Here is a 55,290-nt window from a genome sequence, read left to right on the forward strand (position 1 = left end):
CGCGCCGGTTTAGGAGCCCGGTGAGGGGGTCGGTGGCCGCCAACCGTTCCAATTCCCGTTGCAGGCGCTTGGTTTCCGTAATGTCCTGGAGAATGCCGAAGTAGCAGTCCGGCCCGTGGCGGCGGCAGAGCAGGTGAAACCACCGTTCTCCCTCCGGCGTGGTCATGGGGAAATCCCCCGCCACCTCTTGGCTGCCCCGGTGCAGCTGGTGGAGCATTTTAAAAAAGCGGTGGCGGGCCTCCCGCTTCAGGCGCCGGGCAAACCAGCGCCAGGCCTGGTGACAGGGCAGGCTGTCCCCGAGAATCTGGCGGCAGACCTGGGAGCCGGTGCATTGGCCCCTGGCCCCGTCGTAGGACCAGTGGCCCATGCGGCCAATGTACTGGGCCTCCAGCAGCAGTTGTTCCGAGGCCTGGAGTTCATCCGCCAGGCGCAGATTGTGGGTGATGGAGCGCAGGTGGTGCCAGGCGGCGATGATCATGGCGAAGCTGACCACCACCAGGGAGGCCAGCAGGGCGGCAATTTCCTGGTGCCAGGAGGCCAGGGCGGTGTGGGCCGGCTGGCTGTAGGTAACCCACAGGGGAAAGCCGGGCACCTGGCGTCGCACCTGGAGTAAACCGTCTTCCAGGGCTGCCGTCCCCCGGATTTCCATGGGCCGGAAGGTGGGATCGGGCTGGGCCCGGGCTAGGCCGGGGACGGTGGAAAGGAGCACCAAGCCATCCGCCCGATGCAGGGTCAATTGGCCCCCCAGGCCGGTGCCGTTTTGTCCCAGCTTGCTTTGGAGGGGCCCCAGGGGCAGGGCCACGGTGGCGGTGGTGAAATCGGAGGAGTTTTCCCGAACCGGCAGGGAAATGGGCAGCACCCACTGGTGGGTCACCCGGGAGAGGATGGGGCTGCCTACGAAAAAGCCCCGGGTAACGGGCTCCAGCTGGGCCCGGAAATAGTCCCGGTCCCGCACCCAGATCGGAGCTTGGTTAGGCTGGCCCGGAATGACCCAGAGGTAGCCCCAACGGTCGATGAGGCGGAGGAGGATGAGATTGTCCGAAAGGGCAGAGAAATTGCTCACCAGCTGGGCGAATTCCCGGTCCTGGCGCGGGTCCCGGTGATCCTCGTCCGCCAGCCAGCCCTCCGCGGTCATGACATAGCTCTGGCTTAGCACCATTAGCCGGCGCAGGTCGGCGGTGGCGTGGAAAGCCTGCATCTCCAGGCGCCGCTCGGCGCTGGCCAGACCGTCCTGCTCCAGCTTCCAGATCCAATAGGCTCCCAGGGTCCACAGCATGAGAAAGGACAGGGCGGCCATGGCAATGAACATGCGCATGGTTCGGAGATGGGGACCGTGAATCCAGAAGACGATGCTTTTCTGGCGCTGGGGGGCCGGGGGCATGGCCGTATCCTCCTGGGCGGGGCACAGGGGCGGGGCGCGGGGCGCCCCAAAGCTCTGCGATGGCTTTGATAGTGCAGGGATTTTGGCTTTTTCTCAAGCCCGGCGCGGGGATGGCTCGGGAGCCTTTTCCGGGGCGGCTCAGGCGGCGGCGATGAGGGCCAGCAGGGCCTCGCCGTAGCGTTCTACCTTGGCGCTGCCCATGCCGGTCGCCTGCATCAGGTGGCCCCGGGTGGCGGGGCGCATTTCCGCCAGTTCCTTCAAGGTCCGGTCATGGAGAATGACGTAGGCGGGTACCCCCTGTTCCTTGGCTTCCTCGGTACGCCACTGGCGCAGGCTTTCGAACAGGGCCTGATCGGCGATGTCCAGATCCGTGACCACGGTCCGGGTATGGGGCTCCCGGCGGCTGCGGGCGGTTTTGGCGGGCACGTGACGGCGCAGTTCCAGGCGGGTTTCCCCTTTCAGCACCGGGCGGGCGTCGGCGGTGAGTTTCAGGGCCCCGTGTTCCGCCAGGTCCGCATGGAGCAGGCCGGCGGCCACCAGCTGGCGGAAGACGCTGCGCCAGCTGGCCTCGTCCATGTCCGCCCCGACCCCGAAGGTGGGCAGCTGGTCGTGGCCCCACTGGCGCATTTTGTCGTTGCTCTTGCCCCGCAGCAGGTCCGTGAGGTGGGCCACGCCAAAACGCTGGCCGGTGCGATAGGCGGCGGACAGGGCCTTCTGGGCCGCCACGGTGCCGTCCCACAGCTCCGGCGGCTCCAGGCACAGGTCACAGTTGCCGCAGGGCTCGCTGTTTTCCCCAAAGTAGGAGAGCAGCACCTGGCGGCGGCAGCGGGGGGATTCGCAATAGGCCAGCAGAGCGTTGAGTTTCTGGGCCTCCAGCCGCTTTTGCTCGTCCCCGGCGGCGGATTCGTCGATGCGGGCCCGTTGCAGCACCACATCCTGAAGCCCGTAGGTCATCCAGGCTTCCGCCTTTTCCCCGTCCCGCCCGGCCCGGCCCGTTTCCTGGTAGTAGGCTTCCAGGCTCTTGGGCAGGTCCAGGTGGGCGACAAAGCGCACATCCGGCTTGTCGATGCCCATGCCGAAAGCGATGGTGGCCACCACGATGAGGCCTTCTTCCCGCAGGAAACGGCGCTGGTGCTGGGCCCGGGTGTCCGTGTCCAGACCAGCGTGGTAGGGCAGGGCAGCGAACCCCTGGGTGTTGAGCCAGGCGGCGGTTTCATCCACCTTTTTCCGGGACAGGCAGTAGATGATGCCCGCCTCCCCTTTGTGGCCGGCGAGAAAGGCCAGGAGTTGGCGCCGGGGATTGTCCTTTTCCACCACCGTGTAGTGAATGTTGGGCCGGTCAAAACTGGCCACAAAGACCTGGGCGTCCCCCAGGCCCAGGCGGCGGATCATTTCCTCCCGGGTGGCTTGGTCCGCCGTGGCGGTGAGGGCGATGCGGGGCACTTCCGGATAGCGCTGGTGCAGGGCGGAGAGTTGCAGGTATTCGGGGCGGAAATCGTGGCCCCACTGGGAGACGCAGTGGGCCTCGTCAATGGCAAAGAGGGCCAGCCTTCCCTGGGTCTGAAGCCGGTCCAGCAAATCCAGGCAGCGGTCGCCGAGGAGGCGTTCCGGAGCCACGTAGAGCAGGTCCAGGTCCCCGTTGAGGAGGCGCTGTTCGGTTTCCCGCACCGTTTCCCAATCCTGGGTGGAATTGAGATAGGCCGCCTTGACCCCCAGCTGGGTCAGGGTATCCACCTGATCCTGCATCAGGGCGATCAAAGGGGAAACCACAATGCCGCAGCCCTGGCGCAGCAGGGCGGGAATCTGGTAGCACAGGGACTTGCCGCCCCCGGTGGGCATGAGCACCAGAGCATCGCCCCCTTCTGCCACCTGCTGGACGATTTCTTCCTGGCGTCCGCGAAAGGCCGGGTAACCGAAAACCCGCTGAAGAATTTCCCGGGCGGGACTGGTGGGGGAGGCAAGGTCAGACATGGGGCGAGAGTGTACCGAAAGGCAGGGGGGTGGGATACGGGGGGCCGGGGTTTTTCCCGCCATCCGGGCCGGTCCGCCCCCCGGCGGGGAAGGGGGGTAAGCTGGAGCTTTTGTCAGGAGGGGGCGGTTTTTCCCCGCCGCGCCCCGGAGCAAGCCGGACCGCCATGATTAGTTTGTTACTTTCCGTACTGGCCTATTTTCTCGCCAGTTTCTGGTTGCGCCGTTATTTTGACCGTCAGGAACTGCCCCCGGGCCGGGTGCGCAGCCTGCTCATTTTTACCCTGGCCCTGGCCGTTTCCTATGGCGTAGGGGCCTTGGCCGGGCGCTGGCTGTCCTGAACCGGTGCTGAGGGGCTCGACGGGAGCCGGGCCCCTGGCCCGGGTTAGCGGCCGTAGGTGGCGGTGACGCTGGCGCTGCCCAGGCTGTTCATGTGGATGTTGAAGCCCACCATGGCGCCGCTGGCATTGGCGGGCAGGTCCAGGCTCTCCACCTTGAGGGCATGGAGGGTGAAGACGTAGCGGTGGGGCTTGTCTCCCACGGGGGGGCAGGCGCCACCGAAGCCCCGGGTGCCGTAATCCGTAATGGCCTGGGTGGCCCCGGTGGGGGCCAGGTTGCGGACCGGGTCTCCGGCTCCGGCGGGCAGGCTGGAGATGGCGGGAGGCAGGTTGTAGATAACCCAGTGCCACCAGCCGCTGCCCGTGGGGGCGTCCGGATCATAGACCGTGAGGGCGAAGCTCTTGGTGCCTTCCGGGGCGTTTTCCCAGGTCAGGGCCGGGGAGGTGTTGCCCCCCTCGCAGCCGAAGCCTTGGTAAACCTGGGCTTTTTTCAGGCTGCCGTCCGGAGCGAAATCCGGGCTGTGGAGGGCGAAATCACCGGCCTGGGCGGCCAGGCTGAGGCCCAGCAGCAGGGGAAGGCGGAGGAGGGAAAAACGAGGCATGGATATCTCCGGATTTAGGAAAGGGCGCCGGGACCGGCCCCTTTGGGGGCGGCGGGCAGGCGCCAGGAGGCCAGAATGGACAGGCTCAGCAGGGCGGCGATCACCCCCAGGGAGAGCAGGGTAGGCACGGTCCACCAGCCAGCGACCAGCATTTTAACCCCGACGAACATGAGTACCCCCGCCAGCCCGTATTTGAGCAGGCGAAAACGGGTCGCCATGCTGGCCAGAAGGAAGTACAGGGCGCGCAGGCCAAGAATGGCGAAAATGTTGGAAGAGGCCACGATAAAGGGGTCCGTGGTGACGGCGAAGACGGCGGGAATGGAATCCACCGCGAACATGGCGTCGCTGATGCCGATCAGGACCACCACCAGGAACAGGGGGGTAAACCAGCGCTTGCCGTCCCGCATGACCGCCAGACTATCCCCCTGGTACTGGGGCAGGATGGGCAGATGGCGGCGCATCCAGCGCACCAAGGGATGGTGTTCCGGGTCCGGCTCCCGTTCTTCCTTGGCCCACACCATATGGGCGCCGGTGTAGAGGAGGAAGGCGCCGAACAGGTAGAGCACCCAGTGGAAGCGGGAAATCACCCAGGCCCCCACCAGAATCATCACCAGACGCAGCAGAATGGCGCCCACCACCCCGGCTACCAGGGCCTTTTTCTGCTGTTCCCCAGGGACGGCGAAGGAGGTGAAGAGCATGAGGAAGACAAAAATATTGTCCACCGACAGGGATTTTTCGATCACGTAACCGGTGAGGAATTCCAGGGCCTTGCGGTTGGCCAGGGCCCGGCCCTGTTCATGGTCCAGCCAGCCCCAGAGCAGGCCGCAAAAGCCCAGGGCCAGGCTGACCCAGAGGAGGGACCAGAGCAGGGCCTGGCGGGCAGTGACGGCCCGGTTGCCGTGGCGTTGCAGGCCCACCAGGTCCATGACCGTGGCGAGCAGGACGAACAGGCTGAAGCCTGCCCAAAGTCCGGGAGTGCCGATGCTGTTCATGGGGGCTCCTTACCAGTCCTGCCGTCCGTCCTGCTCCAGGCGGCGCCATTCCCCTTCCAGCGTGCGGGGTTGGCGGGTGGAGGCATGGGCATAGGCGAATTTTCGGGCTCCCAGGGAGGTAGCCCGGGAAGGGGATGGGGCAGCGCCCAGCAGGGGGGTGAGTAGCCAGGCCAAAAGGCGGGCTGTGAGCCGGGAGAGGAGGGAAGGAGTACGGGGCATGACAGGTTCTTTCGTGACAGGAAAAAATCCCAGGCCCTGCGGACGGTCAACGAAAAAGACCTTTGCCGGGCGGCAAAGGTCTCGCTTGCGGCCCCTTCCGGCGTGTGTTGATGCCGGAGGACCACCTGTCGGGCCGGGGAATGAATCCCGTGATGACGACGATCGACAGTTCAGCTACTCCCCTTCTGGGAATGCAGGTGTCACTCTACCGGGGACGGCCCCCAACCGTCAAGGGCTGGTGTTAGAGGGCAAGGCGGCGGACTGAGGGGGCTAGGACAGGGCCAGGGGCTGGCGCCGCAGGGCTTCCCCATCCCAGACCAGGCAATCCCCGGTAGCGCCCTCGGGGGTTTCCCGCCAGTCCCCCAGCACCCAGCGTTCGCAGTGGATGCCGTCCACCAGATGGTCGTGCCGGTCCGGCCGGTGGGTATGGCCGTGAATCAAGGTGGCGTAGCCGTGATCCCGGAGAAAATCGTCCGTGGCGCCCCCATTTACGTCCATCAGATAATCCGGCTTGGATTCTTTGGTGTCCCGGCTCTGCTGGCGCAGTCCCTGGGCCAGGGCCAGGCGCTCCGCCAAGGGGCGGGCGAGAAAGTCGGCCTGCCAGGCCGGGCTACGCACCTGCTGGCGAAATTGCTGGTAATCCTGGTCATCGGTGCACAGGCCGTCCCCATGGGTGAGGACAAATTGCCAGGTAGGCACGGACAGCACATAGGGATCGGTCAGCAGCTGGGCCCCGGCGGCCTGGCAGAATGCCTGCCCCAGGAGGAAATCCCGGTTACCGTGGAGAATGCCGATGTGACAGCCCCCTTGGGCCAGCTGGTGGAGTTGGCTGGCGATGGCTTGGGGATAGGGGGCTTCCAGCTGGTCGTCCCCCACCCAATGGTCGAACAGGTCGCCCAGAATGTAGAGGGCCTGGCTTTGGACGCCCTGGTTTTGGAGAAACTGCTGGAAAAGGCGGGTGACGCCGGGGAGAGCCGGAGCCAGATGGAGATCGGAGATAAAGGTAATCATGGGGCGCGAAGGGAAAAAACGCGCCCCGGGGCGCGGTAGCCCAGGTCAGGCTCAGGCGGCCACTTCCGCCTTTTCGATGATCACGTCTTCCACCGGCACGTCCTGATGGAAGCCGGCCCGGCCAGTCTTCACGCCCTTGATGGCATCCACCACCTCCAGGCCTTCCACCACCTTGCCGAAGACACAGTAGCCCCAGCCATTGCCCGTGGGGGCTTGGAAGTTGAGGAAATCGTTGTCCTTCACATTGATGAAGAACTGGGCCGTGGCGGAGTGGGGATCGTTGGTACGGGCCATGGCGATGGTGTACTTGTCGTTCCTCAGGCCGTTGTCCGCTTCGTTCTTGATCGGGGCCTGGGTGTCCTTCTGCTTCATGCCCGGTTCAAAGCCGCCACCTTGAATCATGAAACCGTCGATGACCCGGTGGAAAATGGTGTTGTCGTAATGGCCCGCTTCCACATAGGCGATAAAGTTTTTGACGGTTTCAGGGGCCTTCTCGGCATCCAGTTCCAGCGCGATGACGCCCTTGTTGGTGTGCAGCTTGATCATGTAAAGCCTTTCGGTAACGGGAGGTTGCAGAAAAAACAGGGGATCAGTTGGCGCCCGGCAAAACCTTCACCGACTGGATTAAAACCGGGGTGACCGGTACGTCCTGGTGGGGGCCGTGGGCGGTGGTGGGCTGTTTGGCGATGCGCTGCACCACCTCCATGCCCTGGATGACCTTGCCGAACACGCAGTAGCCCCAACCGTCATAGGAGGGGGGGTCGAGCCGGTTGTTATTGGCCACATTGATGAAAAACTGGGCGGTGGCGGAATGGGGCTCATTGGTCCGGGCCATGGCGATGGTGCCGGGCTGGTTGCGCAGCCCAGCCTGGAAGCTCTGGGGGGCCTCATTGACGATGGGAGCCCGGGTGGCCTTTTCTTCCATGGCCGGGGTGAAACCGCCCCCCTGAATCATGAAGCCGTCGATAACCCGATGGAAAACGGTGCCGTTATAGAAGCCGGATTTGGCGTACTGGAGGAAATTGGCCACGGTCTTGGGGGCCTTGTCCTCGTAGAGCTCCAGCTTGATGGTGCCCTGGTTGGTTTGCATTTCCACCACGGGATGGGCTGCCCAGACGCTGGCGGCGGCCGTCATCAGGGCCAGGCCCTGGATCATTTGACGTAGGAGTTTCATGCGTTGCCCTCGAAAAGAATTTTCCAGCTGCCGTCTTCACGTACCCAGTACTGCCGTTTGTGAACCTTGGTGGAGCCGTTATCGGTGCGCACGTCCTGGTCGAAGGTCACCACCACGTAGTTTTCCGTATTGGGGGCCCGGAACATGGACAGGTTGGTCAGGCGCACCTTAACCCAGGGATGGCCGGTAACCTCGGGGCGCCGCTGCTTGGGCAGGGTGGCGTAGGTGGCCCCATCGGCCTTGAAATCCTGGGAATAGTGGGACAGGTAGCGGTCCAGATTGCGGTTTTCCCAATCGCTGCGCCAGGCATCCACCTGACGCATCAGGCTGTTCCGTTCCTTGGCCCAGGCGTCCGGGGTCAGCCATTCCACCGTGTCGGTGATGATGACCGGGGTGACGCCGATTTGAATATTCTTGGCCAGGGCGTCCAAATCCTGATTGGCCAGCACCACGCAGCCGTCTGAAGCCTTGGGGGGGCGGGAAAAGGTGTTGGAGGGGGTGCCGTGGAGCCAGATGCCGTGGCCGTGGCGGCCCTGGCGCCTATCCCATTCATTGGGGTAATTGATGGGGAAAGCGCCGCTACCGTAGAAGTCCCCCAGCTTTTTCCGGGACAGGCTGGAGGTGACGTGATAGACCCCCAGAGGCGTGCGCTTATCCCCTTCCACCTGCTTCATGGCTCCCAGTTTGCCCTGGGTAATGTAATAGTCCGCCACGAAGCGGGGACGTCCCTGGACGTTCTGGTAGAGGTAGAGCCGGGATTTCTGGGTATCCACCACTACGGCGAAGCGCTGGTCGGGGCGCATCTGTAGAAGGGCCCGGGGCACCCGGTTGGGGGCAGGCTTTTCCGTGTAGGCCCGAAGCCGGGCAATGGCCTCTTCCCGCAAATCGGAAAGCCGGTCCGCCGGGGCGCCCGGCGCATTGCCGAAGGTCTGTAGGGGCTGGCTGCGGGCCAGGAGCAAATCTCCTTTGACCAGCTGGCCAAGGCGGAAATTGGGATAACGGCGAACCAGATCTTCCGTGTATTGCAGGGCCACATCCAGGCGGTTGTTCTGGATTTCCCGGAAAACCCGGATCAGGGCAGGTTCCGGACCGCCGTCGGCGGCCATGGCCCCCACCGTGTTGGCGGCGGCAGGGGGGTGACTGCCAAAAGCAAAAGCGGAAGGGGAGGAAAGGGTGCTGCCCAGGAGCAGAGTGAGCAGGGCAGCAATGCGGCCGCGCTTACAGCGGAGTCGCTCTCGAAACAAGCGGCTGGCCATCAGCCGCCCACTTTTTCCTGCAGAATGAGCCATTTGCCCCCGGATTTGGTGAATACCAAAGTTTTACTGGCGGAAGAGGACAGGGTGGCGGACTTGTAATGTTGCTTGAAGCGCACCGTGGCTTTATCCCCGTTCATGGAGACCTTGATATCTTCCACCTGGACCTGAATCTTACCCGGCTTGTCGATCCGGGCGCTCCGTTCCTTTTCCCAGGCTTGGCGGGAGCCGCCGCCGGGGACTTGGAAATTGCCTGCGTAATGGTTCAGGTAGCCCTTCACATCCTTGCGAGACCAGGCGCCAGCCCAGGATTGGACCTGTTTGGTCAAAGCGCCTTCGTCTGCGTCAGACTTGGGAGCGGCCTTGGCCGTTTCCTGGGGTTTTTCCTTCTCCGGCGTCTTGGCGGCCACCGTTACCTTGGCGGGGGCAGGCTGGGGCGCCACCGGCGGCGGGGTGGGGCGACTCTTTTCCACCGTCACCTTGGCTGGCACCGGCGCCGGTTGGGGCGCGGGAGCGGGGGCCGGACGGGGGGCCACGGCTACCGGAGCCGGGGCCCGAACCGGCGCCGCATTGCGGGCGCCGCCCCGGGGGGGGACCGTAATGATTTCCTTGATCAGGGAAAGCTTGGTTTGGGCGCCCGCATTGGAGGAATCCAGTTGCAGGGCTTTGTCGTAGGCCTGGCTGGCCAGCTTGGCATACACATCCCCCAGGTTTTCGTGGGCGATGGCGTAGGAAGGATGGGTGCGGATGGCCATTTCTAAGGCCGCCCGGGCTTTGTCATATTGCTTTTGCTGGGCGTAGAGCACGGCCAGATTGTTGTAGGGTTCCGGCAGCTCGGGGAAGTCTTCCGTCAGTTTGATGAAGACGGCGATGGCTTCGTTGGTCCGGTTCATTTCCGTCAGCGCCACGCCCTTGAAGAACCGTCCCTGGGCATCCCGGGGATGGGAGAGGGTGTAGGCGTCGGCTTTTTCCAACGCCTGGGGCAGCTGCCGTTGTTTGATCAAGGACTGGATTTCCGCCAGGGTGGGCTCGGCAGCCATGGCCGGGACGGCGCAACAGAGACCGAGGCCGACAATGAGGGCGGAAAGAACCTTGAAGCGACGGGCTGGGCGGGGACGCGGGAAAAAGAGGGAATGCATCGTTATGCTATACTTTTGTCGGGTTATTCGAAGGCGCGAGCCGCTTGCAAGAATCTGCTAACGCAATTCTAGCAAGAAGCCGGGGATAACGAAAACGCAGTGAAAATGCCAGGCTGTTGCGCCCCCTTCCTTTTCCCGCCCGGGCACCGGCCCGCCCCCGTTATGCCGAAGCCATGTTTTTGCCCCGGCGTCGGTTCTTTTTTGCCAACTTCCGTTTTTTGCTCCCATGTTGAAAATCTATAACACCCTGGCCCGGGAAAAGCAGGACTTTGTGCCCATGCAGCCCGGCCACGCCCGTATGTACGTTTGCGGCATGACGGTCTACGACTTTTGCCATTTGGGCCATGCCCGGGTGATGGTGGTGTTCGACATGGTCTATCGCTGGCTCCGGGCCCGGGGACTGGAGGTGACCTATGTGCGCAATATTACCGATATTGACGACAAGATCATTCGCCGGGCAGGGGAAAACGGGGAAAGCATCGCCAGCCTGACGGACCGTTATATCGCCGCCATGCATGAGGATTCTGCCGCTCTGGGCATTCTTCCCCCCACCCACGAGCCCCGGGCCACGGCCTATGTGGACAAGATGCTGGCCCTGATCGGGGATTTGATGGCCAAGGGCTTGGCTTACCGGGCGGCCAACGGGGATGTGAATTTCTCCGTGCGCAAGTTCCCGGGCTACGGCAAATTGTCCGGCAAATCCCTGGACGATCTGCGGGCCGGGGAACGGGTGGAAGTGGAGTCCGCCAAGCAGGACCCCCTGGATTTCGTCCTCTGGAAACACGCCAAGCCCGGGGAACCGGCCTGGGAATCCCCCTGGGGAGCCGGGCGTCCCGGCTGGCACATCGAATGCTCGGCCATGAGTTCCGACCTGCTGGGGAACCATTTCGACATCCACGGGGGCGGCCAGGATCTCCAGTTTCCCCACCACGAAAATGAAATCGCCCAGTCCGAGGGCGCCCACGGGGACATCTTCGTCAATTACTGGATGCACAACGGTTTTGTCCGGGTGAATGACGAAAAAATGTCCAAGTCCCTGGGCAATTTCTTCACCATCCGGGATGTGCTCAAGGCCTACGATGCGGAGGTGGTGCGCTTCTTCATTCTGCGCGCCCACTACCGCAGCCCCCTGAATTATTCCGACGCCCATTTGGATGACGCCCGCCAGGCCCTTTCCCGGCTCTACACGGCCCTCAGCCATGGGGAAGTGCCCGATGTGACCGTGGATTGGTCCCAGCCCCACGCCCAGCGTTTCCAGGCGGCCATGGACGACGATTTCAATACGGTGGAAGCCATGGCCGTATTGTTCGAACTGGCCAATGAGGTCAATCGCACCGGCTCCGTTCCCCTGGCGGGCCAGCTGCGGGCCCTGGGCGGGGTGCTGGGGCTGTTGCAGCGTCCGGCCAAGGAATTTCTGCAGGGCGGTCCCGCCGCCGACCAGGACGGGGCGGCCATTGAAGCCGCTATCGCTGCCCGGGCGGCTGCCAAGAAGGCCAAGAATTACGGGGAAGCGGATCGTATCCGGGCTGAACTGACGGCCCAGGGCATTGTGCTGGAGGATGGCCCCCAAGGCACCTCCTGGCGTCGGGCCTAGACAAAGGCGCTCAGACATAAAAGAAAACCCGCCTGCCGGCGGGTTTTCTTTTGCTGGAGCACGGTTAGTGCGGCTCAGTGGAGCACCCGGCCCCCGTTGCCGATGACCGTGAGGTCCACAAATTCCGAACCGTTGTGGTCGGTGGGGCTGTAGGTGACCTTGTAACCGCCCAGATCGTGGTTCCTCAGGTTTTCCAGGGAGCTCACCAGCTTTTCCCGACTCACGTCCCGTCCGGAATTTTTCAGCCCATCCACCAGCACCTTGGCCATGGCATAGCCTTCTTCCGCGTAGTAGGCGGAATGGGCGGTTTTGCCTGCGGCGGTCATGGTTTTACGAAACTCCCGGGCCAGGGGATTGCCGTCATTCCAGGGGTAGGGCATGACCTGGGAAATACCGATGCCCCTGGCCTCTTCCCCCAGTTCCTTGACCAACAGGTCCGCTCCCACGGGGGAGAGGGTCATGAGCTGGGGATACTGGCCCGCCTTGTGCAGCTGGCGGACAAATTCGGCGGTGGGTTTGTACAGGGTGACCATGATCACCGCCTGGGGATTGGCCTTGGCAATGGTTTTGACCGCCGCTCCCACATTCAGGGAATTGCGTTCCACCGTGGCCACGGCGGAGGGAGAGAGGCCGTGGTGTTTCATGGCCTGGGTAATGCCTTCCAGCCCGGATTTGCCAAAGCCGTCATTCTGATAAAAGACGGCGATATTGCGCAGGCTTAAGGGGGCCAGGGCATTGATGATGGCCTCCGTCTCCCGGGCATAGCTGGCCCGCACATTGAACATGTAACGATTCACCGGCCGCCGCAGGCTTTCCGCTCCGGAAATACTGCCGATGAGGGGCACTTTCTCGGCGCTGAACACTTCCATGGCGGCGGTGGTGGGGGTGGAACCGTAGTAGCCGATGAGAGCGAAGACCTTGTCCTCGTTGATCAGCTTTTTGGTATTGGCCACGGCCCGGTCCGTTTCATAACCGTCGTCCAGTACCACCAGCTCCAGCTTGCGGCCGTGGACGCCGCCGGCTTTGTTGATGGCATTGAAATAGGCCGTGATGCTCTCCCGGATTTCTGTCCCGTAAGCCCCGTTGGGGCCGGAGAGGGGGGCGGACATGCCCAGCAGAATGCGATTGTCCGTAATCCCCGGATCGGCATGGGCGGTCAGGGTGATGAGGGCGGCGACCAGGAAGGCGGTGAGGGGGCGGTACCAGGAAAACATGTCTCCTCCTTTATTGTTATGAATCATGGGTTTTGTGCCCCTGACTATGGCATTCGGCCGGGGGGAACGCAAGCCGAGGAGCGGCTTCCGGGCAAAAAAAAGGCAGCCCGGAAAAGGGCTGCCTGGTGGCTTGGAAACGGCGCGCTTACTGGCTGAAGAATTCCCGGACCTTGTCCATCCAGCTCTTGGCCCGGGGATTGTGCACCCCCGTGCTGTCGCTGTTGATTTCTTCCAGTTCCCGCAGCAGTTCCTTCTGCCGGTCCGTCAAGCTTACCGGGGTTTCCACCACCACATGGCAAAGCAGGTCCCCATGGGTATGGCTGCGGACTCCCTTAATGCCCTTGCCCCGCAGGCGGAACACCTTGCCGGACTGGGTTTCCGCCGGAATCTTGATCTTGGCGGCCCCATCCAGGGTGGGAATCTCGATTTCCCCGCCCAGGGCGGCGGTGGTGAAGCTGATGGGCATTTCGCAGTGCAGGTCGTTGTGATCCCGCTCAAAGACCCCGTGGGGCTTGAGGTGGATTTGCACATACAAATCCCCCGGAGGCCCACCATTGACCCCGTGTTCCCCTTCCCCAGCCAGGCGAATCCGATCTCCCTCGTCCACCCCGGCCGGAATTTTCACCGCCAAGGTCTTGTGCTGCTTGACCCGACCCGCGCCGTGGCAGGTGGGGCAGGGTTCGGGAATGATCTTGCCCGTGCCGTGGCACTTGGGGCAGGTCTGCTGAATGGAGAAAAAGCCTTGCTGCATGCGCACCTGGCCGCTGCCCTGGCAGGTGGGGCAGGTCTTGGCCTGGGTGCCGGGGCGGGCGCCGGAGCCGTGGCAGGTGTCGCACAGCTCCATGGTGGGAATGCGAATCTTGGTTTCCGTGCCCTTGGCGGCCTGTTCCAGACTGATTTCCAGGTTGTAGCGCAGGTCCGCGCCCCGGTAGATGTTGGAATGTCCGCCGCCGCTGCGGCCACCGAAAATGTCGCCGAAAATGTCGGCAAAGGCGTCACCGAAACCGCCGTTAAAGCCCGCACCGCCACCGCCGAAGCCGCCCGCCTGGGGATCTACCCCGGCGTGGCCGTACTGGTCGTAGGCGGCCCGTTTCTGGCCGTCGGAGAGGATTTCGTAGGCTTCCTTGGCCTCCTTGAACATCTCCTCGGCCTTGGGATTGTCCGGATTGCGGTCCGGGTGATACTTCATGGCCATCTTGCGATAGGCCTTTTTGATTTCGTCGTCGCTGGCGTCTTTTTTGACGCCCAGGACTTCGTAAAAATCGCGTTTTGCCATGGGGGCTCTCAAATGGCTGGGTCTGAGGGAATCCGGGGGAATGCCCGGCCCAAACGACCAGGGCCGCAAGCCGGGAAAAGGGGGCTAGCTTACCCCTTTCTCCCGAACTTGCGACCCTGTGCCGGGGACCGACTTACTTCTTGTCCTTGACCTCGGTGTATTCCGCATCCACCACGTCGGCGTCGGCGGCCTTGGCTTCCTGGGCCCCCGCTTCCGCACCGGCTCCGGCGGCAGCGCCTTCAGCTTGTTGCTGGGCGTACATCTTTTCCCCCAGCTTTTGGGCGGCCTGGGCCAGGGCCTGGGTCTTGGCTTCGATTTCGGCTTTGTCGTCGCTGCGGATGGCGTCTTCCGCTTCCTTCAGGGCAGCTTCGATCTTGCCCTTTTCTTCGTCGGACAGTTCCTTGCCGTATTCGGTGAGGGACTTCTTCACCATATGCACGGTGGTGTCGGCTTGGTTGCGGGCTTCCGCCAACTCGTGGGCCTTCTTGTCCTCTTCCGCGTGGGCGGCGGCGTCCTGAACCATGCGTTGCACTTCTTCCTCGGAGAGCCCGGAGGAGGCCTGGATCTTGATCTTGGCTTCCTTGCCCGTGGCCTTGTCCTTGGCGGAAACGTTCAGAATACCGTTGGCGTCAATGTCGAAGGTGACTTCGATCTGGGGCATGCCCCGGGGAGCGGGGGGGATATCCGTCAGGTTGAACTGACCCAGGCTCTTGTTGCCGGAGGCCATTTCCCGTTCGCCTTGGAGCACGTGGATGGTCACCGCGTTCTGGTTGTCGTCGGCGGTGGAGAAGACCTGGCTGGCCTTGGTCGGGATGGTGGTGTTCTTCTGGATCAGCTTGGTCATGACGCCGCCCAGGGTTTCAATGCCCAGGGACAGGGGGGTCACGTCCAGCAGCAGCACGTCCTTCACTTCCCCTTGCAGCACACCGCCCTGGATGGAGGCGCCCACGGCCACGGCTTCGTCCGGATTGACGTCCTTACGGGGGTCCTGGCCGAAGAATTCCTTCACCTTTTCCTGGACCTTGGGCATCCGGGTCATGCCCCCCACCAGGATCACGTCGTCAATTTCGGAAACCTTGCAGCCCGCGTCCTTGAGGGCGGTGGCGCAGGGGGCGATGGTCCGTTCCACCAGGTCTTCCACCAGGGCTTCGAACTTGGCCCGGGTGATCTTCAGGGCCAAGTGCTTGGGACCGGAAGCGTCGGCGGTGATGTAGGGCAGGTTGATTTCGGTCTGCTGGCTGGAAGAAAGCTCGATCTTGGCCTTTTCCGCCGCTTCCTTCAGGCGTTGCAGGGCCAGCACGTCATTCTTCAGGTCAGCCCCGGATTCCTTCTTGAATTCGGTGACGATGTAGTCGATCAGGCGTTGGTCGAAGTCTTCGCCGCCCAGGAAGGTGTCCCCGTTGGTGGACAGCACTTCAAACTGATGTTCCCCGTCGATTTCGGCGATTTCGATAATGGAAATATCGAAGGTGCCGCCCCCCAGGTCATAGACGGCGATTTTCTTGTCGCCTTGCTTCTTATCCATGCCGAAGGCCAGGGCAGCTGCCGTGGGTTCGTTGATGATGCGCTTCACTTCCAGACCGGCAATCCGGCCCGCGTCCTTGGTGGCTTGCCGTTGGCTGTCGTTGAAGTAGGCGGGCACGGTGATGACAGCCTCGGTGACTTCTTCACCCAGGTAGTCTTCCGCGGTCTTCTTCATCTTGCGCAGCACTTCGGCGGAAACTTGAGGCGGAGCGATTTTGCCGCCCCGCACTTCCACCCAGGCGTCCCCGTTGTCGGCCTTGACGATTTTGTAGGGCATCAGGGAGATGTCCTTTTGCACTTCCTTTTCCTCAAAGCGCCGACCGATCAGGCGCTTGACGGCGAACAGGGTGTTCTGGGGATTGGTGACGGCCTGCCGTTTGGCAGGAGCGCCGCACAGCACTTCCCCGTCTTCCGCGTAGGCGACGATGGAGGGGGTGGTACGGGTGCCTTCGGAGTTTTCGATAACCTTGGGTTGGCCGCCTTCCATGACGGAAACGCAGGAGTTGGTGGTCCCTAGGTCAATACCGATAATCTTGCCCATGTTTATTCCTTTAGTGTGAATGGTTGCGATGGAGCCAATATGGGGTGGCCCCGGCGAATATCAAGCCTTGCCTTGGGAAACCGTGACCAGGGCGGGACGCAGGACCCGGTCCGCAATGGTGTAGCCCTTTTGCAGCACCGTGACCACCGTATTGGCCTCCTGGTCCGAGGGCACCATGCTGATAGCCTGGTGGTGGTGGGGGTCGAATTTTTCCCCCACCGGGTTGATTTCCTTCAGCCCGGATTTTTCAAAGGCAGCCACCAGTTGCTTGTGGGTCAGCTCCACCCCGCTTTTCAGGATGTCCACCGTGGGATTGGTGTCGGTCAGGGCGGCTTCCAGGCTGTCATTCACCGCCAGTAATTCCCCGGCGAATTTTTCAATGGCGAACTTGGCGGCCTTGCTGATGTCTTCCTGGGCGCGGCGGCGTACATTTTCCGTTTCCGCCTTGGCGCGCAGCCAGGCGTCGTGGTGTTCCTCCGCCTTTTGTTCGGCCTGGCGCAGCAGGTCTTCCAGGCTGGGGGTGGAATCCGCAGGAGCGGCTTCCGGGGCGGCGGCGGTTTCGGCGCCTTGGGCGTCCGCCGCGATTTCCAGGGGTTCCTGGGGCGTATTTTGTTCTGACATAGGGATTCTCCGGAAAAACTCTCCACCATATGGGGGGGGGCGGAAGGATTTCAAGGCCAGTGTGGGAAATTTCCTAAGAAAGGGGAAAAACCTTTGTTAGGATGGGGAAATTCCAGGGATCAGGACCATGCTTGAGCGGATCGGCAGGTATCACATCGAGAGGGAGTTGGGGCGGGGGGCTACGGCCACCGTCTATCTGGCTCGGGATCCGGAGTCGGACCAGTGGGTGGCGATTAAGCTCATGCGCCTGGGCATGGCGGATGGCAGCCTGTCCCGGCGCCTGATTAAGCTGTTTCAGACCGAAAGCGGGGTGGGCAAGCGCCTGGAACACCCCCATATCGCCCGGGTCTATGACTCGGTGGTGGAAGAGGTGGCTGGGGAAAAGCGGGCCTATCTGGTCATGGAATATGTGGCCGGTCCGTCCCTGGAACAGTTTTGCCAGATCGATCGGCTGCTGCCCCTGCACCGGGTAGTGGGCATTGTTTTTAAGTGCTGTCTGGCCCTGGATTACGCCTTCCGCCAGGGGGTGGTACACCGGGATATCAAGCCTGCCAATATTCTCCTGGATGCCCAGGACAACCCCAAAATTACGGATTTCGGCCTGGCCCTAAATCTGGCCAAGGACAAGGATCGGGATTCCACCTTTGTCATGGGGGTGGGATCCCCCTCCTACATGTCTCCCGAGCAGGTAAAAAACTATCCCCTGAATCACAAGACCGACCTTTATTCCCTGGGGGTGGTGCTGTTTCAGCTACTCACCGGCCGCCTGCCGTACCGGGCCAAGAATCCGGGGGCCCTGGTGTACAAGATCGTCAATATGGAGCCTCCCTCCATCTGCGCCCTGAATCCGGCCTTGCCCGCCGGTCTGGACCCCATTCTCACCAAGGCCCTGGAAAAGGACCTCTACAACCGCTATCGCAACGGGGCGGAATTCGCCAAGGATCTGGCGGCGGTGCGCTACCAGATCCTGGAGGAGGACGATACGGCCCGGGATCAGGCCCGCTTTGAACAACTGCGCCAGCTGGCCTTTTTTAAGGATTTTGAGGACGTGGAATTGTGGGAAATTCTGCGCATCAGCAGTTGGCGGGAAATTCCGGAAAAGGTCCGTTTTATGCGGGAAGGGGAACAGGATCGGGTCTTCGGCATTATTTCCCGGGGCTATGTGGAAGTGTCCCGGGACGGCCGGGCCATTTGCCGCTTGGGGGCGGGGGAGGTGCTGGGGGAAATGGCCTTTCTTCACCCCGGGGAGGGGGAACGAAGTGCCAGCGTGGTGACCCTGGAGCCCACCCTGTTCATGGAAATCAAGGGGGCGGCCCTGTCCCTGGCTTCGGAAGAACTCCAGGCCCGGGTCCAGACCACCCTCATTGCCCGGGTGGTGGACCGGTTGCGGGCGGCCAATGGCATTCTGGCCCGCTTCGGCGATCCGGCGGTGGAGGATTCGGGCAAGGGGGTGAAGGACTACGCCGCCCTCAACTGCGATCTGGAGCTGCTGCCGCCGGACGCCCTGGGGCTTTGAGCGGCGGCCCCGCCTGGGCGGGGAAAGCAGGACATAAAAAAAAACGGGAGCCTGGGGCTCCCGTTGCTTTTGGGCGGTGGCCCTTCCTAGGTTAGACCTTAAAGCGGCTCACCGTGCCTTGCAGGCTGTCCGCCAATTTTTCCAGGGATTGGGCCGCATCCGCCGTTTTTTCCACGGCCACGTTGTTGTCCTGGGCCATGCCGGCGATGGCTTCGATGCTCTGGGCCACCTCGTTGCTGACCCGGCGCTGTTCGTCCGTGGCCCCGGCGATGGCGTTCAGGCCTTGACCCACCTCGGTGACCGAGCCGTTGGCCGACTGGAGAATGTCCGCCACGCTGGAAACGGAGCTTTGGCTGGAGGCCAGGTGTCCCAGGCCGTCTTCGATGGATTTGCGCACGGACACGGACTGGGCCGAGAGGTTTTCCGTAATGGCGTCGATTTCGCTGGCGGAGCGGGAAGATTTTTCCGCCAGTTTGCGCACCTCATCCGCCACCACCGCGAAGCCCCGGCCCTGTTCCCCGGCCCGGGCCGCCTCAATGGCCGCGTTCAGGGCCAGCAAGTTGGTCTGTTCGGCGATGTCCTTCACTTCCTGGGTCATCTTGTTGATGGCTTCCGTGTTGCGCACGAATTCATTGATGGAGTCGGCCATGGCTTTGACCGTGTGCTCCACGTTGTGCATTTCATCCAGAAGTTGGGCCAGGCTCTTGTTGCCCTCGTTGGAGCGCTCCAGACTTTCCTGGGATTTTTGCTGAACCAGTTCGGCGCTTTGGGAAATGGAGGCGATGCTGGACACCATTTCTTCCACGGCGGAAGCGGCTTGCAGGGATTTTTCGTTCTGCTGGTGGGAACCGTCCGCCACCCGGGAAGCGTTCTGGGACAGTTCGTGGGACTTATCCAACACCTCGGTGGCCGAATTGCTCACCTGGCGCACCAGGCCGGCGAAGTTTTCCATGACCTTGTTGAAGACGCTGGCGGCCTGCCCCACTTCGTCCTGACCTTTGACGGCCAGGCGCCGGGTCAGATCCCCGTCGCCGCTGGCCACGTCCCGCAGGCCCTCGGTGAGCTGCTCCAGGGGCTTGGTGACAAAGTGGCGGATGAACAGGTAGATCATGGCCAGGAGCAACAGACTGGCGGCGAAGGCGGCAATGGTGATTTTCAGGCGGAAGGCGCTCACTTCCTCATTCACCTTATCCAGGGACACCTTCATGCTTACTACCCCCAACACCGAACCTTCCGGCGCCTGGTGGCACATGATGCAGTTTTTGCCCAGGTAATTGGTGGAGGCCAGGGTGGGATTGACTACATGGAGGTAGCGATTGCCGTCGCTTTCCTCCACGGCGGCAAAGGGCTTGCCGGTCTGCATCACCTGACGCTCAATGGCGTCCATGGGCCGGGTGTCTTTCTTGTCCGGGCCGAAGACCTTGATCACCGCATCCCCACGGATGACGTGGAGATCCTTGATCACCGAGAGCTGTTTAATCTGGTCCAGGAACACTTCCCGCTGGCCCACCGTGCCCGTGATCATCATGCCGGTGAGACCGGCCATGGTCATTTCGTGGATGCTGCGGGAGAAGTCCATGGCCTGATTGGTGACGGTGTCCCGATTGACGTCCGTTTCCCAAATGATCATGGTCGTCCAGACGGCCACCAGAACCAGCCAGATGGCTGCGGTCAAGCGAATCCAAATTTTCATATCGGCGATGCGAGCCATGCTCTCTCTCGGTGCAGCATTTAGGGTTTGTAGGAATAAGCTTATCTGACGAAAGTCATGCGGCCAAGTCTAGCTGTTGCATTGTGCCAGCCTTACCGTCCTCCTGCAAAAACAGACCGGTGTTGCGGACCTGTGCCAGTAACTGATTTTGCTCATCTTTTATGGCAAAGGGAGTGGGGGAAGCGGCCAGACTCAGGGCGCCGATGCCCAGATCGTGGAGGCTGCGCAACTGATCCTGTCCCTGGGCGTTCTTACTCAGCACCTGGAGTTGGGAGAAAACCCGGTCCCCCGCGTCGATCCAACCATTGTGGTCCTCGTCATAGGCGGCCAGCTCCCCGTAACCGTTGCCGCTGGAGGGGCCAAACAACTCGCTGCCGTTGTCGATTTTGCCGTTGCCGTTCTTATCCAGCACCAGAAAGCCGCTGCCCCCGGTGGCGAAGGCCATATTTTCCTGCTGGCCATCGTTGTTCAGATCGAACTGGAACTTCTGGTTAGTGAGTTCTGCGGCGCTGCCGCCGAAATTGAGCACCAGGGGGTCCTGGGTGGCCAGCCTGTCCCCCGCCTGGATATGGACCTGGCTGGTTTCCTGATAGCTGTACTGCATTTGCAGGGAAAGATCGAAGTGAATTTCCTGGCCGTCTGCCGTATGCACCACGCCGCTGGCGGCCCAATCGGTCTGTTCCCTTTCCGTGTAGCTTTCCAGATACTGGTAATCCAGGCCGTAACCAGCGGAAGCGGGGGCGGTGGTGGTTGAGGAGCTGGTTTCCCCCGGGGCTGGCAGGCTGGCATCCTGGCTCGGGGCGGTGAGGTCGGCCAGGGAGAAGAGCTTGGCTTTATGGCCCGTGAGCATTTCCAGCATCATCTGAATCAGGGTGAGCTGGAGCTGGTTCCGGTCCGTTAACGGCATATCCCCGGTCTGGGCGGCCAGGCCGGCGGAGGAGAGGGAAACGCTGTCCGTGGGCAGCACCGCCGCGCCCCTTGCCGGGTTTGCCCCACCCGCCCCGGTGGCGGTGGAAGGCGTGCCGATCTGATAGCGGAGCCGTTCTTCCACCTGCCATTGCTGGCTGTACCGGTGGGAGGCGGAGAAATTCAGGTTGGCGTCGGCGATTTTCATGGCGGTCCTTCGGCGAACGGTGATGGCGCGGAGCACCGGATCGATGTCCCTGCCATGCTTATCGGCCTGGGCCGAGGATTATTGAGGCGAGGCCCTAAATATCCTTGCCCGATTTGATCCGGGCCCGCCCGGGATCAGAGGTGGCCGTTGGTCCAGGCGACGATGCCCGCCGTATCCAGGGCGCCGGCCTGGCGGGCGATTTCCCTGCCATTGCGGAACAGCATCAGGGTGGGAATGCTGCGGATACCCAGGCGGGCCGCCAGGGCCTGGTTGGCCTCCGTATCCACCTTGGCCAGCCGCACCCGGGGCGCCAGACGGGCCACGGCGGCGGCGAAGGCGGGGGCCATCATGCGGCAGGGGCCGCACCAGGGGGCCCAGAAATCCACCAGCAGGGGCAGATCATTGTGGGCCAGCTGGCGCTCCAGCCCCGCCTGATCCAGCACCATGGGCTGGTCCGGAAACAGGGGGGCGTGGCAGCGGCCGCAGCGGGGCGCGCTTTCCAGACGTTCCCTGGCCACCCGGTTCACGGCCAAGCAATGGGGGCAGGGGAGAAGCAGGGCGTCGGTATCCATGGGGTGGGGCTTTCAACAAGGGCTTGTGGGGAGGGGCGAATGGGGCCTAGATGGTGGTGGCCGGCGGCTTTTTCAAGCCGGGGAAAGGCCGGACTCGGGAGCTGCACCGGGGCTGGCTCTGGTGGGGGCTCGGGAGGGATGACTTGGGGGATGGTTTGGGAAGGGGCTGGCCTGGGGACTCTCGGGCGGATTCTGAAGCAGAACCAGAGGTGATCCCAAGCCCGACCCGACCCAAGCCAAGCCAAGCCAAGCCGACCCAAGCCGACCCAAGCCGACCCAAGCCCGCCCAGGCTGGCGCCGGGCGGGCTTCCGGGCTTACAGTTAACCGTTCCCGGCTGCGGCCGGACCTTCCTCCTTTTTCTTTTCGGATTCCCATGTTTGCTGCCGCCCTGCGCCAGTCCCTGTTGGGGAACGGGGGCCAAGCCTCCCGCCCCATTGTCTGGCTGATCGGATTTTTCGCCTTCCTCAACGTTTATTCCATGCAGTCCGTGCTGCCCCTGGTGATGGGGGATTTCCACGCTTCCCCGGTGCAGGCCGGGGCCACCGTGGGCGCCACGGTGCTGGCCGTGGCCCTGGTGTCCCCCTTCATGGGCATGTTGTCCGACGCCCTGGGGCGGAAGCGCATCCTGTGCATTTCCCTCTTTGCCCTGACCCTGCCCACGGCCCTGATTCCGGCCATGGGAAGTCTGACCCTGGTGGTGGTGATGCGTTTCCTCCAGGGCTTGGCCATTCCGGGCATTGTGGTGGTGCTCATGGCCTATATTGCGGAGGAATTCCGCTCCGGCGGGGTGGCCCGGATGACCACCGCCTATGTGGGGGGCACGGTCATGGGAGGCTTTTGTGGCCGTTTCATCACCGGCCATGCGGGCCATCTGCTGGGCTGGCGGGGGGCCTTTGTCACCCTGGCGGTGATGAATTTCCTCGGCGCCCTGCTGGCCCTGTGGCTCCTGCCGCCGTCCCGGCATTTTGTGGCCAACCGGGATGTGGGGGGCGCGTTCCGCACCCTGGGCCACCATCTCCACAATCCCCGCCTCCTGGCCGCCTGCGCCGTGGGCTTTTGCGTGCTCTTTTCCCTGGTGGGCACCTTTACCTACGTGAATGTGCTCCTGGCCTATCCCCCCTTTAACCTTTCCGCCGCCGGGCTGGCCAATGTGTTCTGCGTCTATCTGGTGGGGGTGGTGGTGACCCCCATGGCCGGCAAGGTGATTGTGCGCATCGGCTTCCTCCGTTCCCTGCTGGGAGCCTTGAGCCTGTCTGCCGCCGGGCTGGCCCTGACCCTGCTACCGTCCCTGGGGACGGTGATTGTGGGGCTGGCCATCTGCTCTTCCGGGGTTTTTATCTGCCAGTCCGCCACCATCAGCTTTATTGCCGACAGCGTCAGCGAAGGCCGTTCCCTGGCCACGGGCCTGTACAACATGTCCTATTACGCCGGCGGCGCGGTGGGGGCCTGGTTGGCCGGTCTGGCCTTTGAAGCCTGGGGCTGGAGCGGCTCTGTGCTATCCATCTTTGTGGTCCAGCTGGTGGCCGGGGGCATTGCCTGGCAGGGCTGGCGGCGGCCGAAAACGGTCCAGGCCTAAAGCCCCGTTTTCTCCCGGGCAAGGAGCGAAAAACAGGCTGGAGATGCCCGAGGGACGGGGGCCTCTCCTCTCGGGTATATGGGGAGCGGCTCGGGGCCGCCCCCTAGTGGGGAGCCCCTTGCAGCTTGGCCCGCAGGGCGGTGGCCGCCAGGGTGTCCTGATTCGGGGCGGGGCGGCTCGACCAGCCCTGGAGATGTTCCAGCACTAGGGCCCCCAGGGCGGCGATCCAATCCGGCCGTTCATTGAGGCAGGGAATGTAGTGGAAGGTCTTGCCCCCGGCGGCCAGGAAGGTGGCCTTGCCCTCCATGCCAATTTCTTCCAGGGTTTCCAGACAGTCGGAGACAAAGCCGGGGCAGATCACATCCACCCGCTCCACCTTGGCCTGGGCCAGTTTTTCCAGGGTCGGGGCCGTGTAGGGCTGGAGCCAGGGCATTTTGCCGAAGCGGGACTGGAAGCAGACCTCTACCTGTTCCGGCGCCAGTTCCAGGCTTTCCCGGAGCAGGCGGGCGGTTTTCTGGCATTCGCAGTAATAGGGGTCCCCCTGGTCCAGACTGCGCCGGGGCAGGCCGTGAAAACTGATGAGCAGCCGGTAAGAGGGCCCCGGGCGGCCTTCCTGACTCCAGAAATCCCGAACCTGGGCGGCCAGGGCGCCGAAGTAGGCGGGATGGTCGTGGAAATTCCGGATATAGCGCAGCTCCGGCAGGTTCCGGGTGCGGAGCAGGGGCTGGAATACCCCATCCAGGGCTGAGCCCGTGGTGCTGGCGGAAAACTGGGGATAGAGGGGCAGAATCAGCAGCCGGTCGCAGCCCTTGGCCTTAAGCTGGGCCAAGACGTCCCCTACGGCCGGTTGGCCATAGCGCATGGCGTAGGCCACTTCCAGGCCTTCCTGGCCCTGTTCCCCGAGCCAGCCTTTGAGGAGCTTGGTCTGCTTTTCCGTATGCACCCGCAGGGGGGAACCTTCCGGGGTCCAGACGGCGGCGTATTTGGCGGCGGATTTTTTCGGCCGGGTGTTGAGAATGATGCCGTTCAGAATCAGCCACCACAGGGCCCGGGGCAGCTCCACCACCCGGGGGTCGGAGAGAAACTGCTTCAGGTAGCGGCGCAGGGCCGGCGGCGTGGGGGCGTCCGGGGTGCCCAGGTTGAGCAGCAACACCCCGGTGCGGGGGGGCTGGTCGTGGCGATGGGGGGGCTCGGGTAAATAGGCGGACATGGCAATGGGACTCCAAAAATCCTGGGCGGCAGGGGAGAAACGGGGGGAAAGCCCGGCTAGGAGCCGGACTGGTAGGTCAGGGCGCTGGAGAGCAGCTTGGCGGTGATGTCTACGATGGGAATGACCCGGTCGTAGGCCATGCGGGTGGGGCCGATAACCCCCACGGAGCCGACGATGCGGCCGTTCACCTCGTAGGGGGCGGTAACCACGCTGCATTCATCCAGGGGGGCCAGACCGGATTCGCCGCCGATGTAGATCTGCACCCCCTCGGCCCGGTTGGAAATATCCAGAAGCTTGACCAGGCCGGTCTTTTGCTCGAAGAGATCGAAGAGTTCCCGGAGACGGCGCATGTCGGAGGACAGGTCTTCCACATCCAGGAGATTTTTTTCCCCGCTGATCACGTACTGATCCCGGGGGGCCCCCAGGGCTTCCCCACCTGCTTCCAGGGTGGCGGCCATGAGGGCCTGCATGTCCTGGCGCAGGCGTTGCAATTCCTCGGACAGACGCTGGCGGATCTGGTCGAAATTGAGACCGGCGAAATTCTGGTTCAGGTAATTGGCTGCCGCCACCAGCTCGGAGGCCTTGTAGGGCCGATCGGTGAAAAGAATGCGGTTCTGCACGTCCCCATCCGTGGTGACGATGATGAGCAGGGTGCGCTTTTCCGAAAGGCCTAAAAACTCGATCTGGCGGATTTGGGGGGAAGGGCGCTGGGGCGCCATGACCACCCCGGCAAAATTGGTGAGCCCGGACAGGAGCTGGGAGGCGCTGTTGATCAGCTGCTGGGGCTGGGCCGGATGGAGGTGGCCTTCAATGGCCAGGATTTGCCGCTCCGCCAGGGGCTGAACGGTGAGCAGGCTGTCCACGAACACCCGGTAGCCCCGGGGGGTGGGAATGCGTCCGGCGGAGGTATGGGGGCTGGTGATGAAACCCATGTCCTCCAGGTCCGCCATTACATTGCGCACCGTGGCCGGGGACAGGTCCAGGCCGGAGGCCTTGGACAGGGCCCGGGAGCCCACGGGCTGGCCCTCGATCACGTAGCGTTCGACCAGGGTCTTGAGCAGGATGCGGGCGCGTTTATCAAGCATGGCGGTGATTTTACCCAAATTCTCCCCACTGACCAGTGCCGGTGGGCTGGGGCGGCGGGTCGGCGGCTGGCGGGGTTTTATGGTTTAATTCCCCCCATGCATAACTCCCCAACCCGCTCCCCCTCTGCTTTTCGGACCATTGCCCTGATCGGGCGCTACCATAGTCCGGAGGTGGCCGAATCCCTCCGTGCCCTGGGCCGTTTTCTGAGCCAGCGGGGCGTGGTGATCGTGGTGGAGAGCGATACGGCCCGCAATGTGGGGGGCGATCTGCCCTGGGAAGTGAAGGATTTCCCCGCCATCGGCCAGGACGCGGATCTGGCCATTGTGCTGGGGGGAGACGGCACCATGCTCAATGCGGCCCGCCAGCTGGCCCCCTTCCGGGTGCCCCTGGTGGGGGTCAATCAGGGGCGTCTGGGTTTCATGACCGACATCGGCCGCCACGACATGCTGAGCTGCATGGAAGATCTGCTGGAAGGCCGCTTCACCCGGGATGAGCGTCTGGTGCTGGCCGCCGTGGTGAGCCGGGACGGCAAGGATATCTGCGTCAATCAGGCCTTGAATGACGTGGTGGTGGATAAGGGCGCCATCGGCAAAATGATCGAATTCGAGCTCTTCATTGACGGGGAGTTCATCTATCACCTGCGGGCCGACGGCCTCATCGTTTCCACCCCCACGGGCTCCACCGCCTATGCCCTGTCCGCCAACGGTCCCATTCTCCATCCCAATCTGGGGGGCATTGCCCTGGTGCCCCTCTGCCCCCACGCCCTGACCAACCGGCCAGTGACCGTTTCCGAGCGCTGCGACATCGAATTGCGCATTACCCATGCCGCTGACGCCCGGGTCCACTTTGACGGCCAGCTCACTTTTGACCTGAAGCGGGGGGATTGCGTCCATATGCGCAAGGCCGCCCACAGCACCTGCTTCCTCCATCCCCCCGGCTACAGCTATTTCGCCATGCTGCGTCAGAAGTTGCAGTGGAGCGAACGTCCCAAAGGAGTTTGACCGCCATGTTGCGCCGCTTGTCCATACGGGATTTTGTGCTGGTGGATCGCCTGGAACTGGAATTCGCCACCGGTTTTGGCGCCCTTACCGGGGAGACCGGCGCCGGTAAATCCATTCTGGTGGATGCCCTGGCCTTCGTGCTGGGGGAACGGGCGGACAGCGGCCTCCTGCGTAGCGGCGCCGAACGCATGGAAGTGGCCGCTGAATTCGACGGGGCTGACGGGGGCCATGCCACCGATCTGGCCGCCTGGTTGCGGGACAACGATTTTGCCCCGGCGGATGCGGGGGAACCCCTGCTGCTGCGCCGGGTGCTGGACGGCAACGGCCGCTCCCGAGCCTACATCAACGGTTCCGCCGCTACCTTGCAGCAACTGCGCCAGGTGGCGGAATGGCTGGTGGATATCCACGGCCAGCACGCCCACCAGTCCCTGCTGCGCCATGAGGTGCAGCGCCATCTGGTGGATGCCCACGGGGGGGCCGGGGATCTGGCCCGGCAGGTGGCCTCGGCCTGGAAAAGCTGGCGGGACGCCCAATCCGCCCTGGAAGCGGCGGCCCGGGGCGGCGAAGCCCTGCGCCGGGAGCGGGAACAGCTGGAATGGCAGGTGCAGGAACTGGAAGCCCTGGGCTTCAGTCCGGAGGAATGGAGTGAGCTGAACCAGGAACACCGGCGCCTTTCCCATGCCGCTTCCCTGCTGGAGGGGGCCCAGTTTTCCCTGGGGCTCTTGAGCGAAGGGGAGGAGGCCTGCGAAGCCCGTATCGGCGCCGTGGCCAGCCGTCTGGAAGATTTGAGCGAATACGATCCGGCCCTGGCCGAGGTGCTGGCCCTGGTCCAGTCCGCCCAGGCGGAACTGGGGGAAGGGGTCTCCGCCCTGCGTCGTTACGGGGATCGGGTGGATTTGGACCCCCAACGGCTGCGGGAAGTGGAAGGCCGCCTAGAAGGGGTGATTTCCCTGGCCCGCAAATACCGGGTGACGCCGGAGGGCCTGCCGGATCTGCTGGCGGAAAGCCAAGCTCGCCTCCAGGCCTTGGGGGACGCGGCCAATCTGGAAGTGCTGGAAAGCCGGGCCCAGGCCGCTGCCGCCCACTACCGGGAACTGGCCCAGGGGCTTTCCCTGGCCCGGCAGACCGCGGCCCAGGACCTTTCCGCCGCAGTCAGCGCCTCCATGCAGGAGCTGGCCCTGGGGGGCGGACGTTTCCAGGTGGCCCTGGTGCCCCAGGAAGAAGGCTCGGCCAGCGGCTTGGAGCAGGTGGAATTCCGCATCGCCGGTTTGGCGGGCAACGAGCCCCGGCCCCTGGCCAAGGTGGCTTCGGGGGGGGAACTGTCCCGCATCAGTCTGGCCATCCAGGTGGTGACCAGCCGTCAGGCCAGCGTTCCCACCCTGATTTTCGACGAAGTGGATGTAGGTATTGGCGGCGGCGTGGCCGAGGTGGTGGGGCGCCTGCTCCATCGCCTGGGGGAAGAGCGCCAGGTCCTGTGCGTCACCCATCTGCCCCAGGTGGCGGCTCGGGCCGACTGGCAATGGCAGGTGGCCAAATCCCGTAGCGGGGAAACGGTGACCAGCCGGGTGTCCGTGCTGGATAAATCGGGCCGGGTGGAGGAAATCGCCCGTATGTTGGGTGGGGTGGAAATTACCGCCACTACCCGCCGCCACGCCAAGGAATTGCTGGAAGGCTAGGTTTTTCGGCCGGGTCAGGAACGGACCTGGGGGGGGCGGAGTGGGGGTGCCCTCCGTCGCTCCGAATCTGTTACCGCGCCTCTCAACGGGCCAGGGTTGCCGCTTTTAATAGCCCATGAGGGGCGACCGGCTTGGAAAAACTCCGGTCCTTGGCTAGTATGAAGCATCCCCCTTTGCTTATTTTCTGGACCTGACGCTATGGCCCTGGCTGGGATTGTCTCCACCCCGTCTTCATCCCCGGCCGCCCTTCCTCTGAATCGGAACGGCGGCCAAGGGGCGTCTACGCCAAAGGCGGGGGCGGAGGCGGGTGTCCAGGTGTCCCTGGGGCAAGGCGGCAATGGGGAGTGGTCCGGTGGCTATAGCGCCCTGGGAACTTCATCCTCCACCGCAGGGAGCGCTCCTGGAGCCGCTACCACCGCGTCTTCCGCCGGCGCTGCTGGGGGGGCGGTGGGGAGTTCCCCGTCCGGCGATCCGGCGGCGGCCAATCAGGCCTCCTCTTCTGGTACCACCACTACGGCCAGCGGCAAAAAACTGACTCCCGCCCAGGAACAGGATGTGGCCAAACTCCAGGCCCTGGACAAGGCGGTACGGGCCCACGAGCAGGCCCACATGGCCGCCGGGGGCGGGTTAGTGCGGGGCGGGGCATCCTTTTCCTATGAGCGGGGCCCGGACGGCCAGTCTTATGCGGTGGGGGGGGAGGTCTCCATCGATACGTCTCAGGGGAGCACTCCGGCAGATACCATTGCCAAAGCCCAGCAAATTCAGTCGGCGGCCCTGGCTCCCGCCGATCCCTCCTCCCAGGACCGGGCCGTGGCCGCCGCTGCCGCCCAGATGGAAGCCCGGGCCCGGGAAGAACAGAGCCGACAGCAGGTCGCCACGTCTTCAGTGAATGGGGCCAAGGGTAATGAGAGCCTGACCCAGGCGGGACGCCAGGGAGCGGCGGCCTACGGAGCCCAGCAGCAGGGAGTGACGGGGGCGGCCCAGACTTCCTTCAGCGCTTTTGCTTGAGGGCCGCTTTTCGGGAGTGGCAGGGCGCCGGGGCAAACGGGGCCAAAAGGCCTTTTAACGGGTTGCCAGTTCCGCTGCGATGGGGGAGAGGCGCCGTTGCAGCTCTTCTTCAATGAAGCCCTGTTCCCGCAGCCGTTCCACCGCCTGGCGTAGCCGGGGGGCCTGCCGTTGCAGGCCAGACTGCTTGGCCAGCACCGCCCAGACTTCCTGACGCTGGAGGTTGAGCCGGTTGAAGCTGGCCGGGCCCAGGCCCCGCTTGCGCAGGTGGTAATTGAGAGAAAGGTTGCCCCCCACAATGGCGTCCAGCCGTCCGGCCAGGAACATATCCACCAGAGCTTCGTAGTCCCGTACTTCCAGGCGGGTATAGGGGCCACTGTCCCCGTTGCCGGGCAGCAGGTGGGTGTCCTTGATGATGCCGACCCGCAGATTGCGCAGATCGTCCCGGTTGCGCAGCAGGGTGCCCGGTCGGGCCAGGGCCACCACTTCAAAGCTGAACAGGGGGGCCACATATTCCACATAGCCCTCCTGTTCCTCACTCCGGATCACATAGGCCAGGTCGCAGTCTCCCTGACGCAGATCCCGGTCCAGGCGGAAATAGGGCTGGAGGGAGGGGCGGAGGCTGATGCCGCTTTCCCGCTCCAGGGCCTGGTTGATGTCCAGGAGAATTCCCGTGGGGACAAAGTGGTGCCCGCCCGCCTTGGCGTAATAGCTCCAGGGCTCGGTGAGGGGCATGCCCACTTTGCCCGTGGGGCCGCCCTGGGCTTGCCAGGAAGCGAAACAGAGCAGGAGTAGCAGGGGGAGACGGAGGGAAAACATCAGGGTAGAGGAATATTCTCTATGACGTTAGTCATAAAAACCTATACCCTAATGCTCCGGGAGTCAAGGAAGAAACGCGGGAGGGGGGTAGCGATGGCTAGGGACGGTGAGACGGGGGAAAAGGGGGGTTAGCCCAGGTGCCGGGGCTTACCTTCCCCCTGGTTGCGGTGGGGGCAGTTTTCCTTGATGCAATCCACATAGAGATACAGCTCGTGTTCCTGGATCACGAAGCCCCGCTCTTTGGCGATTTTGGCCTGGCGGCGCTCGATCTCCGGATCGTGGAATTCTTCCACCCGGCCGCAGTTGAGACAGACCAGGTGATCGTGGTGATTGCCCTGGTTCAGTTCAAACACCGCCTTGCCTGCTTCAAAATAGTGGCGTTGCAGCAGTCCGGCCTGTTCGAATTGGGTTAGCACCCGGTAAACCGTGGCCAGGCCAATATCCATGCCTTCCCCAATCAGCAACTTATAGACGTCTTCCGCCGACAGGTGCCGTACGGCGCAGTTTTCGAAGAGCTCGAGAATTTTCAGGCGGGGAAAAGTGGCCTTTAGACCGATGTTTTTTAAGCTCTGGGAGTTGCTCATGTCGCACCCTGTTTTAAGTCGGGAAAGGTCTTTTTAGGCTATGATATACCGATTCGCCTAGCTTGGACATCGCTGGAAAACAGCGTTTAGCCGCATGATTCCTTCTTTTTCCTGCCATTTTTCTACCCGTTCCCTGTTTTTCGCCGCCGGCGTAGCAGTCTTTGGACTGGTGGGCTGCTCCCATGTTCCCCGGGTGGTGACGGAGTACAAAATCGATGTCCAGCAGGGTAACTACATTACCCAGGACATGATCGCCCAGCTGCGCCCCGGTCTTTCCAAGGACCAGGTGCGCTACATCCTGGGAACTCCTCTGTTGACGGACATTTTCCATGGGGAGCGGTGGGATTACCTCTATCGCCTGGAAAAAGGTAAGACCGGGGAAGTGGAAAGCCGGAAATTTTCCGTCTTCTTCACGGATGGCGTGCTGGCCCGGGTCAGCGGCGATGTGGTTCCCGCCCAGCCAGCCAAGGAAGGGGAGGGGGCTGCCGGGGACGGGGATACCGCCTCCAAACAGCGGGTGGTGGATTTAGGCTCCATTCCGGAGGATGGCAGCGTGACGCCGCCGCCTCTGGAACAAAAGGGCTTTTTTGGCAAATTGATGGAAAAGGTTGGTTTGTAAGCAATGACTGCACTGAATATCGCGGTGGCCGGCGCCTCCGGCCGCATGGGTCGGATGTTGATTGAAGCTACTTTGCAGGATGGGACGGCCAAGCTGGCCGCTGCCTTTGACCGGCCGGGCAGCCCGGCGGTGGGCAAGGATGCGGGGGAAGCCCTGGGGGTGCAAACCGGGGTGGCTATCGGGGATCAGCCGGAAGCGGCCATTGCTCAGGCCACCTGCCTGATCGACTTCACCCGTCCGGAAGGCACTCTGGAGCATTTGGAACTGTGCCGTCGGCACGGCGTGGCCATGGTCATCGGCACCACCGGCTTTGACGAAGCGGGCAAGGCGGCCATTGCTGCCGCCGCCCAGGAAATCCCCGTGGTTTTTGCGCCCAACATGGCGGTGGGGGTAAATCTGGTGTTCAAACTCCTGGATACGGCGGCCCGGATTCTCAACGAAGGTTACGACATCGAGGTGGTGGAAGCCCACCACCGGCATAAGGTGGATGCGCCCTCCGGCACCGCCCTGCGCATGGGGGAAGTGTTGGCTCAGGCCTTGGGTCGGGATCTGGCCGATTGCGCCGTCTATGGCCGGGAAGGGGTAACCGGGGAACGGGATCCTTCCACCATCGGCTTCGCCACGGTGCGGGGCGGGGATATTGTGGGGGATCACACCGTAATGTTCTGCGGCCTTGGGGAACGGGTGGAAATCACCCACAAGGCCAGCAGCCGCATGACCTTTGCCATGGGCAGTCTGCGGGCGGCCCGTTTCCTGGCGGAAAAGAAAAGCGGTCTCTTCGACATGCAGGATGTGCTGGGGCTGCGCTAAGTCGCCTCTCTGAGCCCCGCGGGTAGGCCGGGAAAAGCGCCCGGTTTGCCCGATAGAGGGCCTCTCCGGTATAATAAGAAGGTTAAAAATCAAAATCGTGTAAGCGGGAAGGCGTCTGTCCGTCCCGCTTTCCGTATATGCACCACCGTCCCCGTCATCGCTCGATACGGGAGGGGTGCGTCTAGCGCCGGAGTGTTGAGTGTCCTTGCTTCCCACCTTTCCGCCAGCCCTGCTTGCTCTCGCCGATGGAACCGTTTTTCGCGGTTATGCCATCGGTGCAGAAGGTTCGAGCACGGGTGAGGTCGTCTTCAATACGGCTATGACCGGGTATCAGGAAATCCTGACGGACCCGTCCTATTGCCGCCAAATCGTCACCCTAACCTATCCCCACATCGGCAACACGGGCTGCAACGCCGAGGACTTCGAGTCCCGGGCGAATTTTGCTGCCGGGCTGGTGATCCGGGAATTGCCTGTCCAGGCTTCCAACTGGCGCATGGGCCAGACCCTGCCGGAATACCTGAAAGAACACGGTATTGTGGCCATTGCGGGCATCGATACCCGTAAGCTGACCCGCCTGTTGCGGGAAAAGGGGGCCCAGGCCGGTTGCGTCATGGCTGGCGCCAACCTGGATGAGGCCGCTGCCCTGGCCCAGGCCCGGGCATTTCCCGGGCTGGCCGGGATGGATCTGGCCAAGGTGGTCAGCGCGGATCAGCCCTACGCCTGGAGCGAAGGGGAGTGGGATTTGAAGGCCGGTTACCGGCCTGTGGAAAAGCGCCCCTTCAAAGTGGTGGCCTACGATTTCGGCGTCAAGCGCAACATTCTGCGCATGTTGGCCAGTCGGGGCTGTGATGTGGAAGTGGTGCCGGCCCAGACCCCGGCTAAGGACGTGCTCGCCCGCCAGCCGGATGGGGTGTTTCTCTCCAACGGTCCCGGGGATCCGGAACCTTGCGATTACGCCATTCAGGCCATCCAGGAAGTGCTGGCCGCTAAGGTGCCCACTTTCGGTATCTGTCTGGGGCACCAGCTTCTGGCCCTGGCCTCCGGTGCCAAGACCGTGAAAATGAAATTCGGCCACCACGGCGCCAATCACCCGGTGAAGGATCTGGAAACCGGCCAGGTGTTGATCACCAGCCAGAACCACGGGTTTGCCGTGGATCAGGCTACCCTGCCGGCCAATCTTAAGGCCACCCACGTTTCCCTCTTCGACGGTTCCCTGCAAGGCGTCTCCCGTACCGATGTGCCCGCGTTCTCCTTCCAGGGGCACCCGGAAGCCAGCCCGGGTCCCCACGACCTGGCCTATCTGTTCGATCGGTTCATTCGGCTGATGCAAGACAAAAAGGCGGAAAATGCCTAAGCGTAACGACATCAAAAGCATTCTTATCATTGGGGCGGGCCCGATCGTCATTGGTCAGGCCTGCGAGTTCGACTATTCCGGCGCCCAGGCTTGTAAGGCCCTGAAGGCCGAGGGTTACAAGGTCATTCTGGTCAATTCCAATCCGGCCACCATCATGACCGACCCGGCCACGGCGGACGTGACCTATATCGAACCCATCACCTGGAAGGTGGTGGAAAAGATTATCGAAAAGGAACGTCCCAATGCCCTGCTGCCCACCATGGGCGGCCAGACGGCGCTGAATTGCGCTCTGGACCTGGCTAAGCACGGTGTGCTGGACAAGTACGGCGTGGAAATGATCGGCGCCTCCCGGGATGCCATCGACAAGGCCGAGGATCGGGAAAAGTTCAAGGCGGCCATGACCAAGATCGGTCTAGGTTCTGCCCGTTCCGCCGTGGCCCATTCCATGGAAGAAGCCTTCCAGGTTCAGGCCATGATCGGCTTCCCCACCATCATCCGTCCTTCCTTTACTCTGGGCGGTTCTGGCGGCGGTATTGCCTATAACCGGGAAGAATTCGTCACCATTTGCGAACGGGGCCTGGAAGCCTCCCCGACCAAGGAATTGCTCATCGAGGAATCCCTGATCGGCTGGAAAGAGTTCGAAATGGAAGTGGTGCGGGACAAGAAGGACAACTGCATCATCGTCTGCTCCATCGAAAATCTGGACCCCATGGGGGTGCATACGGGGGACTCCATCACCGTGGCTCCCATCCAGACTTTGACGGACAAGGAATACCAGATCATGCGCGACGCCTCCGTCGCCGTGCTGCGGGAAATTGGGGTGGATACGGGCGGTTCCAACGTCCAGTTCGCCATTAATCCCAAGGACGGCCGGATGATCGTCATTGAGATGAATCCCCGGGTATCCCGTTCCTCCGCCCTGGCCTCCAAGGCCACCGGCTTCCCCATCGCCAAGGTGGCGGCCAAGCTGGCCGTGGGCTACACCCTGGACGAACTGGCCAACGAAATTACCGGTGGCAAGACTCCGGCCTCTTTTGAGCCGTCCATCGATTACGTGGTGACCAAGGTCCCCCGTTTCGCCTTCGAAAAATTCCCCCAAGCCGATTCCCATCTGACGACCCAGATGAAGTCCGTTGGGGAAGTCATGGCCATTGGCCGGACTTTCCAGGAATCCCTGCAAAAGGCCCTGCGTGGCCTGGAAGTGGGGGTGGATGGCTTCGACGAAAAGAGTTCGGACCGGGAAACTATCGAAACCGCTCTGGCCGAACCCGGCCCGGAGCGGATCTGGTACGTGGGGGACGCGTTCCGCCTGGGGTTGAGCCTGGAGGACATCCAGCGCCTGACCCATATTGATCCCTGGTTCCTGGCCCAGATCGAAGACCTGCACCGCAAGTCCGAAGCCGTTCAGGGCCGTAGCCTGGAAAGCCTGAGTGCCCCGGAAATGCTGGCCCTGAAGAAGGCCGGTTTCTCCGACAAGCGCCTGGCTAAGCTCATGGGAACCACCCAGACCGCCGTTCGGGAACGGCGCCATGCCTTGGCCGTACGCCCGGTCTATAAGCGGGTGGATACCTGTGCGGCGGAATTCTCCACGGACACCGCCTATCTCTATTCCTCCTACGAGGAAGAGTGCGAGGCCCAGCCTAGCGCCAAGAAAAAGATTATGGTGCTGGGCGGCGGCCCGAACCGGATTGGCCAGGGGATCGAGTTCGACTACTGCTGTGTCCATGCCTCCATGGCCATGCGGGAAGACGGCTACGAGACCATCATGGTCAATTGCAATCCGGAAACCGTGTCCACCGACTACGATACTTCCGATCGCCTGTATTTCGAGCCCCTGACCCTGGAAGACGTGCTGGAAGTGGTTCATGTGGAAAAGCCCGTGGGGGTGATCGTCCAGTATGGCGGCCAGACGCCCTTGAAATTGGCCCGGGACCTGGAAGCCAACGGGGTGCCCATTATCGGTACCAGCCCGGACATGATTGACGCGGCGGAAGACCGGGAACGGTTCCAGAAGCTGCTCAACGACCTGGGGCTGAAACAGCCGCCCAACCGGACCGCCCGGACCGAGGCGGATGCCTTGGCCCTGGCCCAGGAAATCGGCTATCCCCTGGTGGTGCGCCCCTCCTACGTGCTGGGCGGTCGGGCTATGGAAATTGTCCATCAGCAGGCTGATCTGGAACGCTACATGCGGGAAGCGGTAAAGGTTTCCAACGATTCCCCCGTGCTGCTGGACCGTTTCCTGAACGACGCCTGCGAAGTGGATGTGGATGCCCTGTCTGACGGTCAGGAAGTGATCATCGGCGGGGTTATGGAGCACATCGAACAAGCCGGGGTCCACTCCGGTGACTCCGCCTGCTCTCTGCCGCCTTACTCCCTGTCTCCTGCGATTCAGGACGAATTGCGGCGCCAGACCAAGCTCATGGCCAAGGCCCTCAACGTTTGCGGCCTCATGAACGTGCAATTCGCCATCCAGGGCGATACGGTTTTCGTTCTGGAAGTGAATCCCCGGGCCTCCCGTACCGTGCCTTTCGTTTCCAAGGCCACCGGTCTGCAACTGGCCAAGATCGCCGCCCGCTGTATGGTGGGCCAAAGCCTGGCCAGCCAAGGGGTGACCAAGGAAATGATCCCCCCCTATTTCGCGGTGAAGGAAGCGGTTTTCCCCTTCGTCAAATTCCCCGGGGTGGATACCATCCTGGGGCCGGAAATGAAGTCCACCGGGGAAGTGATGGGGGTGGGGGAAACCTTTGCTGAGGCCTTTGTGAAGAGCCAGTTGGCGGCCGGCGTACGGCTGCCCACCGGAGGCAAGGTCTTCCTTTCCGTCAAGGATTCGGACAAGGCCAAGGCCGTGGATGTGGCGCGGGACCTCCAGGCCGCAGGCTTCTCCATCCTGGCTACCCGGGGTACCGCAAACGCCATTCAGGCGGCGGGTATTCCGGTGACCGTGGTTAATAAGGTCACGGAAGGCCGTCCCCACGTGGTGGATATGATCAAGAACAATGAAATTGCTCTGATCATCAACACCGTAGATGAAAAGCGGCAGGCCATCGCCGATTCCCGCTCCATCCGGACTTCCGGTCTGGCGGCTCGGGTGACCATCTACACCACCCTGTGGGGTGCCGAAGCGGCAGCCGCCGGTATTCGCCAGGGCGGGGAGCTGCGGGTGTACCCGATTCAGGGTTTGCACGCTAAACTTCACTAATCCTTCTTTTCAGCCGCCGGACGTCCCGCCTCGCGGGCGCCGGCGGTTTTGCTTTGATTGAGAACGCTATGAGTAAGACACCCTTGACCGTGGCCGGGGCCGAGAAGCTCCGCGCCGAGCTGCATCATTTGAAGACCGTGGAACGGCCCAATGTGATTGCCGCCATCGCGGAAGCCCGTTCCCACGGGGACCTGTCCGAAAACGCGGAATACGACGCGGCCAAGGAAAAGCAGGGCTTCGTGGAAGGGCGTATTCAGGAAGTGGAGGCCAAGCTCTCCAACGCCCAGGTGGTGGATCCCCTGACCCTGGATGCGGATGGACGCTGCGTTTTTGGCGCCACCGTGGACCTGGAAGACCAGGATAGCGGTGACCAGGTGACCTACCAGATCGTTGGGGAGGATGAGGCGGACATCAAGAAAGGCAAGATTTCCTATGTCTCCCCCCTGGCCCGGGCCGTGATCGGCAAATACGCCGGGGATCTGGTCCAGGTGCAGACGCCGGGCGGCATCCGGGAATACGAAATCCTGGACGTTCGTTACCAATAAGCGCAATGAGCGCCATGGGGCCCGGATCGGCCTGGTTGAACGGCCTGCGCCGCCTGCTGCTCACCGCCTGGGTGGGTAGCCTGTGGGGGGTGGGCTATGTGGTAGCTCCCACCCTCTTCCAGATAGCGCCCAGCCGGGTTTTGGCTGGGGAAATTGCGGGCCATTGCTTCTGGTGGGTGGGGGTGATCGGTCTGGTTTGTGGCGCCTTGCTGCTGCCCCTGGCCTTGACCGCTCCGCCTTCCCGGGACCGTGCCCGGGGCGTGGCCTTGGTGCTGGTTCTGGCGGTGGGCAGCCTGCTACAGCTATTCTATTTTCAGCCCCATATTGCCGCCATTAAAGCGGCCATTGGGCCCGTGGATCCGGCACTGAGCCCGGCGGCAGCCCTATTTGCCCGCTGGCATGGTTTTTCCAGCGTGGCTTACCTGCTACAAAGCCTGGCGGGAGCCCTGTTGGTTGCTTGGGGGGAAGCCCCCTGGCGGGGGCGGTAGAAGGAAGGCGGAACGTCTAGCTCTGAAAGCTGCGTTTGCTGCGGCGCTGATTTCTTCCCGGGGTACGGCGGGCGGCTGCGGCAGCCTGGGCATCTTCCGGGGCGGGGCGATAAACCACCAGTAGCTTGCCGATATGTTGTACGGGGGCTGCATCCAGTTGGGTGCAGATATCGTTCAGGTATTGTTCCCGAACTTCCCGGTCATCGTTGTAGACCCGCACCTTGATTAACTCGTGGCTTTTCAGGTTGGCGTCAATTTCTTTCAGCACATTTTCCGTGAGGCCGTGCTGGCTGATGCTGACGACGGGATTGAGGGCGTGGGCACGGGCTTTGAGGGCCCGGCGTTGTACGGGGGAGAGGGAAAGCATGGGAACTACCTGTTTCAAAAAGCGGATTCTAGCGGATGGCACGTACTAAGACTAGCAAAGCGTGGATGCACGAACACGTTACGGATCAATTTGTGCAGCGGGCCAAGGCCGAAGGCTGGCGTTCCCGGGCGGCGTTCAAGCTCATGGAGATTGACGAAAAGGACAAGCTCCTGAAGCCCGGGGAAATCGTGGTGGATCTGGGGGCGGCCCCGGGGGGGTGGTCCCAGGTGGCGGGGCGCCGTATTGGTGACCATGGCCGGGTGTTCGCCATCGATCTGTTGGAAATGGGTGGCCTGCCCGGGGTGGATTTCCTCCAGGGGGACTTTCGGGACGAGGAGGTGCTGCACCGCTTCGAAGCCATGGTGGGAGACCGGCCGGTAAGTCTTGTACTTTCCGATATGGCCCCCAATATATCCGGTATTCCCACCTCCGATCAGGCCCGTTCCATCTATCTCTGTGAATTGGCAATGGATTTTGCCAAAACCCATTTGAAACCGGACGGCGCTTTTTTGGTCAAAGTATTTCAGGGGGAAGGGTTTGACGACTTCCTGCGGGCCATGCGGGAAAGCTTTCAGACCGTGGTTACCCGTAAGCCAAAATCCTCCCGGGACCGGAGCGCGGAACTCTATCTGCTGGGGCGCCGTCCCCGGCGTAGCTGAGCTTTAGAGGCGTCCCTGTCTTGTGGCGGAAGCATTTCGGTTTAGAATGAAACCTTTGTAGCAGTCGGTCGCCAGGCGCGGCAAGAGGAGCAAACTTGAACAATATGCTGAAAAACTTGGCTATCTGGCTGGTGATCGGTCTGGTGCTCATGACCATCTTCAACCAGTTCAACAACCGCCAGGCGGCCCAGAACTCCATTGATTATTCCCAATTCATCGAAGAGGTGAAGCAGGGGCATATTTCCAAGGTGGTGATCGAAGGCCGGGTGCTCAAGGCCACCACCCCCGAAGGCAAGAAACTCACTTCCTACGCACCTCCCGACCTCTGGCTGGTCTCCGACCTGTTGAAGAGCGGGGTGCGGATTGAGGCCAAGCCGGAGGAAGAACCCTCCATGCTGATGAATATTTTCGTTAGCTGGTTCCCCATGCTGTTGCTCATCGGTGTCTGGGTGTTTTTCATGCGTCAGATGCAGGGCGGCGGCAAGGGCGGTGCCTTTTCCTTCGGCAAATCCCGGGCCCGGATGCTGGATGAATCCAATAACAGCATTACCTTTGCGGATGTGGCCGGCTGCGACGAAGCCAAGGAAGAAGTTTCCGAGCTGGTGGATTTTCTAAAAGATCCCTCCAAATTCCAGAAGTTGGGCGGCCGTATTCCCAAGGGCGTGCTCATGGTGGGCAGCCCGGGGACGGGGAAGACTTTGCTGGCTCGGGCTATCGCCGGGGAAGCCAAGGTGCCTTTTTTCTCCATTTCCGGTTCCGATTTCGTGGAAATGTTTGTCGGCGTAGGGGCAGCCCGGGTCCGGGACATGTTCGAAAACGCTAAGAAGCATGCGCCCTGCATCCTCTTTATCGATGAAATTGATGCGGTGGGGCGGCAGCGGGGCGCAGGCCTGGGCGGCGGTAACGACGAGCGGGAACAGACCCTGAATCAGCTGCTGGTGGAAATGGACGGTTTCGAAGGCCATACGGGCATCATCGTCATCGCCGCCACCAACCGTCCGGACGTACTGGACCCGGCCCTGCTGCGGCCCGGTCGCTTTGACCGCCAAGTGGTGGTTCCCTTGCCCGATATCCGGGGCCGGGAAGAAATTCTTAAGGTCCACATCCGCAAGGTGCCGGTGGCCGGTGACGTGCGGGCGGACATCCTGGCCCGGGGGACCCCCGGCTTTTCCGGGGCCGATCTGGCCAATCTGGTCAATGAAGCCGCCCTCTTTGCCGCCCGCGGTAACAAGCGGCTGGTGGATATGGATGACTTCGAAAAGGCCAAGGATAAGATCATGATGGGCGCCGAACGGCGCAGCATGGCCATGAGCGAGGACGAAAAGCGCAACACCGCTTACCACGAGTCTGGCCACGCCGTGGTGGCCAAGCTGGTGCCCAAGTCCGATCCGGTGCACAAGGTCACCATCATTCCCCGGGGCCGGGCCCTGGGCCTCACCATGCAATTGCCCGAGCAGGATCGTTACGCTTACGACCGGGAATATCTGATGAGCCGCATTGCGGTACTCTTCGGTGGCCGGGTGGCGGAAGAACTGTTCATGCACCAGATGACCACCGGGGCGTCCAACGACTTTGAACGGGCCACCCAGATGGCCCGGGACATGGTGACCCGTTACGGTATGTCCGATGTGCTGGGGCCCATGGTTTATGGGGAAAACGAAGGGGAGGTGTTCCTGGGCCGCTCCGTCACTACCCACAAGAATCTTTCCGAAACCACCATGCAGGCCGTGGATAAGGAAATCCGCCGCATCATTGACCAGCAATACGAGCTGGCCAAGCGCCTGCTGGAGGAAAACCGGGACAAGGTGGAAGCCATGGCCGGGGCCCTGCTGGAATGGGAAACCATCGATGCGGACCAGATCAACGACATCATGGAAGGTAAGCCCCCCCGTCCCCCCAAGCAACCATCCTCCGGCAATAAGCCCTCCGTCGGCGGTGACACTCCGGGAGCGGAACCCAACGTGGCGGCCACGGCCTGAGGCAGATAAGCGCCACCTAGGCTTGTATAATGGATCAGGCCGGAAGCCATGCTTCCGGCCTTTTTTATGGCTACGATTTTTCCTCTATGAATATTTTGCAGTGTGGCAAATTTCAGCTGGATTGCTCCCGGCCCCGAGTCATGGGCATCGTCAATCTCACCCCGGATTCCTTTTCCGGGGATGGGCTGGCAAAGGATCGGGAGCGGGCCATCGCCCACGCCCATGCCCAGATCGAAGCGGGGGCGGAGTTGCTGGATCTGGGGGCGGAGTCTTCTCGACCGGGGTGTGAGCCGACCCCTTTAGATGAAGAACTAGGCCGCCTTCTGCCCGTGGTTAAAGCCTTGGCGGGCTGTGGTGTGCCCCTTTCCATCGATACCTACAAGCCGGAAGTGATGGCGGCCGTCCTGGAAGCCGGGGCGGACATGATCAACGACATTTACGGCTTTCGCCGTCCGGGCGCCTGGCAGGCGGTGGCTGATTCCGATTGCGGTCTATGCATCATGCACATGCAGGGTGAGCCCCGGGATATGCAGGCCCGACCCGCCTATGGGGATGTGGTGACCGAGGTGGTGGATTTTTTTCAGGAGCGCCTGGAGGAAGCCGACCAGCTTGGGATTGAGCGGCGCCGCATTACCCTGGATGCGGGCTTCGGCTTTGGCAAAAGCGTGGCCCACAATCTGGACCTGCTGGGACGCCTGGAAGAAACCCGGGTAGGAGGGCTGCCCCTGTTCGTGGGCATGTCCCGCAAATCCATGATCGGCGCGGTGACCGGCCGGCCGGTGGGGGAACGGGTGTTTGGTAGCGTAGCCGCCGCCCTCCTGGCTGCCCAAAGGGGGGCGGCCATTATCCGGGTTCATGATGTGGCGGCGACCCGGGACGCCCTGGCTGTGTGGCAGGCGGTGGAAGGGACAGAAATTCCCGCCCCTGGGAAAAATTGAGCGACGAAAATCAGGTAGGAGCGAAAACCATGGGTCGTAAATATTTTGGTACGGATGGTGTGCGGGGCCGGGTGGGGGAATTCCCCATTACCCCGGAGTTTGTGCTGCGTTTGGGCTACAGCGCGGGTCAGGTGCTGGCGGCCCAGGCAGGGAAGGGCGCCGGCGAGCGCCCAGCCGTCCTGATCGGCAAGGACACCCGGATTTCCGGCTATATGCTGGAAGCGGCCCTGGAAGCCGGCTTTGCCTCTGCGGGGGTGGATGTGTGTCTGGTGGGCCCCCTGCCCACCCCGGCGGTGGCCTATCTCACCCGGGCTCTGCGCCTGGATGCGGGCATTGTCATTTCCGCTTCCCACAATCCCTATTTCGATAACGGCATCAAGTTTTTCTCCGCTCTAGGCACCAAGCTGCCCGATGAGGTGGAATTGGCCATCGAGGCGGGGATCGATGCCCCCCTCAATTGCGTGGCCTCCGCCAAGTTGGGCAAGGCCCGGCGCATCGGTGACGCCCGGGGCCGTTACATCGAATTCTGTAAAAGCACCTTCCCCAATGATCTGGACCTGCGGGGCCTGAAAATCCTGGTGGATTGTGCCCACGGGGCCACCTATGACGTGGCCCCCCAGGTTTTCCACGAGCTGGGGGCTGAAGTGAGCACCATCGGGGCGGCGCCTGATGGCATGAACATCAACAAGGAGGTGGGGGCCACGGCCCCTTCCGCCCTGCGCAAGGCGGTCCTGGCCCAGGGCGCCGATCTGGGGCTGGCGCTGGATGGGGACGGGGACCGGCTCCTGATGGTGGACGGGGAGGGCAATCTGTATGACGGGGATCAGCTGCTCTTCGCCATTGTGAAGGACCGCCTGCGCCACGGCCCGGTGGCCGGGGTGGCGGGTACCCTGATGAGCAATCTGGCCCTGGAACATGCTCTGGAAGGCCTGGAGGTGCCCTTTGCCCGGGCCGCCGTGGGGGACCGCTATGTGCTGGAGCTGCTTCAGCAACGTGGCTGGCTCTACGGCGGGGAAAATTCCGGCCATATTCTTTGCCTGGATAAGCACAGCACGGGGGACGGCATTGTGGCTGCCTTGCAGGTGCTTACCGCCCTGCGCCAACAGGGGGGCACCCTGAAGTCCCTGCTCTCCGGGTTGGTGCTCTATCCCCAGCGCCTGATCAATGTGCCCATGCCCAAGGGTTTCCCCTGGAAGGAACATCCGGCCATCAAAGCGGCCCAGGTACGGACCGAGCAGGCCCTGGCAGGAACGGGGCGAGTGCTGCTGCGGGCCTCCGGTACTGAGCCCCTGCTGCGGGTCATGGTGGAAGGCCGGGATGAGGCCCAGATCGAAGGCCTGGCCCAGGATTTGGCCGATGTGGTGCGGCAGGTGGTGGAGGAAGCGGCCTGAGCCCGGTCATCTTCCGGTCCCCAATGTGACAGGGATGTAATATTTCCTTAATACGTTCCGCCTAAACTCCAAAGCTCGCAATTCACATTGATCGGAGAGATCTCATGTATCTGAAGTGGCTTGGTGTTTCTGCGCTGTCTTTTGGGGTGCTGGCGGCTCCCGTTCACGCTGCCGAAATGACCGGCGCCGGTGCGACTTTCCCGGCCCCGATTTACGCGAAATGGGCTGAGGCTTACGAGAAGGCCACTCACAACAAACTGAATTATCAGTCCATCGGTTCCGGTGGCGGCATTAAGCAAATTAAGGCCAAAACCGTGGATTTCGGTGCTTCCGATATGCCTCTGAAGCCTGAGGAACTGGCCAAGGACGGCCTGGTTCAGTTCCCCACCGTGATCGGCGGGGTGGTGCCGGTGGTGAATATCCGTGGGGTGCGCGCCGGTGAACTGCACCTGACCGGCCCGGTGCTGGCGGAAATTTTCCTGGGCAAGATTACCAAGTGGAACGACAAGGCTATTGCTGCCCTGAATCCCAAGGTGGCCCTGCCTGCTGCCGATATCGCTCCGGTACGCCGTGCGGACGGTTCCGGCACCTCCTTCATCTTCACCAACTATCTGTCCAAGGTCAGCCCGGAATGGAAGCAAAAGGTGGGTGAAGGTACGGCGGTGCAATGGCCCGTGGGCATGGGCGGCAAGGGGAATGAAGGGGTGGCTGCCTTCGTGCAACGTCTGCCTAATTCCATCGGTTATGTGGAATACGCCTACGCCAAGCAAAACAAAATGTCCTACACCCTGTTGCAGAATGCGGCTGGCCACTTCGTGGCTCCGGATGACGTGACCTTCAAGGCGGCTGCCGCTGGTGCCGAATGGGACAAGTCTGCTTTCTACGAAATCCTGACCAATGAAAAGGGTAAGGATGCCTGGCCCATCTCCGGTGCCACCTTCATCCTGGTGCACAAGACCCCGGAAAAGCCCCAACAGGTGGCTGAAGTGCTGAAGTTCTTTGAATGGTCTTACAAGAACGGCGGCAAGATGGCCCAGGATCTGGAATACGTGCCCCTGCCCGACTCCCTGGTGAAGCTGATCCACGCTTCCTGGGGCAACATCAAGGATGGATCCGGCAAGCCGGTCTATTCCGCCAAGTAAGTTTCTCCTGTAGCAGTAATACCCGCACCCTGATTCGGGGTGCGGGTTTTTCCTGGTATCGAAATGAAATCACTCATCGCCAGAATGTTGCCCGGCCGCCATGTGGGGGACTGGGTGTTCTTCAATCTCACCCGGTTTTTCGCCCTGCTGACCCTGTTGATGTTGGTGGGGATCATGATCTCCCTGACCTACGGGGCTTGGCCGTCTATCCATCGCTTCGGTTTCGGCTTCCTGGTTTCCGGTGACTGGAATCCCCCCATGGAGAAATTCGGGGCCCTGATTCCTATCTACGGGACCCTGGCGACTTCTCTGGTGGCCCTGGTTATTGCGGTGCCGGTGAGTTTCGGTATCGCCATGTTTTTGACTGAACTGGCGCCCACCTGGCTACGTCGCCCCTTGGGGGTGGCGGTGGAACTCCTGGCGGGGATTCCCAGTATTGTTTATGGCATGTGGGGCCTGCTGGTGTTTGCTCCGGTGTTTTCCCAATACGTCCAGCCGGTGCTGGCCAGCACCCTGGGCAAGGTTCCCCTCCTGGGGACCCTGTTTTCCGGCCCGGCCATGGGGATCGGTATTCTCAGCGCGGGCATTATCCTGGCCATTATGATCATTCCCTTCGTGGCCTCTGTCATGCGGGACGTGTTTGAAATCACCCCGTCTATCCTCAAGGAATCTTCCTACGCCCTGGGGGCGACCACCTGGGAAGTGGTGTGGAATATCGTGTTGCCCTACACCAAGGTAGGGGTGGTGGGGGGCATTATGCTGGGCCTGGGACGGGCGCTGGGGGAAACCATGGCCGTTACCTTCCTGATCGGCAACATGAATTTCTTTAACGGCTTTTCCCTGTTCCTGCCCGGTAACAGTATTGCGTCGGCCCTGGCCAATGAATTTGCCGAGGCGGAGTCCGACATCTACACCTCCTCCCTGATTGAGCTGGGGCTGATCCTGTTCGTGATCACTTTCATCGTGCTCTCCCTTTCCAAACTGCTGCTCCTGCGCTTGTCCCGGCAGGAAGGCGCTAAATCCTGAGGAAATGTCCATGTCTTCCGACTTTTCCGATACGGCGGATGCAGTGGCCTCCGGCCTTTCTCCCCAAAGAAAACGCGCTTACGCCATGACCCTCGCTTTTCGACGCAAACTGATCAACCGCCTGGCTATCGGCCTTTCTATGGTGGCCATGGTTTTTGGCCTCTTCTGGCTCATCTGGATTTTATGGACCACCCTGGAACTGGGGATTTCCGGGCTTTCCTTAAGCCTCTTCACGGAAATGACCCCGCCCCCGGGGAGCGAAGGGGGCTTGCTCAACGCCATTGTGGGGAGTCTGCTCATGGTTTCCCTGGCCACCGCTATTGGTACGCCAGTGGGCATTATGGCCGGGGTCTATCTGGCGGAATACGGCGGCCGGACCTGGCTGGGGCACACCACCCGCTTCCTCAATGACGTGTTGCTGTCTGCTCCTTCCATCATCATTGGTCTTTTTGTCTACGAGGTGTATGTGGCCCAGGTGGGCAATTTTTCCGGCATGGCCGGGGTCTTTTCCCTGGCCCTAATCGTGATTCCGGTGGTGGTGCGGACGACGGAAAACATGCTGCAGCTGGTGCCCAATAGCCTGCGGGAAGCGGCTTTCGCCCTGGGGGCGCCCAAGTGGCGGGTGGTGCTGAAAGTGACCCTGAAGGCGTCTATCGCCGGGGTCATGACCGGGATACTCCTGGCGGTGGCCCGGATCTCCGGGGAAACGGCGCCCTTGCTGTTTACCGCTCTGTCCAACCAGTTCTGGACCTCCGACCTCTTCAAGCCCATGGCCAGTTTGCCGGTGACCATCTTCAAGTTCGCCATGAGCCCCTTCGAGGATTGGCAGCGTCTGGCCTGGGCCGGGGTGTTCCTCATTACCCTGGGGGTGCTGGCGCTCAACATCGTGGCCCGCTCCGTTTTCCGTCGCAAAGCCATTGAACGATAACTTCCGCTATTGATCGAGATTCCCATGAATGCACCTATTGCCCCGGCTGCTTTGCAGACTCAGATTCAATTCAAGGATTTCAACTTCTACTACGGAGGCTATCAGGCGCTCCGCTCCATCAACCTGGAGATTTACCACGGTCGGGTAACCGCTTTCATCGGCCCGTCCGGCTGCGGCAAATCCACCCTGTTGCGTACCATCAACCGCATGTATGACCTGTATCCGGGCCAGCGGGCGGAAGGGAATCTGCTTATCGACGGGGAGAACATCCTGGACCCCTCGGTGGATGTGAATAATCTCCGGAAGCGGGTGGGGATGGTGTTTCAGAAGCCCACTCCGTTCCCCATGTCCATCTACGACAACATCGCCTTCGGGGTGCGCATGCACGAAAGCCTGGGGCGGGCGGAAATGGATGACCGGGTGGAATGGGCCCTGAAAAAGGCGGCTCTGTGGGAAGAAGTGAAGGACAAGCTGAACCAGAGTGGCACCAGCCTGTCCGGTGGCCAGCAGCAGCGGCTGTGCATTGCCCGGGGCATTGCGGTTAAGCCGGAAGTGCTTCTGCTGGACGAGCCTACCTCGGCCCTGGATCCCATTTCCACCATGCACATTGAAGAGCTGGTGTCCGAGCTGAAGGGGGATTTCACCATCGTCATCGTGACCCACAATATGCAGCAGGCGGCCCGGGTGTCCGACTTCACCGCCTATATGTATCTGGGGGAATTGATCGAGTTTGGTGAAACGGACCAGATTTTCATCAAGCCCAAAACCAAGCAGACCGAAGACTACATCACCGGCCGCTTTGGCTGATGGGGCAACGGGTCGCATTGACCCGGCCTGGAGGGAGCAGCTATAATCAAAAAGTTTTATGCTGCCTCCCCAACCCAAAGGACTGTCTGCCCCGATGCGCCGTAAGCTCGTAGCCGGAAACTGGAAAATGAATGGCTCCGTAGCTTTTGCGGAGACTGCCTGCGAGGCCCTAGTGGCTGGCTGGTCGTCTTCCGGGACGGCCGATGTGGCCGTATTTCCTCCTTTTCCCTATCTGGGAACCGTCCAGTCCCGGTTGCGTCATTCCCCCATCGGCTGGGGGGCACAAAACATCAGCCAGTTTCCCGTAGGTGCTTATACGGGGGAGGTGGCCGGTGCCATGTTGCAAGATTTTGGCTGTCGCTATGTCCTAGTGGGTCATTCCGAGCGCCGCTCCCTTTTTGCTGAAGGGGATTCGGTGGTGGCGGCCAAGTTGGCGGCGGCGGTGGAACTCGGTCTGGTTCCTGTGCTGTGCGTCGGGGAAACCCTGGCGGAGCACGAATCCGGTATCGGGATTCAGGTGGTGGCCCGTCAGGTAGAAGCCGGCGTGAGTTGGGTGGACTGGTCCCAAGCTGAAGAAGTGGTTTTGGCCTATGAGCCTGTCTGGGCCATCGGTACGGGCCGGGCAGCCACGCCCGAGTTGGCTCAAGACGTGCATCAAGCCATTCGGCGTACCCTGGCTCGTCTGGCCGGGCCGGAAAAGGCGATGCAGATTCGTATTCTTTATGGCGGTAGCGTCAAGCCGGACAATGCGGCGGCGCTTTTCGCTATGCCGGATGTGGACGGCGCCCTGGTGGGCGGCGCTTCTTTGGTGGTGAACGATTTTTTGGCGATTTGCTCTGCGGTAGCAGGAGATGAGGTGAAATGAATTATCTGTTTTCTATTGTTTTGGTGATCCATCTTCTGGCTGCGGTGGCCATCATCGGGTTGGTGCTGATGCAGCACGGCAAAGGGGCCGATATGGGGGCCGCTTTCGGTGGCGGTAGCTCGGGCAGTCTGTTTGGTGCCACTGGCTCGGCAAACTTCCTGTCCCGTTCTACCGGTGTCCTGGCTGCGGTGTTTTTTGTTACCAGTTTGACCCTTGCCTACATTGCCGCCAATAAGCCGAAAAGTACTGGCGGGGTGATGCAAGAAACGGTACAATCCGCGCCGGCTAACGCAGGGAAGGCAGCGACTAATAATAATGCTGTGGCGCCTGTGCTGCCGTCTAGTTCTTCTTTGCCTGTCGAGGGCAAAGCTAAAGACATTCCCAGGTAAGGGGCTTGTGGGGTGTCTGGTCGATGAAATTTCGATCAGCTAAGTAGTGCCGACGTGGTGGAATTGGTAGACACGCTATCTTGAGGGGGTAGTGACCGTAGGTCGTACGAGTTCGAGTCTCGTCGTCGGCACCAAGTCTGGAGTTCTGCTCAGGACTCTGAAAAATTAGTTACTTTGAGGGATGTAGCAACGATGTTGGAAAATTACCTCCCGATTCTCCTCTTTATCCTGGTTGGCGTGGCCATCGGGGTATTGCCGGTCCTCTTTGGTTGGCTGCTGGCTCCCAGTCGCCCCGATCCGGAAAAACTTTCTCCCTATGAGTGTGGCTTCGAGGCATTCGAAGATGCGCGTATGAAGTTTGACGTGCGCTACTACCTCATCGCCATCATCTTCATTCTGTTCGACCTGGAAATCGCCTTCCTCTTTCCTTGGGCTTCCATTTTCAAGGAAATCATTCAAACGGCTTCCATCAAATGGTTCGGTTTTGCCGAAATGATGGTATTCGTGGCGGTTTTGGTGGTCGGCTACCTCTATGCCTGGATCAAGGGCGCCTTGGAGTGGGAGTAAGTCATGGGCATTGATGGGGTTCTGCAGGAAGGTTTCATTACCACGACTGCCGACAAGCTGATCAACTATGCTCGTACCGGTTCGCTGTGGCCGATGACCTTCGGTTTGGCGTGCTGTGCGGTGGAAATGATGCATGCGGGGTGTTCCCGCTACGACTTGGACCGGTTCGGGATTATCTTCCGCCCCAGTCCCCGTCAGTCCGACGTTATGATCGTGGCCGGTACCCTGACCAACAAAATGGCTCCGGCCCTGCGCAAGGTCTATGACCAGATGCCCGAACCCCGTTGGGTGGTTTCCATGGGCTCCTGCGCCAACGGCGGTGGCTATTATCACTATTCCTACTCGGTGGTGCGGGGCTGTGACCGCATCGTTCCAGTGGATATCTATGTGCCGGGCTGTCCGCCCACGGCCGAAGCCCTGCTTTACGGCCTGGTCCAGTTGCAAAACAAGATTAAACGTACGAGCACCATCGCTCGCTAGACCTAGAGGCTTGTTATGTCCAAGTTGGATGCCCTAGTAGAGAAGCTGCAAAACGTCTTGGGTGACAAGGCCGGTAATATCAAGGTGGCGCTGGGTGAGGTGACCTTGGACGTGGCCCTTGCCGATTACGAAACCGTGGCCCTCCAGCTGCGGGATGGGGACGAACTGAAGTTCGAGCAATTGATCGACCTCTGTGGCGTGGATTATTCCCAGTACGCTGGTGAAGCCAAGCCCGCTGGCCGTTTTGCGGTAGTCTCCAGTCTGCTGTCCGTGACCCATAATTGGCGTCTGCGCCTTCGGGTGCTGGCCGACAATGACGATTTTCCGGTTGTGCCATCCGTGACCGGGATTTGGAATTCCGCCAACTGGTTTGAGCGGGAAGCCTTTGACCTCTTCGGTATCGTTTTCTCCGGCCATACGGATTTGCGCCGCCTGCTGACCGATTACGGTTTTGTCGGTCACCCCTTCCGCAAGGATTTTCCCATTTCTGGCAACGTGGAAATGCGTTATGACCCGGATCAACGGCGGGTCGTCTATCAGCCCGTGACCATCGAGCCTCGGGAAAACACCCCCCGCGTGGTGCGGGAAGAGAAGTACGGGAACGTCTGACATGGCTGAAATCAGAAACTACACCCTTAACTTTGGCCCTCAGCATCCGGCCGCTCACGGCGTACTTCGTCTGGTGCTGGAGCTGGACGGGGAAGTGGTCCAGCGGGCCGATCCCCATATCGGCTTGTTGCACCGGGCGACGGAAAAGCTGGCGGAAACCCGCACCTGGGTTCAGTCCGTGCCTTACATGGACCGGCTCGACTACGTGTCCATGATGGCCAATGAACACGCTTACTGTATGGCCATCGAACGGCTGCTGGGTATCGAAGTTCCCCTTCGTGCCCAGTACATCCGGGTCATGTACGACGAAATTACCCGCCTGCTGAACCACCTGCTCTGGATCGGGGCTCATGCCCTGGACGTGGGTGCCATGGCGGTCATGCTCTACGCTTTCCGGGAACGGGAAGATCTGATGGATGCCTATGAGGCGGTTTCCGGGGCCCGGATGCACGCCGCCTATTACCGTCCGGGTGGTGTCTATCGGGATCTGCCGGACCGCATGCCCCAATACGTGGAGAGCCGCTTCAAGAGCGCGGCCACGGTAAGCAAGCTGAATGAGTCCCGGAGTGGTTCTCTGCTGGATTTCATCGAAGATTTCACCAACCGTTTCCCTGCTTATGTGGACGAATACTCCAATCTGCTGACGGATAACCGGATTTGGAAGCAGCGTCTGGTTAATGTGGGGGTGGTTTCTCCCGAGCGGGCTCTCCAATTGGGGTTCTCCGGCGCCATGTTACGGGGGTCTGGTATTGAATGGGATTTGCGTAAGAAACAGCCCTATGAAGTCTATGACCGCCTGGATTTCGATATTCCGGTGGGGGTCAATGGGGACTGTTATGACCGCTATCTGGTGCGTATGGAAGAAATGCGCCAGTCCAACCGAATCATTAAGCAGTGTGTGGCTTGGCTGCGTGAAAATTCCGGCCCGGTAATTACGGAAAACCACAAGGTGGCGCCGCCCCATCGTGAGGACATGAAGTCCAACATGGAAGAGCTGATCCACCACTTCAAGCTGTTCTCCGAAGGCATCCATGTTCCGGAAGGCGAAGTTTACGCCGCTATAGAACATCCTAAGGGCGAGTTCGGTATTTACTTGGTGTCCGATGGGGCCAATAAGCCTTACCGGATGAAGATTCGGGCGCCTGGATATCCCCATCTGGCCGCCATGGATGAGATGGCAAAGGGACACATGATCGCGGACGTGGTCACGATCATTGGTACGCAAGACATCGTTTTTGGCGAGATTGACCGCTGATGCTGACTCCTGAATCCTTGAAAAAGATTGATCGCGAGATAGCCAAATATCCTGCGGATCAAAAGCAATCCGCCATCATGGCGGCCTTGGCTATCGCCCAGGAAGAAAAGGGCTGGCTGGCGGACGAAACCATTGAGTTCGTGGCCAACTATCTCTCCATGCCCCCTATGGCGGCCATGGAAGTGGCGACCTTCTACAACATGTATGACCGTCGTCCGACGGGTAAATACAAACTGACGGTCTGCACCAATCTGCCCTGTGCCCTGTCCGGCGGCGAACATGCCGGCGAATATCTGAAACAGAAACTGGGTATCGATTACGGCGAAACCACGGCCGACGGCAAATTTACCCTGATGATGGGTGAGTGCATGGGCGCCTGCGGCGACGCCCCGGTCATGTTGGTGAATAACCACACCATGTGCAGTCACATGGCTCCCGAAGAAATTGATCGTCTGCTGGCGGAGTTGAAATAATGGCCATCCTGGGTGCGATTTCCCCTACGCTGACTGAAGGCTGGAACGGGGATGAAGGTTGGAGCCTGAAAGATTACGTGGCCCGTGGTGGCTACGAGGCGCTGAAAAAAATCATCGCCGAAAAAATTCCTCAGGAGCAGGTGATCGCGGAAGTTAAAGCTTCCGTCCTTCGGGGCCGGGGCGGTGCGGGTTTTCCCACCGGTCTGAAGTGGAGCTTCATGCCCCGTTCTTTCCCCGGGGATAAGTACATCGTCTGTAACTCCGACGAAGGGGAGCCGGGTACTTTCAAAGACCGGGACATTCTGCGCTACAACCCCCATTCCGTGATCGAAGGTATGGCCATTGCCGCCTACGCTATGGGGGCGACCCGGGGTTACAACTACATCCACGGGGAAATCTGGGAAGTTTATAAGCGCTTCGAAGCGGCCCTGGACGAAGCCCGGGCTGCTGGATTCATCGGTCAGCACATTCTGGGCTCCGATTTCAGCTTCGAACTCTTCGCCCACCACGGTTACGGTGCTTACATCTGCGGTGAAGAAACCGCCTTGCTGGAATCCATTGAAGGCAAGAAAGGGCAGCCCCGCTTCAAACCGCCGTTCCCCGCGTCTTTCGGCCTGTACGGCAAACCCACCACCATCAACAACACGGAAACCTTTGGCACCATTCCCTTCGTGTTGCGTCTGGGGGCAGAAAAATACCTGAATCTGGGCAAGCCCAATAACGGCGGTACCAAGTTGTTTTCTGTTTCCGGTCACGTCAATCGTCCCGGTAACTACGAAATTCCCCTGGGGACGCCGTTCTCCCAGTTGCTGGAAATGGCCGGGGGGGTTCGGGGCGGTCGCAAGCTCAAGGGGGTTATCCCTGGTGGTTCTTCCGCGCCGGTACTGCCTGCGGACATCATCATGGATTGCACCATGGACTATGACTCCATCAGCAAGGCTGGCTCCATGCTGGGTTCCGGTGCGGTCATCGTCATGGACGATAGCACCTGCATGGTCAAGGCCCTGGAGCGTTTGTCCTTCTTCTATCACGAAGAATCCTGCGGCCAATGCACACCCTGCCGGGAAGGAACGCCCTGGCTCTATAAGGTGGTGCATCGCATCGAACACGGCCTGGGGCGTCCGGAAGATCTGGACCTGCTCATCTCGGTGTGCGACGGCATCATGGGACGCACTATTTGCGCCCTGGGGGATGCGGCCGCCATGCCGGTGAAAGGCTTCCTCAAGCACTTCCGCGACGAGTTCGCCTATCACATTGAACATAAGACCTGCTTGGTTCCCAAAGATGTGCAATGGGCGGGCAGCGGCTTCTTCAAAGCTCAGAATTAAGGTTTCGCTGATATGCTCGAAATCGAAATTGACGGAAAAAAGGCCCAGGTCCAGGACGGTAGTACCGTGATGGAAGCCGCCCACCAAGTGGGCGTGTATATCCCGCACTTTTGCTACCACAAGAAACTGTCCATCGCGGCCAACTGCCGGATGTGCCTGGTCCAGGTGGAAAAGGCTCCCAAGCCCCTGCCAGCTTGCGCCACCCCGGTGACCAATGGGATGAAGGTTTTCACCCATTCCGAATTGGCGGTGAAAGCCCAGAAGGGGGTGATGGAGTTTTTGCTCATCAATCACCCCCTGGATTGCCCGATTTGCGACCAAGGTGGTGAATGCCAGTTGCAGGATTTGGCGGTGGGCTATGGCAAGGGCGAGAGCCGTTACCAAGAAGAAAAGCACGTGGTTTTCCACAAAAATGTGGGGCCCCTCATTTCCATGGAGGAAATGAGCCGCTGCATCCATTGCACCCGCTGTGTCCGTTTCGGCCAGGAAATTGCTGGCATCATGGAATTGGGCATGGCCAATCGGAATTACCATTCCGAAATCACCACCTTCATGGGGCGGACCGTGGATTCCGAGTTGTCCGGGAACGCCATTGACCTGTGCCCGGTGGGCGCCCTGACCTCCAAGCCGTTCCGCTATTCCGCCCGGACTTGGGAAATGCAACGGCGTCGGTCCGTGAGCCCCCACGATGCCCTGGGTGCCAATCTGACGGTTCAGGTTAAAAACAACAAAGTCATGCGGGTTCTCCCCTTCGAGAACGAAGAGGTGAACGAGTGCTGGATTTCCGATAAGGATCGTTTCTCTTACACCGCTCTGAATAGCGCCGAACGCCTGACTAAGCCCATGGTGAAGCAGGGCGGCCAGTGGCAGGAAGTGGAATGGAACGTGGCCATCGATTACGTGGCCCACGGTCTCAAGGACATCGCCAAAAATGCCGGGGCGGATGCCCTGGGTTTCCTGGTTTCTCCCCACGCCACCCTGGAAGAAATGGCCCTGGTGCGTAAGTTGGCCGAAGGCTTGGGAACCAGCAATTACGATTTCCGCCTGCGTCAGCAGGATTTTGGTGCTGACCAGCTGCGGGCCGGTACGCCCTGGCTCGGTATGCGCTTGGCCCAGGTGAATGACCTGGATAGCGCCCTGGTGGTGGGCAGCTTCCTGCGCAAGGACGCTCCCCTGTTTGCCCAACGCCTGCGGCAAGGGGCGAAGAAAGGCTGCGCGGTCAGTCTGCTGGATGTATCCGCCGACGATCAGCTGCTTCCGGTGGCCAATCGTCAGACCGTAGCTCCCACTGACCTGGCCGCTGCTCTGGCCAAAGTGCTCAAGGCGGCTTTGCAGACCAAGGGTGAAGCTGTTCCGGAAGCTCTCCTGTCCGTAGAAGTGGATGCCTTCGCCACCCAGGTGGCTGCGTCCCTGAGTCAAGGTGAAAAGGCCGCCGTATTCCTGGGGAGCGCTGCCCTGCAAGGCACCCAGGCGACCCAACTCCATTCCCTGGCCCAGCAGCTGGCGGAAGTTTGCGGTGCAACCCTGGGCTTTATCGGCGAGGCTGCTAACTCCGTCGGGGGATACCTGGCTGGTTTGGGGAGTAAGGAGGCCAACGCCCAGTCTCTGCTGACCTCCAGCCGCCAGGCTTATCTCCTCCTGGGTGCGGAGCCCGAATATGATTTCGCCAATCCGGCCAAAACTCTGGAAGCCTTGAAGGGCGCCCAGATGGTGGTCATGGCCTCTGCATTCAAGCATGGCCCGGCGTTGGATTACGCCGATGTGCTGCTGCCTATTGCCCCCTTTACGGAAACCTCCGGCACCTTCGTCAATATGGAAGGCCGGGTGCAAAGCTTCCACGGCGTGGTTTCCCCCCTGGAAGAAGCCCGCCCGGCGTGGAAAGTGTTGCGGGTGCTGGGTAATGTGCTCTCCCTGCCCGGGTTCGATTATGAATCCTCCGAAGGGATTCGGGACGAAGTCCTGGGACAAGGCACCGAATTTGCCTCTGGCCTGGATAACAGCCTGAAGACTTCGGTTGCCCTGAATTTGACCAGCGGAAGCACCGGGTTGCAGCGTATTGCCGATGTTCCCATTCATTTTGCCGATCCTCTTGCGCGGCGGTCCCAGCCCTTGGTTCAGACCAAGGACGGGGCGGCGCCTAAGGCCCGGATTCATCCCGCCACGGCCGCCGGTCTGGGCTTGCAGGATGGAGACCAGGCTAAGGTCAAACAAGGGGCTGGCGAAGCGGTACTTACCGTGGCGTTGGATGAAGCTATCCCCGCCGGATGTGTCCGAGTTTCTGCCGCCCACGCCTCCACGGCGTCCTTGGGCGACATGTACGGCCCGGTTGTCATGGAGCGTGCGTAATGGAAGCT

General features: G+C 61.6%; 53 protein-coding genes and 1 tRNA gene (2 of these 54 running past the window's edge). 32 read left to right on the forward strand and 22 right to left on the reverse strand.

The genetic code is table 11. The annotated features are described in order from the left end of the window. Together Azoinq_RS11940 and recQ are read right to left on the reverse strand one after the other, a co-directional pair. On the reverse strand, window positions 1-1,381 hold the 5' portion of the coding sequence (locus tag Azoinq_RS11940) for a sensor domain-containing diguanylate cyclase (protein ID WP_216128789.1). 500 nt of this gene lie to the left of the window's left edge; only the first 1,381 of its 1,881 coding nucleotides appear in the window; it begins with the start codon at window positions 1,379-1,381; the stop codon falls past the left edge of the window. A gap of 138 nt (window positions 1,382-1,519) precedes the next feature. Beyond that, entirely contained in the window at window positions 1,520-3,352 is a 1,833-nt protein-coding gene (gene recQ / locus Azoinq_RS11945) for a DNA helicase RecQ (RefSeq protein ID WP_216128787.1), read from the reverse strand. A gap of 164 nt (window positions 3,353-3,516) precedes the next feature. Between recQ and Azoinq_RS11950 the strand changes: the two genes are divergently transcribed. After that, window positions 3,517-3,690 (forward strand): hypothetical protein, encoded by a 174-nt coding sequence (locus Azoinq_RS11950; protein WP_216128785.1) that lies wholly within the window; start codon window positions 3,517-3,519, stop codon window positions 3,688-3,690. Window positions 3,691-3,734: 44 nt separating this feature from the next. Here Azoinq_RS11950 and Azoinq_RS11955 read toward each other — a convergent pair whose 3' ends face one another. The 8 genes from Azoinq_RS11955 to Azoinq_RS11990 form a co-directional block, all read right to left on the reverse strand. Beyond that, on the reverse strand, window positions 3,735-4,289 hold the full coding sequence (locus tag Azoinq_RS11955) for a YbhB/YbcL family Raf kinase inhibitor-like protein (RefSeq protein WP_216128783.1): 555 nt from the start codon (window positions 4,287-4,289) through the stop codon (window positions 3,735-3,737). A gap of 14 nt (window positions 4,290-4,303) precedes the next feature. Then, window positions 4,304-5,281 (reverse strand): TerC family protein, encoded by a 978-nt coding sequence (locus tag Azoinq_RS11960; protein ID WP_216128782.1) that lies wholly within the window; start codon window positions 5,279-5,281, stop codon window positions 4,304-4,306. A 9-nt stretch (window positions 5,282-5,290) separates the two neighbouring features. Next, window positions 5,291-5,500, reverse strand: a complete 210-nt coding sequence (locus tag Azoinq_RS11965) for a hypothetical protein (protein WP_216128780.1) — start codon at window positions 5,498-5,500, stop codon at window positions 5,291-5,293. 270 nt (window positions 5,501-5,770) lie between these two features. Further along, window positions 5,771-6,511: a UDP-2,3-diacylglucosamine diphosphatase gene (locus Azoinq_RS11970; RefSeq protein ID WP_216128778.1), complete on the reverse strand. Its 741-nt coding sequence runs from the start codon at window positions 6,509-6,511 to the stop codon at window positions 5,771-5,773. Between the two features lie 51 nt (window positions 6,512-6,562). Then, a complete protein-coding gene (locus tag Azoinq_RS11975; protein ID WP_216128776.1) occupies window positions 6,563-7,057 on the reverse strand; it encodes a peptidylprolyl isomerase in 495 nt (164 codons plus the stop codon). 43 nt (window positions 7,058-7,100) lie between these two features. Next, window positions 7,101-7,685, reverse strand: a complete 585-nt coding sequence (locus Azoinq_RS11980; protein WP_232368478.1) for a peptidylprolyl isomerase — start codon at window positions 7,683-7,685, stop codon at window positions 7,101-7,103. Then, a complete protein-coding gene (locus tag Azoinq_RS11985) occupies window positions 7,682-8,941 on the reverse strand; it encodes a L,D-transpeptidase family protein (RefSeq protein WP_216128774.1) in 1,260 nt (419 codons plus the stop codon). Before Azoinq_RS11985 ends, Azoinq_RS11980 begins: the two co-directional genes overlap by 4 nt. Further along, window positions 8,941-9,978 (reverse strand): nuclear transport factor 2 family protein, encoded by a 1,038-nt coding sequence (locus tag Azoinq_RS11990; protein ID WP_232368479.1) that lies wholly within the window; start codon window positions 9,976-9,978, stop codon window positions 8,941-8,943. Before Azoinq_RS11990 ends, Azoinq_RS11985 begins: the two co-directional genes overlap by 1 nt. Window positions 9,979-10,303: 325 nt before the next feature. Here Azoinq_RS11990 and cysS point away from each other — a divergent pair, with 325 nt between their 5' ends. Next, window positions 10,304-11,671, forward strand: coding sequence for a cysteine--tRNA ligase (gene cysS, locus Azoinq_RS11995; RefSeq protein ID WP_216128770.1), 1,368 nt, complete (start codon window positions 10,304-10,306; stop codon window positions 11,669-11,671). A 74-nt stretch (window positions 11,672-11,745) separates the two neighbouring features. On the opposite strand, the gene Azoinq_RS12000 is transcribed toward cysS, so the two are convergent. From Azoinq_RS12000 to grpE, 4 genes are all read right to left on the reverse strand, one after another. After that, a complete protein-coding gene (locus tag Azoinq_RS12000; protein WP_216128769.1) occupies window positions 11,746-12,885 on the reverse strand; it encodes an ABC transporter substrate-binding protein in 1,140 nt (379 codons plus the stop codon). A 145-nt stretch (window positions 12,886-13,030) separates the two neighbouring features. Beyond that, window positions 13,031-14,161, reverse strand: a complete 1,131-nt coding sequence (gene dnaJ / locus Azoinq_RS12005; RefSeq protein ID WP_216128767.1) for a molecular chaperone DnaJ — start codon at window positions 14,159-14,161, stop codon at window positions 13,031-13,033. 133 nt (window positions 14,162-14,294) lie between these two features. Further along, window positions 14,295-16,226, reverse strand: coding sequence for a molecular chaperone DnaK (gene dnaK / locus Azoinq_RS12010; protein ID WP_216128764.1), 1,932 nt, complete (start codon window positions 16,224-16,226; stop codon window positions 14,295-14,297). A gap of 60 nt (window positions 16,227-16,286) precedes the next feature. Then, the gene (gene grpE / locus Azoinq_RS12015) at window positions 16,287-16,847 is read right to left on the reverse strand and encodes a nucleotide exchange factor GrpE (RefSeq protein WP_216128762.1); all 561 of its coding nucleotides are present in this window, start codon (window positions 16,845-16,847) and stop codon (window positions 16,287-16,289) included. Between the two features lie 127 nt (window positions 16,848-16,974). On the opposite strand from grpE, the gene Azoinq_RS12020 reads away from it, so the two are divergent. Beyond that, window positions 16,975-18,363 carry a protein kinase domain-containing protein gene (locus Azoinq_RS12020; protein ID WP_216128760.1) on the forward strand — a complete coding sequence of 463 codons (1,389 nt, stop codon included), beginning with the start codon at window positions 16,975-16,977 and terminating at the stop codon, window positions 18,361-18,363. Window positions 18,364-18,454: 91 nt separating this feature from the next. On the opposite strand, the gene Azoinq_RS12025 is transcribed toward Azoinq_RS12020, so the two are convergent. The 3 genes from Azoinq_RS12025 to trxC form a co-directional block, all read right to left on the reverse strand. Next, the gene (locus Azoinq_RS12025; RefSeq protein ID WP_216128758.1) at window positions 18,455-20,074 is read right to left on the reverse strand and encodes a methyl-accepting chemotaxis protein; all 1,620 of its coding nucleotides are present in this window, start codon (window positions 20,072-20,074) and stop codon (window positions 18,455-18,457) included. Between the two features lie 55 nt (window positions 20,075-20,129). Further along, window positions 20,130-21,188, reverse strand: coding sequence for a VCBS repeat-containing protein (locus tag Azoinq_RS12030; protein WP_216128756.1), 1,059 nt, complete (start codon window positions 21,186-21,188; stop codon window positions 20,130-20,132). Between the two features lie 134 nt (window positions 21,189-21,322). Beyond that, the gene (trxC, locus tag Azoinq_RS12035) at window positions 21,323-21,760 is read right to left on the reverse strand and encodes a thioredoxin TrxC (RefSeq protein ID WP_216128754.1); all 438 of its coding nucleotides are present in this window, start codon (window positions 21,758-21,760) and stop codon (window positions 21,323-21,325) included. A gap of 374 nt (window positions 21,761-22,134) precedes the next feature. Here trxC and Azoinq_RS12040 point away from each other — a divergent pair, with 374 nt between their 5' ends. Continuing rightward, window positions 22,135-23,337 carry an MFS transporter gene (locus tag Azoinq_RS12040; RefSeq protein WP_216128752.1) on the forward strand — a complete coding sequence of 401 codons (1,203 nt, stop codon included), beginning with the start codon at window positions 22,135-22,137 and terminating at the stop codon, window positions 23,335-23,337. Between the two features lie 103 nt (window positions 23,338-23,440). Here Azoinq_RS12040 and hemH read toward each other — a convergent pair whose 3' ends face one another. Together hemH and hrcA are read right to left on the reverse strand one after the other, a co-directional pair. Continuing rightward, window positions 23,441-24,547, reverse strand: a complete 1,107-nt coding sequence (gene hemH, locus Azoinq_RS12045) for a ferrochelatase (RefSeq protein ID WP_216128750.1) — start codon at window positions 24,545-24,547, stop codon at window positions 23,441-23,443. A 56-nt stretch (window positions 24,548-24,603) separates the two neighbouring features. Further along, window positions 24,604-25,632, reverse strand: coding sequence for a heat-inducible transcriptional repressor HrcA (gene hrcA / locus Azoinq_RS12050; protein ID WP_216128748.1), 1,029 nt, complete (start codon window positions 25,630-25,632; stop codon window positions 24,604-24,606). Window positions 25,633-25,728: 96 nt separating this feature from the next. Between hrcA and Azoinq_RS12055 the strand changes: the two genes are divergently transcribed. The 3 genes from Azoinq_RS12055 (at window position 25,729) to Azoinq_RS12065 (ending at window position 29,318) form a co-directional block, all read left to right on the forward strand. Continuing rightward, window positions 25,729-26,634 (forward strand): NAD kinase, encoded by a 906-nt coding sequence (locus Azoinq_RS12055; protein ID WP_216128746.1) that lies wholly within the window; start codon window positions 25,729-25,731, stop codon window positions 26,632-26,634. Window positions 26,635-26,639: 5 nt separating this feature from the next. After that, window positions 26,640-28,310: a DNA repair protein RecN gene (recN, locus tag Azoinq_RS12060; RefSeq protein WP_216128744.1), complete on the forward strand. Its 1,671-nt coding sequence runs from the start codon at window positions 26,640-26,642 to the stop codon at window positions 28,308-28,310. 198 nt (window positions 28,311-28,508) lie between these two features. After that, window positions 28,509-29,318, forward strand: coding sequence for a putative metalloprotease CJM1_0395 family protein (locus Azoinq_RS12065; RefSeq protein ID WP_216128742.1), 810 nt, complete (start codon window positions 28,509-28,511; stop codon window positions 29,316-29,318). Window positions 29,319-29,372: 54 nt separating this feature from the next. Here Azoinq_RS12065 and Azoinq_RS12070 read toward each other — a convergent pair whose 3' ends face one another. Then, complete coding sequence (locus Azoinq_RS12070; protein WP_216128740.1) at window positions 29,373-30,134, reverse strand: substrate-binding periplasmic protein; 762 nt, start codon at window positions 30,132-30,134, stop codon at window positions 29,373-29,375. A gap of 128 nt (window positions 30,135-30,262) precedes the next feature. Further along, complete coding sequence (gene fur / locus Azoinq_RS12075; RefSeq protein ID WP_216128738.1) at window positions 30,263-30,718, reverse strand: ferric iron uptake transcriptional regulator; 456 nt, start codon at window positions 30,716-30,718, stop codon at window positions 30,263-30,265. A 94-nt stretch (window positions 30,719-30,812) separates the two neighbouring features. Here fur and Azoinq_RS12080 point away from each other — a divergent pair, with 94 nt between their 5' ends. From Azoinq_RS12080 to Azoinq_RS12105, 6 genes are all read left to right on the forward strand, one after another. Next, window positions 30,813-31,337 carry an outer membrane protein assembly factor BamE gene (locus tag Azoinq_RS12080; protein WP_216128736.1) on the forward strand — a complete coding sequence of 175 codons (525 nt, stop codon included), beginning with the start codon at window positions 30,813-30,815 and terminating at the stop codon, window positions 31,335-31,337. 3 nt (window positions 31,338-31,340) lie between these two features. Then, window positions 31,341-32,147: a 4-hydroxy-tetrahydrodipicolinate reductase gene (gene dapB / locus Azoinq_RS12085; protein WP_216128734.1), complete on the forward strand. Its 807-nt coding sequence runs from the start codon at window positions 31,341-31,343 to the stop codon at window positions 32,145-32,147. A gap of 199 nt (window positions 32,148-32,346) precedes the next feature. Further along, entirely contained in the window at window positions 32,347-33,501 is a 1,155-nt protein-coding gene (carA, locus tag Azoinq_RS12090) for a glutamine-hydrolyzing carbamoyl-phosphate synthase small subunit (RefSeq protein WP_216128732.1), read from the forward strand. Continuing rightward, window positions 33,494-36,700 carry a carbamoyl-phosphate synthase large subunit gene (gene carB / locus Azoinq_RS12095; RefSeq protein ID WP_216128730.1) on the forward strand — a complete coding sequence of 1,069 codons (3,207 nt, stop codon included), beginning with the start codon at window positions 33,494-33,496 and terminating at the stop codon, window positions 36,698-36,700. Before carA ends, carB begins: the two co-directional genes overlap by 8 nt. Before the next feature lie 68 nt (window positions 36,701-36,768). Continuing rightward, window positions 36,769-37,245 (forward strand): transcription elongation factor GreA, encoded by a 477-nt coding sequence (gene greA / locus Azoinq_RS12100; protein WP_216128728.1) that lies wholly within the window; start codon window positions 36,769-36,771, stop codon window positions 37,243-37,245. A 5-nt stretch (window positions 37,246-37,250) separates the two neighbouring features. Then, window positions 37,251-37,733 carry a DUF4149 domain-containing protein gene (locus tag Azoinq_RS12105; RefSeq protein ID WP_216128726.1) on the forward strand — a complete coding sequence of 161 codons (483 nt, stop codon included), beginning with the start codon at window positions 37,251-37,253 and terminating at the stop codon, window positions 37,731-37,733. A 16-nt stretch (window positions 37,734-37,749) separates the two neighbouring features. Here the strand turns inward: Azoinq_RS12105 and yhbY are convergent, their stop codons facing one another. Then, complete coding sequence (yhbY, locus tag Azoinq_RS12110) at window positions 37,750-38,100, reverse strand: ribosome assembly RNA-binding protein YhbY (protein WP_216128724.1); 351 nt, start codon at window positions 38,098-38,100, stop codon at window positions 37,750-37,752. A 35-nt stretch (window positions 38,101-38,135) separates the two neighbouring features. Between yhbY and rlmE the strand changes: the two genes are divergently transcribed. From rlmE to nuoH, 19 genes are all read left to right on the forward strand, one after another. Beyond that, a complete protein-coding gene (rlmE, locus tag Azoinq_RS12115) occupies window positions 38,136-38,759 on the forward strand; it encodes a 23S rRNA (uridine(2552)-2'-O)-methyltransferase RlmE (RefSeq protein WP_216128722.1) in 624 nt (207 codons plus the stop codon). 95 nt (window positions 38,760-38,854) lie between these two features. Next, complete coding sequence (gene ftsH / locus Azoinq_RS12120) at window positions 38,855-40,738, forward strand: ATP-dependent zinc metalloprotease FtsH (protein WP_269751299.1); 1,884 nt, start codon at window positions 38,855-38,857, stop codon at window positions 40,736-40,738. A gap of 86 nt (window positions 40,739-40,824) precedes the next feature. Continuing rightward, the gene (gene folP / locus Azoinq_RS12125) at window positions 40,825-41,676 is read left to right on the forward strand and encodes a dihydropteroate synthase (RefSeq protein WP_216128720.1); all 852 of its coding nucleotides are present in this window, start codon (window positions 40,825-40,827) and stop codon (window positions 41,674-41,676) included. Between the two features lie 29 nt (window positions 41,677-41,705). Next, window positions 41,706-43,067 (forward strand): phosphoglucosamine mutase, encoded by a 1,362-nt coding sequence (glmM, locus tag Azoinq_RS12130; RefSeq protein ID WP_216128718.1) that lies wholly within the window; start codon window positions 41,706-41,708, stop codon window positions 43,065-43,067. A 104-nt stretch (window positions 43,068-43,171) separates the two neighbouring features. Beyond that, window positions 43,172-44,209, forward strand: a complete 1,038-nt coding sequence (gene pstS, locus Azoinq_RS12135; RefSeq protein WP_216128716.1) for a phosphate ABC transporter substrate-binding protein PstS — start codon at window positions 43,172-43,174, stop codon at window positions 44,207-44,209. 63 nt (window positions 44,210-44,272) lie between these two features. Continuing rightward, window positions 44,273-45,235: a phosphate ABC transporter permease PstC gene (gene pstC / locus Azoinq_RS12140; protein ID WP_216128714.1), complete on the forward strand. Its 963-nt coding sequence runs from the start codon at window positions 44,273-44,275 to the stop codon at window positions 45,233-45,235. Between the two features lie 10 nt (window positions 45,236-45,245). Continuing rightward, window positions 45,246-46,163 carry a phosphate ABC transporter permease PstA gene (gene pstA, locus Azoinq_RS12145; RefSeq protein ID WP_332460829.1) on the forward strand — a complete coding sequence of 306 codons (918 nt, stop codon included), beginning with the start codon at window positions 45,246-45,248 and terminating at the stop codon, window positions 46,161-46,163. Window positions 46,164-46,187: 24 nt separating this feature from the next. Continuing rightward, entirely contained in the window at window positions 46,188-46,970 is a 783-nt protein-coding gene (pstB, locus tag Azoinq_RS12150) for a phosphate ABC transporter ATP-binding protein PstB (RefSeq protein ID WP_216128713.1), read from the forward strand. A gap of 127 nt (window positions 46,971-47,097) precedes the next feature. Then, entirely contained in the window at window positions 47,098-47,835 is a 738-nt protein-coding gene (tpiA, locus tag Azoinq_RS12155; protein WP_232368480.1) for a triose-phosphate isomerase, read from the forward strand. Further along, window positions 47,832-48,224, forward strand: coding sequence for a preprotein translocase subunit SecG (gene secG, locus Azoinq_RS12160; protein WP_216128709.1), 393 nt, complete (start codon window positions 47,832-47,834; stop codon window positions 48,222-48,224). The genes tpiA and secG overlap by 4 nt, the downstream gene beginning before the upstream one ends. A 48-nt stretch (window positions 48,225-48,272) precedes the next feature. Next, window positions 48,273-48,358 (forward strand) — tRNA-Leu (locus tag Azoinq_RS12165). 58 nt (window positions 48,359-48,416) lie between these two features. Next, the gene (locus Azoinq_RS12170) at window positions 48,417-48,791 is read left to right on the forward strand and encodes an NADH-quinone oxidoreductase subunit A (RefSeq protein ID WP_216128707.1); all 375 of its coding nucleotides are present in this window, start codon (window positions 48,417-48,419) and stop codon (window positions 48,789-48,791) included. Between the two features lie 3 nt (window positions 48,792-48,794). Further along, window positions 48,795-49,271 (forward strand): NuoB/complex I 20 kDa subunit family protein, encoded by a 477-nt coding sequence (locus tag Azoinq_RS12175; RefSeq protein ID WP_216128705.1) that lies wholly within the window; start codon window positions 48,795-48,797, stop codon window positions 49,269-49,271. 15 nt (window positions 49,272-49,286) lie between these two features. Next, window positions 49,287-49,880 (forward strand): NADH-quinone oxidoreductase subunit C, encoded by a 594-nt coding sequence (locus Azoinq_RS12180; RefSeq protein WP_216128703.1) that lies wholly within the window; start codon window positions 49,287-49,289, stop codon window positions 49,878-49,880. A gap of 1 nt (window position 49,881) precedes the next feature. Then, complete coding sequence (locus Azoinq_RS12185; RefSeq protein ID WP_216128701.1) at window positions 49,882-51,135, forward strand: NADH-quinone oxidoreductase subunit D; 1,254 nt, start codon at window positions 49,882-49,884, stop codon at window positions 51,133-51,135. Beyond that, the gene (nuoE, locus tag Azoinq_RS12190; protein WP_216128699.1) at window positions 51,135-51,608 is read left to right on the forward strand and encodes an NADH-quinone oxidoreductase subunit NuoE; all 474 of its coding nucleotides are present in this window, start codon (window positions 51,135-51,137) and stop codon (window positions 51,606-51,608) included. The genes Azoinq_RS12185 and nuoE overlap by 1 nt, the downstream gene beginning before the upstream one ends. Further along, entirely contained in the window at window positions 51,608-52,936 is a 1,329-nt protein-coding gene (gene nuoF, locus Azoinq_RS12195) for an NADH-quinone oxidoreductase subunit NuoF (RefSeq protein ID WP_216128697.1), read from the forward strand. The genes nuoE and nuoF overlap by 1 nt, the downstream gene beginning before the upstream one ends. Before the next feature lie 12 nt (window positions 52,937-52,948). Further along, a complete protein-coding gene (gene nuoG, locus Azoinq_RS12200) occupies window positions 52,949-55,282 on the forward strand; it encodes an NADH-quinone oxidoreductase subunit NuoG (RefSeq protein WP_216128695.1) in 2,334 nt (777 codons plus the stop codon). Then, on the forward strand, window positions 55,282-55,290 hold the start of the coding sequence (gene nuoH, locus Azoinq_RS12205; protein WP_216128693.1) for an NADH-quinone oxidoreductase subunit NuoH. Its footprint extends 1,029 nt past the window's final position; the window shows 9 of its 1,038 coding nt (coding positions 1-9); its start codon is at window positions 55,282-55,284; its stop codon lies off the right edge, out of view. Before nuoG ends, nuoH begins: the two co-directional genes overlap by 1 nt.

This window comes from Azospira inquinata (assembly GCF_018905915.1).
In the GTDB taxonomy this organism is placed as follows: domain Bacteria; phylum Pseudomonadota; class Gammaproteobacteria; order Burkholderiales; family Rhodocyclaceae; genus Azospira; species Azospira inquinata.

What these genes read in the sequence shown, in the direction of transcription:
- Azoinq_RS11970 (WP_216128778.1), bottom strand. Translation starts at nt 6,511, where the DNA reads ATGATTACCTTTATCTCCGATCTCCATCTGGCTCCGGCTCTCCCCGGC.
- tpiA (WP_232368480.1), top strand. Translation starts at nt 47,098, where the DNA reads ATGAATGGCTCCGTAGCTTTTGCGGAGACTGCCTGCGAGGCCCTAGTG.
- Azoinq_RS11965 (WP_216128780.1), bottom strand. Translation starts at nt 5,500, where the DNA reads ATGCCCCGTACTCCTTCCCTCCTCTCCCGGCTCACAGCCCGCCTTTTG.
- hrcA (WP_216128748.1), bottom strand. Translation starts at nt 25,632, where the DNA reads ATGCTTGATAAACGCGCCCGCATCCTGCTCAAGACCCTGGTCGAACGC.
- pstS (WP_216128716.1), top strand. Translation starts at nt 43,172, where the DNA reads ATGTATCTGAAGTGGCTTGGTGTTTCTGCGCTGTCTTTTGGGGTGCTG.
- Azoinq_RS11990 (WP_232368479.1), bottom strand. Translation starts at nt 9,978, where the DNA reads ATGGCTGCCGAGCCCACCCTGGCGGAAATCCAGTCCTTGATCAAACAA.
- nuoG (WP_216128695.1), top strand. Translation starts at nt 52,949, where the DNA reads ATGCTCGAAATCGAAATTGACGGAAAAAAGGCCCAGGTCCAGGACGGT.
- greA (WP_216128728.1), top strand. Translation starts at nt 36,769, where the DNA reads ATGAGTAAGACACCCTTGACCGTGGCCGGGGCCGAGAAGCTCCGCGCC.
- pstA (WP_332460829.1), top strand. Translation starts at nt 45,246, where the DNA reads ATGTCTTCCGACTTTTCCGATACGGCGGATGCAGTGGCCTCCGGCCTT.
- Azoinq_RS12105 (WP_216128726.1), top strand. Translation starts at nt 37,251, where the DNA reads ATGAGCGCCATGGGGCCCGGATCGGCCTGGTTGAACGGCCTGCGCCGC.
- hemH (WP_216128750.1), bottom strand. Translation starts at nt 24,547, where the DNA reads ATGTCCGCCTATTTACCCGAGCCCCCCCATCGCCACGACCAGCCCCCC.
- Azoinq_RS12040 (WP_216128752.1), top strand. Translation starts at nt 22,135, where the DNA reads ATGTTTGCTGCCGCCCTGCGCCAGTCCCTGTTGGGGAACGGGGGCCAA.
- nuoF (WP_216128697.1), top strand. Translation starts at nt 51,608, where the DNA reads ATGGCCATCCTGGGTGCGATTTCCCCTACGCTGACTGAAGGCTGGAAC.
- grpE (WP_216128762.1), bottom strand. Translation starts at nt 16,847, where the DNA reads ATGTCAGAACAAAATACGCCCCAGGAACCCCTGGAAATCGCGGCGGAC.
- glmM (WP_216128718.1), top strand. Translation starts at nt 41,706, where the DNA reads ATGGGTCGTAAATATTTTGGTACGGATGGTGTGCGGGGCCGGGTGGGG.
- Azoinq_RS11985 (WP_216128774.1), bottom strand. Translation starts at nt 8,941, where the DNA reads ATGGCCAGCCGCTTGTTTCGAGAGCGACTCCGCTGTAAGCGCGGCCGC.
- secG (WP_216128709.1), top strand. Translation starts at nt 47,832, where the DNA reads ATGAATTATCTGTTTTCTATTGTTTTGGTGATCCATCTTCTGGCTGCG.
- Azoinq_RS12000 (WP_216128769.1), bottom strand. Translation starts at nt 12,885, where the DNA reads ATGTTTTCCTGGTACCGCCCCCTCACCGCCTTCCTGGTCGCCGCCCTC.
- Azoinq_RS11960 (WP_216128782.1), bottom strand. Translation starts at nt 5,281, where the DNA reads ATGAACAGCATCGGCACTCCCGGACTTTGGGCAGGCTTCAGCCTGTTC.
- Azoinq_RS12080 (WP_216128736.1), top strand. Translation starts at nt 30,813, where the DNA reads ATGATTCCTTCTTTTTCCTGCCATTTTTCTACCCGTTCCCTGTTTTTC.
- dapB (WP_216128734.1), top strand. Translation starts at nt 31,341, where the DNA reads ATGACTGCACTGAATATCGCGGTGGCCGGCGCCTCCGGCCGCATGGGT.
- Azoinq_RS12030 (WP_216128756.1), bottom strand. Translation starts at nt 21,188, where the DNA reads ATGAAAATCGCCGACGCCAACCTGAATTTCTCCGCCTCCCACCGGTAC.
- Azoinq_RS11950 (WP_216128785.1), top strand. Translation starts at nt 3,517, where the DNA reads ATGATTAGTTTGTTACTTTCCGTACTGGCCTATTTTCTCGCCAGTTTC.
- Azoinq_RS12170 (WP_216128707.1), top strand. Translation starts at nt 48,417, where the DNA reads ATGTTGGAAAATTACCTCCCGATTCTCCTCTTTATCCTGGTTGGCGTG.
- trxC (WP_216128754.1), bottom strand. Translation starts at nt 21,760, where the DNA reads ATGGATACCGACGCCCTGCTTCTCCCCTGCCCCCATTGCTTGGCCGTG.
- recQ (WP_216128787.1), bottom strand. Translation starts at nt 3,352, where the DNA reads ATGTCTGACCTTGCCTCCCCCACCAGTCCCGCCCGGGAAATTCTTCAG.
- Azoinq_RS12185 (WP_216128701.1), top strand. Translation starts at nt 49,882, where the DNA reads ATGGCTGAAATCAGAAACTACACCCTTAACTTTGGCCCTCAGCATCCG.
- pstB (WP_216128713.1), top strand. Translation starts at nt 46,188, where the DNA reads ATGAATGCACCTATTGCCCCGGCTGCTTTGCAGACTCAGATTCAATTC.
- carB (WP_216128730.1), top strand. Translation starts at nt 33,494, where the DNA reads ATGCCTAAGCGTAACGACATCAAAAGCATTCTTATCATTGGGGCGGGC.
- Azoinq_RS12055 (WP_216128746.1), top strand. Translation starts at nt 25,729, where the DNA reads ATGCATAACTCCCCAACCCGCTCCCCCTCTGCTTTTCGGACCATTGCC.
- recN (WP_216128744.1), top strand. Translation starts at nt 26,640, where the DNA reads ATGTTGCGCCGCTTGTCCATACGGGATTTTGTGCTGGTGGATCGCCTG.
- folP (WP_216128720.1), top strand. Translation starts at nt 40,825, where the DNA reads ATGAATATTTTGCAGTGTGGCAAATTTCAGCTGGATTGCTCCCGGCCC.
- nuoE (WP_216128699.1), top strand. Translation starts at nt 51,135, where the DNA reads ATGCTGACTCCTGAATCCTTGAAAAAGATTGATCGCGAGATAGCCAAA.
- dnaJ (WP_216128767.1), bottom strand. Translation starts at nt 14,161, where the DNA reads ATGGCAAAACGCGATTTTTACGAAGTCCTGGGCGTCAAAAAAGACGCC.
- pstC (WP_216128714.1), top strand. Translation starts at nt 44,273, where the DNA reads ATGAAATCACTCATCGCCAGAATGTTGCCCGGCCGCCATGTGGGGGAC.
- Azoinq_RS12065 (WP_216128742.1), top strand. Translation starts at nt 28,509, where the DNA reads ATGGCCCTGGCTGGGATTGTCTCCACCCCGTCTTCATCCCCGGCCGCC.
- fur (WP_216128738.1), bottom strand. Translation starts at nt 30,718, where the DNA reads ATGAGCAACTCCCAGAGCTTAAAAAACATCGGTCTAAAGGCCACTTTT.
- cysS (WP_216128770.1), top strand. Translation starts at nt 10,304, where the DNA reads ATGTTGAAAATCTATAACACCCTGGCCCGGGAAAAGCAGGACTTTGTG.
- Azoinq_RS12025 (WP_216128758.1), bottom strand. Translation starts at nt 20,074, where the DNA reads ATGGCTCGCATCGCCGATATGAAAATTTGGATTCGCTTGACCGCAGCC.
- Azoinq_RS12180 (WP_216128703.1), top strand. Translation starts at nt 49,287, where the DNA reads ATGTCCAAGTTGGATGCCCTAGTAGAGAAGCTGCAAAACGTCTTGGGT.
- rlmE (WP_216128722.1), top strand. Translation starts at nt 38,136, where the DNA reads ATGGCACGTACTAAGACTAGCAAAGCGTGGATGCACGAACACGTTACG.
- Azoinq_RS12020 (WP_216128760.1), top strand. Translation starts at nt 16,975, where the DNA reads ATGCTTGAGCGGATCGGCAGGTATCACATCGAGAGGGAGTTGGGGCGG.
- yhbY (WP_216128724.1), bottom strand. Translation starts at nt 38,100, where the DNA reads ATGCTTTCCCTCTCCCCCGTACAACGCCGGGCCCTCAAAGCCCGTGCC.
- dnaK (WP_216128764.1), bottom strand. Translation starts at nt 16,226, where the DNA reads ATGGGCAAGATTATCGGTATTGACCTAGGGACCACCAACTCCTGCGTT.
- Azoinq_RS11955 (WP_216128783.1), bottom strand. Translation starts at nt 4,289, where the DNA reads ATGCCTCGTTTTTCCCTCCTCCGCCTTCCCCTGCTGCTGGGCCTCAGC.
- Azoinq_RS11980 (WP_232368478.1), bottom strand. Translation starts at nt 7,685, where the DNA reads ATGAAACTCCTACGTCAAATGATCCAGGGCCTGGCCCTGATGACGGCC.
- Azoinq_RS11975 (WP_216128776.1), bottom strand. Translation starts at nt 7,057, where the DNA reads ATGATCAAGCTGCACACCAACAAGGGCGTCATCGCGCTGGAACTGGAT.
- Azoinq_RS12175 (WP_216128705.1), top strand. Translation starts at nt 48,795, where the DNA reads ATGGGCATTGATGGGGTTCTGCAGGAAGGTTTCATTACCACGACTGCC.
- Azoinq_RS12070 (WP_216128740.1), bottom strand. Translation starts at nt 30,134, where the DNA reads ATGTTTTCCCTCCGTCTCCCCCTGCTACTCCTGCTCTGTTTCGCTTCC.